Genomic DNA, 42,703 nt, shown 5'->3' with positions numbered 1-42,703 from the left:
AAAGTGCGATCCCGCCCTGGATTGGTACCGGCCCCCAGGTGCTGAAAGAGATCTCCATGGTGGGGCGCAATCTGGCGCTGGCCGCCGGCATGTGCGGCTCCGTCTCAGGCTCTGTGCCCACGTCTGTCGGCCAACCCGCCTTGAAAGTTGACAATATCCTGGTGGGAGGGAACGCCTGATGAGCACACTCGATATGAACACCCTGCTCACCCGCCTGCTGGACAAGGTCGCCGATCTGGGCGCCGAGGCAGATATCATCGCCAATCAGGAGAAAGCCTTCTCCCTCAAGGCCGACAAGGGGGAGCTTGGTGAATACAAGGTCACCAGCAGCCAGCAGCTCGGTATTCGCCTGATCAAGGAGGGCCGGGTCGGCATCGCCTACTCGGAATCCCTCGATGAGCTGGCGCTGGATGCCATGGTGCAGGATGCGCTCGATGCCAGCCGCTTCGCCAAGGTGGACGCGGATCAGCGCATCTCGGTGGCGGGCAGCCGGATCACCACCGACTGCGCCGAGATAAACCAGCCCGACACCACGGCGGTGGAGGAGAAGATAGCCCTGGCCCTGCGCCTCGAGGCAGATATGCTGGCACAACCCGATGTGACCGGTGCCCCCTACAACAGCTTCTTCGAGGGGGAAAGCCGCCTCTGGCTCGCCAACAGCCTGGGCAGCCTTTGCCAGCACAGTGAATTCAGCGTCGGCTGCTATACCTCGGCGCTGGTGGAGCGGGATGGCCGCCAGTCGATGCACTCGCAAGGGCAGTATGGCCGCCGCTTCGACGAGCTGGATAGCCAGACTCTTATCGAACAGATCTACGCCGTGGCCGATGGCCTGCTGCCCGGTGAAGCGGTGCCGAGCGGTCGCTACAGTGTTCTCTTCAGCACCAACTGCTTTGCCAGCCTGTTTGGCTGCTTCCAGGGGGCGCTGTCGGGCAAGTGGGCCCAGCAGGGGATCAACCCCTGGCGCAGCAAGGTGGGGCAAAGCGTGGCATCACGCTGGCTCACTCTGGAGAGCCGGGCCTATATGCCCGGCGGCATGAACATCAAGGCGTTCGATGGCGAGGGGGCAGCCACTTCGGATCTGCTGCTGATTGGCGAGGGGGAGCTGAAAACCCTGCTCCACAACAGCACCACCGCCCGCCACTTCGGGGTGGCGAGCAATGGCTCGGCGGCCCGCAGTGCCCGCAGCGCGCTGGATGTCACCGCCCGCCACCTGGTGTTTGGCACAGGTCCTCACAGCGAGGGCGAGGTGCAGAGCGGCGACTATCTGGAGCTGGTCAAGCTGGACGGTCTGCACTCCGGTGCCGATGCGGTGAGCGGCGACTTCTCGTTCGGCGCATCAGGGTTCCTGTGCCGGGACGGTGTACGCGTCCAGCCGGTGCGCGGCATCACGGTCGCGGGCAACTTCTACCGCCTACTCGGGGAGCTGGAAGCGGTCGGTGACACCCTGCATCACAACGATGGCAAGGGTTTCTATGCGCCGCTGATCCGCTTTGGCGGGCTGAGCATCGCAGGCAAGTGACTGTATCAAGCGGGAAAAGCACTTCCCTTCCCCATCCAGAAGCGGCGCCATCAGGCGCCGCTTTTTTACCTCTGGCGCCCCTCATCGCCCACTCCTACCCTCAAAGAGCCACCGACCGCATCGGCCGGAACATGCTGGAGAATACGAAGATGGACAACACCCTGGTCTGGGCCGATATTCCGACACGGGATCTGGATCGCGCCATGGACTTCTACTCGGCCCTGCTCGATGTGCAGGTCACCCCCATACAGGAGGAGGAAATGCGCTTTGCCATGCTGCGCTACGATGGCAGCAACGCGGCGGCCTGTCTCGGCCCCATGGACAAATACCACCAGCCCGGTGGCGCCGGTCCCCTCATCTACCTCTCCCTGGGTGACAGGTTGCAGGAGGCGGAGCAGTTGGTCCCCCGGCTCGGCGGGCGGGTGCTCGAACCCCTGCATTCCATCGGCAGCGGTCACGGCTCCCGGGTGATTATCGAGGATACCGAAGGCAACTGGCTGGCCCTCTATGCCCCGCCCGCTGCTTGAGCAACATGAGCAACATGACAAACAATAACGGCGACCCTGGGGTCGCCGTTATTGTTACCAAACACCTCGCAGAGGCGATCAGGCTTCCGGGTTGAGGCGGGTCGGCATGCCGGTACGCTGTTCCAGCACCTGCTTGACCACGTTGGAATCGCTGTCCATGTGGGCGATGAAGCGGGTGGTGGCCGGGGTCATGGGGAGCGGCACAGAGGCGGTGGAGTTGAACTCCTCCTCGGTGCGCGACAGCGGCTCGTGCACTTCCATGTAACGACCGCCATCCGGCTCGACCGTGGTCTTGACCGGCTGGTTGACGAACTGGACGCGGGTACCGACCGGCACGTTGTCGAACAGATACTTGATGTCATCGGCGCGCAGACGCACGCAACCGCTGCTCACCCGCAGACCGATGCCGAAGGTGGCGTTGGTGCCGTGGATGGCATAGAGGTTGCCGATGTAGAGGGCGTGCAGGCCCATGGGGTTGTCCGGACCGGCCGGCCAGACCGCAGGCAGGGTCTTGCCCTGGGCGGCGTAGCGGCGACGGATGTTCTCGGTCGGGGTCCAGGTCGGGTTGGCGCGCTTGCGCTCCACCTTGGTGATCCAGTTCTCCGGGGTGTTGACCCCCAGCTGGCCGATGCCGATGGGCAATACCTGTACCACGTTCTTGCCTTTCGGGTAGTAGTAGAGACGCATCTCGGCCACGTTGATGACGATCCCCTCGCGCGGCGCATTCGGCAGGATCAGTTGATGCGGAATGGTCAGCTTGCTGCCCGGCGTCGGCAGATAGGGGTCGACCCCCGGGTTCGCTTCCATGATGTTGGTCAGGCCCAGCTGGAAGTCGGCGGCGATCTGCTCCAGCGGACGGTTGTCTGCGGGTACCACGTATTCCTGGTTCTCACCGATCAGGCGACTGTTGGCGGCGGGCAGCGCGTATTCAACGGCGGCGGCCTGCTGGCTGACCAGGGTCAGAGTGCAAAAAAGGGCCGAAGCGGCAATGCGAAGGGGATTCATAAAATTCCTGTATGGTTTCCTGTACCTGTTGGCCTGAAGCCGGTTCATCCTCGGTCTGTCCCTTGTCACGAGTCACGCTCGCCCGAGGCCAATAACCGAGCGCGCATTCTTTCCTGAGCCGGACAAAATTTCAACTTGGAGATGGGGCTTTTTCAAGGAAAAGAGCCATTCTCCCCCCAACAATCGACCGTATCGGCTGCCTGCTACCCTAGCACCACCAATCTGACCACAAAATGAACATGCATCCGGTCCGCCCCCCTAGCCCCAAATTGCATGATGGCGCAGTCACGAGTACAATCTCGCACCCCTTTTATCAGGAGTATCGAGTCATCTCGTACTCTGGGTGTACCTCATCGGGTGGCCGTGCGTCGAGTACGGTCGCACCATGCCGATGACCCTATACGGCGCCATCAGGTGGCGCCGTCCTGATTTGCAATCAGACAGAAAGAGTCCAACATGTTCAGACCAGAATTGCTCTCCCCCGCCGGGACCCTCAAGAATATGCGTTACGCCTATGCCTATGGCGCCGACGCCGTCTATGCGGGCCAGCCGCGCTACAGCCTGCGGGTGCGCAACAACGAATTCGATCACGAGAATCTGCAGCTCGGCATCAACGAGGCCCATGCCCTGGGCAAGCAGTTCTATGTGGTGGCCAACATCCAGCCCCACAACTCCAAGCTCAAGACCTTCATCCGCGACATGCGCCCCGTGGTGGACATGAAGCCGGATGCGCTCATCATGTCAGACCCCGGTCTCATCATGATGATGCGCGAAGCCTTCCCAGACATGCCCATTCACCTCTCGGTGCAGGCCAACGCGGTCAACTGGGCCACGGTGAAGTTTTGGCATCAGATGGGCCTGACCCGCGCCATCCTCTCCCGCGAACTGTCGCTCGACGAGATCGAAGAGATCCGCATGCAGGTGCCCGAGATGGAGCTGGAAGTCTTCGTCCACGGCGCCCTCTGCATGGCCTACTCCGGCCGCTGCCTGCTCTCCGGTTACATCAACAAGCGTGATCCCAACCAGGGCACCTGCACCAACTCCTGCCGCTGGGAGTACAAGGTGCACGAAGGCAAGGAAGATGACGTGGGCCAGATAGTCCATCGTCAGGAACCCATCGCCGTGCGCCCGGACAACACTTTGGGCCTTGGCAAACCGAGCGATGCGCTGGTGCTGCTGGAAGAGTCCAACCGCCCCGGCGAGTACATGACCGCGTTCGAAGACGAGCACGGCACCTACATCATGAACTCCAAGGACCTGCGCGCCGTCGAGCACGTGGAGCGTCTGACCAGGATGGGCGTGCATTCGCTGAAAATTGAAGGCCGCACCAAGTCCTTCTACTACTGCGCCCGTACCGCCCAGGTCTATCGCAAGGCCATCGACGATGCGGTCGCCGGTCGTCCGTTCGATCCGACCCTGATGGGCACCCTCGAGAACCTGGCCCACCGTGGCTACACCGAGGGCTTCCTGCGCCGTCACAACCACAGCGAGTACCAGAACTACGACTACGGCTACTCGGTCTCCGACACCCAGCAGTTCGTCGGCGAGATCACCGGTCGCCAGGGCGATATGGTGGAAGTGGAAGTGAAGAACAAGTTCCTGGTGGGCAACAGCCTGGAGCTGATGACGCCGCAGGGCAACGTCAGCTTCAACCTGGAGCAGATGCAGAACCGCAAGGGCGAGCTTATCGACACCGCGCCGGGCAACGGCCACGTGGTCTATGTGCCCGTTCCCAAGGAGATCGACGTCAACTACGGCATCCTGCTGCGCAACCTGGGCGATCGTCAGGACACCCGTCAGCCCCACTCGGCGGCCTGAGATGGCGCTGCTCATCACCGACAAGTGCATCAACTGTGACATGTGCGATCCCGAGTGTCCGAACCAAGCCATCAGCCTGGGGGACAAGATCTACGAGATAGATCCGGATCGCTGCACCGAGTGCGTCGGCCACTATGAGAAGCCCACCTGCATCAGCGTCTGCCCAATCGACTGCATCATCTGGGATCCCGCTCACGTGGAGACCGAAGAGCAGTTGATGGACAAGTTTGTGCTGATGCACAGGCAATAACACCGGCATCAGCGTCTGCACCTTGTGGACTGCATCCTCCGGGATCCCGCTCACGTCGAGACCGAAGAGCAGCTGATGGGCAAGTTTGTGCTGATGCACAGGCAGTAACACCGGCATCAGCGTCTGCACCTTGTGGACTGCATCCTCCGGGATCCCGCTCACGTGGAGACCGAAGAGCAGCTAATGGACAAATTTGTGCTGATGCACAGGCAGTAGTACCAGACCTGCGGGTCATCCAGAAATAGAAAAAGCCGGGCATACCCGGCTTTTTCTATTGCGCTACAACCCACTCAGGGTTTGACCAGCTTCTGCAGCGCCTCAAGCTCGCGTTGGGCCTCCAGCAGCTCGGCCTGAGATGCCTCCAGCTTGGCCTGCTTCTTGGCAATCTTGTCCGGCTTGCCCGAGACCCGGGCGCTCTGCAGATCCGCCAGACGCTCCTCCACCTCTTGCTTCTGCTTGGCAACCTTCTCTTGCTGCTCCTTAATGAGCCCGGCATCTGTGCAATGGGTCTCGATGTTGCGCAGGGCCTGCTCCAGGCCCGCCACCTGCTGCGCGTTATCGTGCGCCCGGGCGAAGCTCAACTGCTCGGTCACTGCCTGATGCCTGGCCTTGCAGCCGACGTTTTCACTGCCATAGGCCTGTCCGGCCAACAGCAATAATCCTATTCCGGCGATCTTCCACATAACGACCTCTTTGCTCTGTCATACTGGATGGCCGCCTATGAAACCTGACTCATACCCCGAGGTCAAGGCGCAGGGAAAGGGCTACGACAGAGTTTGCACTGGGTCATGCCGCCGCCATGCAGGCGACGCTACAATGCCCCTTTCAACCCGGAGAGTCCCATGAAGCAACAGATCGTCATCATCGCCAACGGTGCCCCCTATGGCAGCGAAACCCTGTTCAATGCACTGCGCCTGGGGATATCCCTCAACGAGCAGGAAGGCATCGACCTGAAACTCTTCCTGATGTCAGACGCGGTCAGCGCCGCCCTGGCGGGCCAATCCCCCGCCGAGGGTTACAACCTGCGCCAGATGCTGGAGATCCTGCTGGCACAGGGCACCCAGATCCGGCTGTGCAAGAGCTGCACGGACGCGCGGGGCATCACGGCCCTTCCCCTCATCGAGGGCATAGAGGTAGGCACCCTGCCCCTGCTGGCCCAGTGGACACTGGCGGCCGACAAGGTGCTGACCTTCTAGGGATCAGGGCTCGGCCCGGACCAGCGCAGGGCGTGAGGTCCGGGTACTCAGGCCATAGAGCATCAGGATCGCCAGGCAGAGCAGCGCCATGCAGCCATAGAGCCAGCTGCCCCCCCAGTTGGCCAGGATCCAGCCCCCCAGCAGGGCGCCGATGGCGATCCCGAGCCCGGACATGGAGGCCGCCCCGAAGTAACTGCCCTTGAGGTGCTCCGGCGCCATCTGATCGACCAGCACATTGAGCAGCGGGAACAGGATGCACTCACCGATGCTCAGCAGGATCACCGCCACTATCCAGTGCCACCAAATGGCGGTATCCCCGAGCGCGAACTGCAGCTGGGCGCTGAGGAAGAAGGCGACCCCGAGCTGCAGTCGGCGCTTGATAGACCAGTTGGTGGTCAGGTGCAGCAGCGGGAACTGCAGGATCACTATGGTCAGCGCATTGGTGCTCACCAGCCAGCCGATGAGGCGCTCCACCTCAGGGGTCCCCGCCCGGGTCAGATACTGGATGAGCGGTGACTCGAACTGGGCATAGACCAGCATCAGCAGCATGTTGGCCATCGTCAGCAGCAGGAAGCCCCTGTCTTGCCAGAGCACCCGCAGCACGGCGCGCATGCCCGGGCCGGCGGCATGGCTTGGCTTGGCTGACAGGCGGCCAGTCGAAAACCGACGAAAAAGATGAAGCCGAGCAGCAGATAGCTGACACTGAGCAGCAGGAAGGTCTCCTGCCGTGCACTCAGGCCGTAACTGACCCCGAGCAGGGGACCTATGGCCGCCCCCAGGTTGAGCAAGAAGTAACGCAGGTGCAGTGCCAATTCGCGGGCCTTGGGCTCGGCCAGGCTGTCGGCCATCAGCGCCTTGCCAGGGGAGTCGATGAGCCCGTAGGAGAGCCCGCTGCCGATCACCCCGAGAGCCAGCCAGATCACCTGATGGGAGAGGCCGAGCAGGGCAACGCTCAGAGCGGACACCAGGCAGCCAAACAGCAGTATGTTGCGCCTCCCCCACTTGTCCGACAGCCAGCCGCCATAGAAGCTGACCAGGGTAGAGAGGGCCGCCGTGGCCCCCAGAATGAGGCCGATCAGCGTCGCCGACAGACCGTAGTCGCGGTAAAGCAGGATGGAGAGAAAGGGCCATACCATGAAAAAGGTGGTGCGCACCATGAAGGTGCCCAGGATGACGATCCAGACTAGCGGGGGAAACTGCCTGATAAGGGCCCACGACATCATACTGCTCCTTGTTGCCCGTCGCACGGGGAGCCCAATGTTGTAACAGAGGGCTCCATAAGAAACAATGTTGCCGACCCGCTGGCATAAAAAAGCCGACCCTAAGGTCGGCTTTTTCACAGTACGGCAGCCTTATTCGGCAGCCGGCTCTTCGACGGCGGCAACGGCCACGTCGGCAACCGGGGCGGCGGTTTCGGTCGGTGCATTCGCTTCCTTGATGGAGAGACGCACGCGGCCTTGACGGTCCACTTCCAGTACCTTCACCTTCACCACATCACCGATCTTCAGGAAGTCGGCCACGTTCTGCACGCGGGCATCGGTGATCTGGGAGATGTGTACCAGACCGTCTTTACCCGGCAGGATGTTGACGAAGGCGCCGAAATCGGCCAGACGCACAACCTTGCCTTCATAGATGCGGTTCACTTCGATCTCGGCGGTGATGGCCTCGATGCGACGGATGGCTTCCATGGCGGCTTCGTTGGCAACGGCGGAGATGCGGACAGTACCGTCATCATCCAACTCGATGTTGGTGCCGGTCTCTTCGGTCAGGGCACGGATCACGGAACCGCCCTTGCCGATGACATCCTTGATCTTCTCAGGATTGATCTTGATGGTGTGGATACGCGGAGCGAAATCGGAGATTTCGGCACGGGGAGCCTGGATGGCCTCGTCCATGACCTTCAGGATGTGCAGGCGAGCGCCACGAGCTTGCTTGAGGGCAATCTCCATGATCTCTTTGGTGATGCCTTCGATCTTGATGTCCATCTGCAGCGCGGTGATACCCTGGGTAGTACCGGCTACCTTGAAGTCCATGTCACCCAGGTGATCTTCGTCACCCAGGATGTCGGACAGCACGACGAAACCTTCTTCTTCCTTCACCAGACCCATGGCAATACCGGCAACGGAGGCCTTGATCGGCACACCCGCGTCCATCAGCGCCAGGGAGGAACCACAGACGGAGGCCATGGAGGAGGAACCGTTGGATTCGGTGATTTCAGACACCACGCGTACCACATACGGGAATTCGGCGGCGCTCGGCATCACGGCAGCAACGCCGCGCTTGGCCAGACGACCGTGACCGATTTCACGGCGCTTGGGGCTGCCCATCATGCCGGTTTCACCGACGCAGTACGGCGGGAAGTTGTAGTGCAGCATGAAGCGGTCGGCACGGTGGCCAGACAGCTCGTCAATGTTCTGGGCGTCACGCTCGGTACCCAGGGTCGCAACCACGATGGCCTGAGTCTCACCACGGGTGAACAGGGCGGAGCCGTGAGCACGGGGCAGGATGCCGGTGCCGACGGACAGGGCGCGGATCATCTCCGGATCGCGACCATCGATGCGCGGCTCGCCACGGACCACACGGCCACGGACGATGCGGCTTTCCAGGCTGTGGAACTCTTCGCCGATCTTCTTGGCATCTTCTTCCACGCCGGAGGCGATGACCTGCTCGACCACACGGCCCTTGATGGCACCGATGGCGGCGTAACGCACGGCCTTCTCGGTGATGCGGTAGGCTTCACCCAGCTCGGCGGTGGCCAGCTCGGCAACCTTGGTTTTCAGCGCTTCATTGACGGCAGGCGGGGTCCAGTCCCACGGCTGGGTACCCACGTCGGCGGCGAATTCGTTGATGGCGTTGATCACCACTTGCATCTGCTCGTGGCCATAGACCACGGCGCCCAGCATCACCTCTTCGGACAGGATGGCAGCTTCGGACTCCACCATCAGCACCGCGTTGGCAGTACCGGCAACCACCAGATCCAGATCGCTCTGGGGCAGTTCGGTGGTGGTCGGGTTCAGCACGTACTGACCGTTCATGTAACCCACGCGGGCAGCAGCAATCGGGCCGCCGAACGGGATGCCGGAGATGGCCAGGGCAGCAGAGGCACCGATCATGGCAACGATGTCGGGGGACACGGCCGGGTTCACGGACATGACGGTGGCAACCACCTGAACCTCATTGAGGAAGCCTTCCGGGAACAGCGGACGAATAGGACGGTCGATCAGGCGGGAGATGAGAGTCTCACCTTCGCTCGGACGGCCTTCACGACGGAAGAAACCACCCGGGATACGACCAGCAGCATAGGTACGCTCCTGGTAGTTGACGGTCAGCGGGAAGAAATCACGGCCGTGATCGGCCTCTTTCTTGCCGACGACGGTCACAAATACGCAGGTATCGTCCATGCTGACCATGACGGCCGCAGTGGCTTGACGGGCCATCACACCGGTTTCCAGGGTGACGGTGTGTTGACCGTACTGGAATGACTTTACAATAGGATTCACGTGAATTTCCTTTTTACAATTTGGCGCTTTAAATTCGCGTGCAAGTATACTTGATTCGCATCAAAAGGTAAGCGGTGGCACGCATTCTGTGAGGCAGGCAACGGTTTGCCGCGCGATAAAAATGATCCATAAAAAAGGGGAACCTCACGGTTCCCCTTTTTCGCGAAATCTGATGGTCGATTAACGACGCAGACCCAGCTTGGCGATCAGAGCAGCGTAACGCTGAACGTCTTTACGCTTCAGGTAGTCCAGCAGCTTACGACGCTGGGAAACCATGCGCAGCAGACCGCGACGACCGTGGTGATCCTTGGAGTGCTCCTTGAAGTGACCTTGCAGATGGTTGATCTGGGCAGTCAGCAGGGCAACCTGCACTTCGGGGGAACCGGTGTCGTTGGCGCAACGAGCGTTGTCAGCAACGATGGAAGCTTTGATCTCAGCATTTAGAGACATGGTATTACTCCAGTAGAGTGTTTAAAGGTTCACAGCCAATCTCTAATTCAGCCGTGAAATGAGGGCGGTATCATAATCGCAGCCGCCCCTTTTCGCAACGACAAAGAGGAACGAGCTGCACGCGCCCTGGCCGGTGAGCCAGGGCGAGACCGCCAGAGGATCACTCCTCGTCGCGATCGTCGTGATAACGCACCAGCCGCTTGGGAGCGACTCGCCCTTCGTCGTCGATCTCACCGACGCCGATGAACTCGCGCTCAGGGCCCACCGTCATGCGTACCTGACCGCTTTGCGGCGCACCCGCCACCTGCACGGCCTGGCCCTGGTTCACATAGGCGGCCACGGCCGTCAACATGTTCACCTCGGGCAGGGACGCCACTGCGGTATCCATCGGCAGCAGCAGCGGATCCAGCTGCTCCCGCGGCGGAATGCTCTCGGCCTTGGCCTGCTCGAAGATACATTCGAGCTGCTCCAGGGTCAGCATCCTGTCGTAGGGATAGCTGGCCACCTGGGTACGACGCAGCTGGGTGACGTGAGCACCACAGCCCAGCACTTCGCCGAGATCGTCCACCAGGGAGCGGATGTAGGTGCCCTTGCTGCAGTGCACTTCGAGGCGCACTTCATCACCTTCAAAGCTCAGCAGTTTGAGCTCGAATACCGTGATGGGACGGGCTTCCCGCTCGATCTCTATGCCTTCACGGGCGTACTCGTAGAGCGGGCGACCGTTGTGCTTGAGGGCGGAGTACATGGACGGCACCTGCATGATGGGGCCGCGGAACTGGTCCAGCGCCTCGATCAGGGTACCCACGGCCACGTTCACCGGACGGGTGGAGACCACCTCGCCGTCGGAGTCGCTGGTGTTGGTGCGCTCGCCCAGCTTGGCGGTCACCTCATAGCGCTTGTCCGCCTCCAGCAGATACTGGGAGAACTTGGTGGCTTCGCCCAGGCAGATCGGCAACATGCCGGTTGCCAAGGGATCCAGGGCGCCGGTGTGGCCGGCCTTGGCCGCGTTGTAGATCCGCTTGACCTTCTGCAACACATCGTTGGAGGTCAGACCGGTCGGCTTGTCCAGCAGCAGGATACCGTGTACGTCACGGCCCTTGAAACGACGTCTTCGAGACATCTCAGGCTTTATCCTCAGTTGTATCATCCGGTGCGGCTTCGTCTTCTTCACGACCAGCTTCGGTCATGCGACGCTTGTCTTCACGCACAGTGTTGGTCACCAGGTTGGAGAGGCGCATCCCCTCGACCAGGGTCTGGTCGTAGTAGAAACGCAGCTCCGGCACCACCCGCAGACGCATGGCGCTGCCGAGCAGGCTGCGAATGTAACCGGCCGCCTCGGTCAGGCCCTTGAGCCCTTCCGCGATGCGCTCGGCGTCATTCTCCAGCTGCAAGAAGGTGACGTAAATCTTGGCATAGTTGAGGTCCTTGGACACTTCCACGTCGGAGACGGTCACCATACCGATGCGCGGGTCTTTCACCTCGCGCTGCAAGATCAGCGCGATTTCACGCTGGATCTGCTGCCCGACCCGACGGGTCCGGCTAAATTCTCTGGCCATATTCTATCCTGCGATAAAAGGGGGCCGCAGCCCCCTATTTGTTCTAACGCTCGGCTTACAGAGTCCGCTGAATTTCAATGGTCTCGTAAACTTCGATCTGGTCGCCTTCACGCACGTCGTTGTAGTTCTTGACCGCGATACCACACTCGTAACCGTTGCGGACTTCGTTGACGTCATCCTTGAAGCGACGCAGGGATTCCAGCTCGCCTTCATAGATAACCACGTTGTCACGCAGAACGCGAATACGGTTGGAACGCTTGACCACACCTTCGGTGACCATACAGCCGGCAACGGCGCCGAACTTCGGTGACTTGAAGACGCTACGGACTTCAGCCAGACCGATGATCTCCTGACGATACTCAGGGGCCAGCTTGCCGCTCATGGCCTGCTTCACTTCGTCGATCAGGTCATAGATGACGGAGTAGTAACGCAGATCCAGGCTCTCGGATTCGATGACCTTGCGCGCAGAAGCGTCGGCACGGACGTTGAAGCCCACCAGGATGGCGCTGGAAGCAGCTGCCAGGGTAGCGTCGGTTTCGGTGATACCACCGACCCCGGAACCCACGATCTTGACCTTGACTTCGTCGGTAGAGAGCTGCACCAGTGCATCGCAGATAGCTTGCACGGAACCCTGTACGTCGGCCTTGATCACCACGTTCACTTCGGACACTTCGCCCTCGGTCATGTTGGCGAACATGTTTTCCAGCTTGGCCTTCTGCTGGCGAGCCAGCTTGACGTCGCGGAACTTGCCCTGACGATAGAGCGCCACTTCACGGGCTTTCTTCTCGTCACGTACAACAGTGGCTTCGTCACCGGCAGACGGCACACCGGACAGACCCAGGATTTCCACCGGCAGGGACGGGCCCGCTTCCTTGATCTCGCGACCCAGTTCGTCACGCATGGCACGAATACGACCGTATTCCAGACCACACAGTACGATGTCGCCCTGGCGCAGAGTACCTTCTTGTACCAGTACGGTGGCGACCGGACCACGGCCCTTGTCCAGGAAGGACTCGATCACGACGCCGCTGGCCATGCCATCGACGACCGCTTTCAGTTCCAGCACTTCGGACTGGATCAGGATGGCTTCCAGCAGATCGTCGATGCCTTCGCCGGATTTGGCGGAGACATGCACGAACTGGCTGTCACCACCCCAGTCTTCGGACATGACGTTGTAACGGGCCAGCTCGGTCTTGACGCGATCCGGATCCGCTTCAGGCTTGTCGATCTTGTTGACCGCAACCACGATGGGCACTTCTGCCGCCTTGGCGTGCTGGATGGCTTCGATGGTTTGCGGCATGACGCCATCATCGGCAGCGACGACCAGTACCACGATATCGGTCGACTTGGCACCACGGGCACGCATGGAGGTAAACGCGGCGTGACCCGGAGTATCCAGGAAGGTGATCATGCCACTGTCGGTTTCGACGTGGTAAGCACCGATGTGCTGGGTAATACCACCGGCTTCGCCAGCGGCAACCTTGGCCTTGCGGATGTAGTCCAGCAGCGAGGTCTTGCCGTGGTCGACGTGACCCATGATGGTCACGACAGGTGCGCGCGGCTTGGCTTCGGAGGTCTCGTCACGATCGGACAGTACCGCCTCTTCCAGTTCGTTCTCACGACGCAGCAATACCTTGTGACCCATCTCCTCGGCGACCAGCTGAGCAGTCTCCTGATCGATCACCTGGTTGATGGTAGCCATGGCGCCCATCTTCATCATCGCCTTGATGACTTCGACACCCTTGACGGCCATCTTGTTGGCCAGCTCGGCCACAGTGATGGTCTCGCCGATGACGACATCGCGGTTCACCACGGCAGCCGGCTTGTTGAAGCCGTGCTTCATGGCGTTGGGCATGGCGACCTTGCCGCGCTTGCCTTTGCGAGCACGGGGGTTGCGGGAGTCACGGTCGTCTTCGCGGCGAGTAGCCTTTTTCGGTGCCTTGACCGCTGCAGCAGCAGTGCGACGACTGGTCTCTTCCTTCCGGTCCAACTCGTCTTCTGCGGCTTGCGCATGCTTGTTGGTGGTCAGATGGTAATCACTGCTCTCTTTGGCGCGAGCAGCTTCTTCTTCAGCCCAGCGAGGGCCGTTCTGTTCCGCCATCAGACGAGCCTCTTCGGCTTTCTTGGCGGCGAGTTCTTCTGCTTTTTGCAAAGCGGTTTGTTCCTGTTGGCGCTTCAGTTCTTCTGCTTCGCGCTTGGCCATCTTTTCTGCCTCTTGCTGAGCTGTGCTAGCGGCTACTTTGGCGGGCTGTGGAGCCTGTCGAGCCTTTGATTGTGCCTCGATCCGCGCCTTTTCCTCAGCTTCACGACGAGCCTGCTCAGCCTCACGGCGAGCCTTCTCTTCAGCATCGAGACGAGCCTTGTTCTCGGCCTCGTGACGAGCTTTTTCTTCTGCTTCCAAACGCGCTTTTTCCTCGGCTTCCGCCTGACGCTGTTCATCTTCCAGCGCCGAGCGTTTTACATAGGTGCGAGTCTTGCGCACTTCAACCTGCACTTCCTTGTTCTTGCCGCCAGTACCTTGAACACTGATGGTGCTCTTGGTCTTGCGCTGCAATGTCATGCGGGCTGGTGCGGTGATCTCGTCACCTCCATGCTGTTTTTTCAAGTGAGCCAGCAGAGTCTGTTTCTCAGACTCGCTGACGAGGTCGTCGGCCTTGCTCTTGCTGATACCGGCATCGACAAACTGCTGGAGAAGACGATCAACCGGCGTGTCGATGTCAGTGGCAAGTTGTTTGACTGATACTTCTGCCATTCATTTTCCTCCGTTTGATCTTATTCAGACTGCTCTTCTCCGAACCAACAGATATTGCGAGCAGCCATAATCAGCTCACCGGCTTTCTCAGCGGTCAGCTCTTCAATGTCGGCAAGGTCGTCGATACCTTGCTCTGCCAAATCTTCCAGGGTGCCGACGCCGCGAGCGGCCAGGGCATACGCCATGTCACGGCCAAGGCCGTTGAGATTGAGCAGTTCTTCGGAAGGCTCTACGCCGTCGAAGGATTCTTCTTTGGCCAGGGCCTTGGTGGTCAGGACATCCTTGGCACGCTTGCGCAGCTCTTCCACCATGTCTTCGTCCAGACCGTCGATGGCCAGCAGCTCATTGACGGGTACGAAGGCGATCTCTTCCAGGGTGGAGAAACCTTCTTCCATCAGCAGACCGGCGAAATCGTCGTCGATGTCCAGCGCTGTGGTGAACAGAGTCAGGATGCGATCGTTCTCGGCCTGGTGCTTGGCACGCATGTCCTCGACGGTCATGACGTTCAGCTCCCAACCGGTCAGCTGGGAAGCCAGACGCACGTTCTGACCGTTGCGACCAATGGCCTGGGCCAGGTTGGCGGCTTCCACGGCGATGTCCATGGTGTGGTTGTCTTCATCAACGATGATGGAGGCCACATCGGCAGGCGCCATGGCATTGATCACGTATTGGGCCGGGTTGTCATCGTACAGCACGATGTCGGCACGCTCACCGCTCAGCTCGGCGGATACCGCCTGAACGCGAGCACCGCGCATGCCGATACAGGCACCGATCGGGTCGATACGACGATCGTTGGTCTTGACCGCAATCTTGGCGCGGGAACCCGGATCACGGGCAGCGCCCATGATTTCGATCATCTCTTCGCCGATTTCCGGCACTTCGATGCGGAACAGCTCTTTCAGGAAGTCCGGGCTGGAGCGGCTGACGAACAGCTGGGAACCACGGGCTTCCGGACGGACTGCATAGAGCAGACCACGGATGCGGTCACCGGGACGGAAGGTCTCACGGGGCAGCATGTCGTCGCGGAAGATCACGGCCTCGGCATTGCTGCCCAGATCCAGGATGACGTTGTCGCGGTTGCTCTTCTTGACCACGCCGCTGATGATGGTGCCTTCCTTGTCCTTGAACTGGTCAACGACTTGGGAACGCTCGGCCTCGCGCACTTTCTGCACGATGACCTGCTTGGCGGTCTGAGTGGTGATGCGGTCGAAGGTGACAGAGTCAATCTGGTCTTCAACATAGTCGCCGATCTGGATATCCGGCTGCTCGATCTGAGCGGCTTCGAGAGTGATTTCCCCGTACGGGTTCTCCATGGAAGCCTGATCGGCCACCACGACCCAACGGCGATAGGTGTCGTAGTCACCGGTCTTGCGATCGATCTCGACCCGAACTTCAATCTCGCCTTCGTATTTTTTCTTGGTCGCAGTCGCCAGCGCAGTCTCCAGAGCCTGGAAAATCTTCTCGCGGGGGACAGCCTTCTCGTTGGACACAGCGTCAACGACCAGCAAAATCTCTTTATTCATATCCGATAGCCTCGTTAACCAAAGTTCGGCACTATGTTCGCTTTTTGGATATTGGTGAAAGCCAACACCTCGTCCTTACCATCTACTGTCAGGGTGATCATGTCCCCCTGCACAGCTTTGATTACGCCTTTGAACTTGCGGCGGTTGTTTGTTGCCATCCGAAGCGAAACCGCCGCCTCTTGGCCAACGTATTTTTCGAACTGGGCAACCTTGAACAGCGGACGATCCAGGCCCGGGGAGGAAACCTCGAGGTAATACTCCTCGGTGATGGGATCTTCAACGTCCATGATGGCGCCAACCTGGCGGCTCACCTCGGCACAGTCTTCCACCGTCACACCTTGCTCTGAGTCGATGAAGACGCGCAAGGTCGAGTGCTTACCCGCACGGATAAACTCGACACCCCAAAGTTCAAAACCCAAGGCAACGACCGGAGCCTCGAGCAGATCGGTCAAACGTTGTTCCAACGTAGCCAAAGTCACCCTCCGAAAAACAAAAAAAGGGCATATAGCCCAGATAGAGATCGATTCAGAGTAAATCGCACATAACAAAAAGCCCCGATGTCAAATCGGGGCTTGGCGCTTTACCCTGATTGTCGCCTCGCAGCGACCGCCTTCCTGAGCGTAGGAAATGCGTGAAATTTGGTTGCGGGGGCCGGATTTGAACCGACGACCTTCGGGTTATGAGCCCGACGAGCTACCATGCTGCTCCACCCCGCGTCCGAAATCGTGCGAGATTATAGCCACTTCATTCTCATCACACAAGACTGACTGGCTATAACTTCCCGGTTACCCGGGTTCACTGCTTAATTGGTGCCGTGGGCGGGACTCGAACCCGCACACCCTAGAGCACTACCCCCTCAAGATAGCGTGTCTACCAATTCCACCACCACGGCAAAAACTCTTTACTCGGGAACGTCAGCGTCTTTCTTAACTGGCGCTTTGGTCTGCTCAACTTGCTGAGTCTGTTGCAGATTTTCCCATTCGCTACCCTGTTTTACCTTGTTGCTTGACATTGAGCCGAGCACCAGGCTGATCAAAAAGAACAGAGTGGCCAAAATTGCAGTTGTGCGGGTCAGGAAACTGCCTGAACCACCGGAGCCGAATACAGTATTCGATGCCCCTGCGCCGAAGGAGGCGCCCATATCAGCCCCTTTACCTTGCTGAATCATCACCAGACCGATCAGAGCCAGTGACACCAGCAGATAAACGACTAAAAGAATCTCGTACATTTAACTTGCACCCTTTGCCGCTTCAACAATTCCTAAAAACGCATCGCTGTCGAGGCTTGCTCCACCTATCAGTCCGCCATCAATGTCGGGCTGGGCAAACAAATCTCTCGCGTTGGTCGGCGTCACGCTCCCACCATAGATGATTCTGACTTTCTCACCTATTACCGGAGTATCCTCCGCCAAGCGACCACGTATAAAGGAATGAACCTCTTGTGCCTGCTCGGGTGTGGCGCATTTACCTGTACCTACAGCCCAAATCGGCTCGTAGGCGATGATAGCATTATCGAAAGCCATCGCGCCATTTTTCTCTATGACGATATCCAGCTCTTCGGCGATCACTTCAAAGGTTCTTCTCGCCTGCCTCGCCGCACCTGACTCCCCCAGACAAAGGATGGGAATCAAACCTGCCGCTCTGACTGCCGCAAACTTCTCTGCGACGATAAAGCTGGTCTCACCAAAGAGACGCCTGCGCTCGGAGTGACCGACCAGTACGTATCGGCACCCTGCCTCGACCAGCATCTCACACGAGACTTCACCCGTATAAGCGCCCTGTCTGTGCTGGCTCACATTCTGAGCCCCCAACCTTATCACCTTCTGCTCATCGAGCAGTCGTGCGGTAAAGTCGAGATGCACATGGGAAGGACAGAGAACAACATCTACATCATCACCAACACCCTTCAGGCATTGACTCGTAAACTGCTCTAACTGCGACCTACTACCGTGTAACTTCCAGTTGGCGGCTACAAACGGCTTGCGATGTCCCATCGGCAACTCCCTTGCGAAAGCGGGGCTGATAATATCCAGAGGATGATCAGCTGACAAGTGCTATTTTCAAATTTTCGAATCGTTTGAACAAGATACAACCAGAGCGATTAAAACATCGCCCTGGTTGCTCATTAAAACGCCGATTCGACCTGTTGGGCGATGCGTTGTGCCATGTCACGCACCTGTTGCTCATGCTCCCCTTCCACCATGACCCGGATCAAGGGCTCGGTGCCGGATTTGCGCAGCAGGACACGGCCACGGCCGCCCAGTTCCTGTTCCACCTTGGCCACTTCCTGCTGCACGGCTTCGGCCGCCAGCGGATCCTTGCCCTCGGCAAAACGCACGTTCACCAGTACCTGGGGGAACTTGCTCATGCCGGAGCGCAGCTTGGCCAGCGGCATCTCCGCAGAGCACACCGCCGTCAGCACCTGCAGGGCGGCGACTATGCCATCCCCTGTGGTGGTCTGGTCCAGGCAGATGATGTGACCGGAGTTCTCGCCACCGATGCGCCAGCCCTTCTCGTTCATCATCTCGAGCACGTAGCGGTCACCCACCTTGGCACGGGCAAATGGAATACCGAGCGTCTGCAGCGCCAGCTCCAGACCCATGTTGGCCATTAGAGTACCTACCACACCGCCCTTGAGGCGGCCGTTGCGCAGAGCATCGCGGGCGATGATGTAGAGGATCTCGTCGCCGTCGATGATGTAGCCAGTGCTGTCTACCATCACCAGGCGATCGCCGTCACCGTCGAAGGCAACACCGAGATCGGCCTTGCACTCCAGCACCTTGGCGGCCAGCGCCTCCGGTGCGGTGGAGCCCACCCCATCGTTGATGTTGAGGCCATCCGGGCTGCAACCTATGGCAATCACCTCGGCGCCCAGCTCGCGGAACACCGAGGGGGCAATGTGATAGGTGGCTCCATGGCCACAATCCACCACCATCTTCACTCCTTCCAGGCTCAGATGGGTGGGGAAGGTGCTCTTGCAGAACTCGATGTAACGGCCGGCGGCATCGTCGATGCGCTGCGCCTTGCCAAGTTCGGCGGACTCCACGCACTTGAGCTCGTTATCCAGCTCGGCCTCGATGGCCAGCTCCACTTCATCGGGCAGCTTGGTGCCATCGGCGGAGAAGAACTTGATGCCGTTGTCGTAATAAGGGTTGTGGGAGGCGCTGATGACGATGCCAGCCTCGGCACGGAAGGTGCGAGTCAGGTAGGCCACCGCCGGCGTCGGCATGGGACCCATCAGTATGGCCTTGAGGCCCGCTGCGGAGAGGCCCGCTTCCAGGGCGGATTCAAGCATATAGCCAGAGATGCGAGTATCTTTGCCGATCAGCACCTTCTTGGTGCCCTTCTTGGAGAGCACCTTGCCGGCGGCCCAACCCAGCTTCATCACGAAATCCGGGGTGATCGGAAATTCGCCAACCTTGCCGCGGACACCATCGGTGCCAAAATACTTTCTGGTCATTGTCTGTTCTCGTTTTTTTATTTGGATATGAAATCTTGTCCCGTCATTACCATCCAGCCAACGCGCAGAGCATCCATGGTGGCTCGCACGTCGTGCACCCGGATGATCCTGGCGCCATGTTGCAACCCGATCAGAGCGCAGGCCAGGCTGCCGGCCAGCCGCTCATCAACGGGGCGGCCAAGCAGATTGCCTATCATAGACTTTCGCGACATCCCCACCAAGAGCGGCAGACCGTAATCCAACAACTTCTGCTGTTCGGCCAGCAACTGATAGTTGTGTGCCACCGTCTTGCCAAAACCATAACCCGGATCCAGCAGCAGGTGCCGACGCGGGATCCCTGCATCCAGGCAAGCGACTATCCGTTCGTCGAAGAAGGCCCTCACTTCCCCCAGCAAGTCGTCGTAATGAGGTTCGGCCTGCATGGTTCTCGGCTGGCCTTGCATGTGCATCAGACACACGGGCACGTCAGCCCCTGCCGCTGCAGCCAGGGCACCGGGCTCGAGCAGGGACCGCACGTCATTGATGAGGTGAGCGCCTGCCGAGCAGCCCGCCCTCATCACGGCAGCCTTGGAGGTATCGAGGGAGATCATCACATCGAGTTCCTGCACCATCCGCTCGACCACAGGGATAACCCTGTCCAGCTCCTCCTGCTCGCTCACGTCGGGTGCGCCCGGGCGGGTCGACTCGCCACCGATGTCGATGAGGGTGGCTCCCTCCTCCACCATCTGACGAGCATGAGCCAGCGCCAGTTCAAGTGGTTTGAAGCGGCCGCCATCGGAGAAGGAGTCCGGAGTCACGTTGAGGATCCCCATGACGTGGGGACGCTCCAGGGAGAGGCTGCGCCCCTTGCTGATTAGTTGCATCTTTACATCTACCTGTTACAAGAAAATCTGGGTATCCGCATAAAGAAAAACCCCGGGCAAGCCCGGGGTTTGGATCATGAAAGCTTATTTGGCCGGGACATCGTTCGCCTTGTCGATGTCATTCAGCGGTGCACTGCTGTCATCGGACGGCGCCTTGACCTCGGGCTCGCGGCTCACACTGGCGCCACCTTGCGGGGTATCACCGTGCTCATCATGCCAGTTGCTGGGAGCACGAACCTCACGACGTGCCATCAGATCGTCGATCTGCTTAGCATCTATGGTCTCGTACTTCATCAAGGCATCCTTCATGGTGTGCAGTACATCCATGTTGTCCTGCAGGATCTGCTTGGCACGAGCATAGTTGCGATCGATGACCTGCTTGACCTCGGCATCGATGACACGCGCGGTGTCGTCGGACATGTGCTTGGCCTTGGCCATGCTGCGACCGAGGAACACTTCACCATCTTCTTCTGCATAGAGCATGGGGCCGAGGCGCTCGGACATCCCCCACTGAGTGACCATCTTGCGCGCGATGTCGGTAGCACGCTCGATGTCATTGGAGGCACCGGTCGATACCTTCTCGGTACCGTAGATCAGCTCTTCCGCCAGACGACCGCCGTACAGGCTGGAGATCATCGACTCCAGATGCTGCTTGGAGTGGCTCCAGCGATCCTGCTCCGGCAGATACATGGTCACACCCAGCGCACGACCGCGCGGGATGATGGAGACCTTGTAGACGGGATCATGATCCGGCACGACACGACCAATGATGGCGTGACCGGCTTCATGATAAGCCGTCATCTCCTTCTCGGACTCTTTCATCACCATGGAGCGGCGTTCCGCGCCCATCATGATCTTGTCCTTGGCCTTCTCGAATTCCAGCATGGAGACCACGCGGCGGCTCTCACGGGCGGAGAACAGGGCAGCCTCGTTGACCAGGTTGGCGAGATCGGCACCAGAGAAACCGGGTGTACCGCGGGCAATCAGCGCCGGATTGACGTCATCCGCCAACGGCACCTTGCGCATGTGCACCTTCAGGATCTGCTCACGGCCGCGGACATCCGGCAGACCGACCACGACCTGACGGTCGAAACGACCCGGGCGCAGCAGAGCGGGGTCCAGCACGTCTGGACGGTTGGTCGCGGCGATGACGATGACGCCTTCATTGCCTTCGAAACCATCCATCTCGACCAGCATCTGGTTCAGGGTCTGCTCACGCTCATCGTGGCCACCACCCAGACCGGCGCCACGCTGGCGACCGACCGCATCGATTTCATCGATGAAGATGATGCAGGGGGAGGATTTCTTGGCCTGCTCGAACATGTCGCGCACCCGGGAGGCGCCGACACCCACGAACATCTCGACGAAATCGGAACCGGAGATGGTGAAGAAGGGCACCTTGGCCTCACCCGCGATGGCCTTGGCCAGCAGGGTCTTACCGGTACCAGGCGGGCCTACCAGCAACACGCCGGTGGGGATCTTGCCGCCCAGTTTCTGGAACTTGGTCGGATCGCGCAGATAGTCGACCAGCTCTTTGACCTCTTCCTTTGCCTCGTCACAACCCGCCACGTCGACGAAGGTGGTCTTGATCTGATCTTCACTCATCAGGCGAGCCTTGCTCTTGCCGAACGACATGGCACCCTTGCCACCGCCGCCCTGCATCTGACGCATGAAGAAGACCCAGACACCGATCAGCAACAGCATCGGGAACCAGGAGATAAAGATTGACGTGATCAGAGACGGCTCTTCCGGCTTCTCACCCATCACCTTCACGTTATGGTTGAGCATGTCGTTAAGCAGTTGGGGATCCGGCGCAGGGATGATGGTGGTGAAACGTTCACCGGTGCGTTTGACGCCATTAATGACCTTGCCATCCATCCGCACTTCACGGATCTGCTCTTGGGTCACTTCTTTCACGAAGCTGGAATAGTCCAGCTGGCGACTGGTGGTATCGCTGGGGCTGAAGCTATTGAACACCGACATCAGCACGACGGCGATGACCAGCCACAGGATTAGGTTTTTCGCCATGTCACTCAAATCAATGACCTCGCAGACTGACAGTTAACGATGAGGGTTAGGGTACTACAGTTTAAAACCGGTAGCCACAATGTAGACTTCTCGTGAACGGGCACGGGAGGAGTCTGGTTTACGAATCTTGACGACAGAGAAAAGTCTACGAATTTCATTGAGATAGGCGTCGAAGCCCTCCCCCTGAAATACCTTGACCACGAAACTGCCATTACTGCGCAGGACCTGATTGCACATGTCCAGCGCCAGCTCGATCAGATACATGGAGCGAGCCTGATCCACCTGCTGGGTCCCGCTCATGTTAGGCGCCATGTCAGACATGACCACATCAACCTTGTCCGGGCCAACCCGGGCCAGCAAGGCGGCAAGCACAGTTTCCTCCCGAAAGTCCCCTTGCAGGAAATCGACACCGGCAATGGAATCCATCGGCAGAATATCGCAAGCAATCACCCGTCCCTTGTCGCCCACTTGATCGATAGCGAACTGGGACCAGCCACCAGGGGCGGCTCCCAGATCCACCACCGTCATGCCCGGCTTGAGCAGTTTGTCCTTGCCCTGGATCTCGTCGATCTTGAACACGGCGCGGGAACGCAGTCCCAACTTCTGGGCTTTTTTGACGTAATGATCGTCAAAATGTTCTTTTAACCAGCGGGTTGAACTGGGGGAATGTTTTTTCTGGGTCATGATTGTCGACTTTAAAAAACCACAAGGGTTATTAGTATTAAGGGCTAAGTGGGGGTAGAATACGCCCCTTTCAACCCTGACTTATGAAGAAATTGCCATGATTCTCAACAATAAACAGAAACAATACCTCAAGGGCCTCGCCCACAGCCTGAAGCCGGTCGTCCTGCTGGGACAACACGGCCTGACCGAAGGTGTGCTGGCCGAGATCGATCTGGCGCTGAACCACCACGAGCTGATCAAGGTTAAGGTGTCGTCTGAAGATCGTGAGATGAAACAGCTGGTAATGGATGCCATCGTTCGTGAAACCGGCGCCATCAAGGTACAGAGCATGGGCTATGTACTGACCATCTATCGTCAGGCCACAGAACCCAAGATCCAGTTGCCCCGCAAGTAACAGGAAAGAGCGTTCGCTCTTTCCTTCATTTCTCTTCTTCCCAAGTCGCTTGCCAAAATAGTCGTCAGGCCCTTAACCTGCGATGAATACTTGCGGACATCCACTATGGACAAGCATCAGATTCTCACCGACGAGGAGCTGGCCATGCTGCAGGACTTGGGAGACGCCGAGGACATGGCCGCCGGCCAGTTCCTGCGAGGCAACCTGAGTCTTCCCCTACAGAGCCTGTTGCAACGGGCCAGCCCCTTGACGATCGAGGCCCGCATCGCCGGCCATCAACTGCGTTTTCCGCTGCATTGTACCCTGGCGGCGGAAGGCCACACCGAACTGCGCATCGCCGCCCCTACCATCACGGAGCTGGGCTCCCCTCACCTGCGTGCCTGGCGACTCGATGAGAAGGCCGTCCTGCACACCGGCGATGCCGAGTATGAGGTGCATAGCCTCTCCCTCGGCGGTCTCATCGTGGCCGGTTTGCCACCGACCCTGGCCAAGGGCGATCGGCTGCACGGTACCCTCGGCATAGAAGGATTGCCTCCCCTGGCACTGAGCGGCACCCTGATAAGGCACGTCCACTCCCACCAGCAGCGCCACGACTGGGCCTTGAAATTCCAGCTGGACAAGGGAGACCAGGAGCAACTGCGGGATTGGCTCTTCCAGCGTCATCAGGACGCCTTCGTCCAGGCCTATCAGTGGGACTAAATGCAACAGGGGAGCCGGGCTCCCCTGTTTCTTCATCGCCCCTCATCGTCAGAGGTAGGCGACTTCCAAAATTTCGTACTCAACATCGCCAGCCGGTGTCTTGACGATGGCCACATCGTCCACTTCCTTGCCGATCAGGGCACGGGCAATGGGCGAGTTCACGGAGATCATGTTCTGCTTGATGTCCGCCTCGTCGTCGCCCACGATGCGGTACACCACTTCCTCTTCCGTTTCGCTTTTCAGCAGGGTCACGGTCGCACCGAAGATGACGCGGCCATTGTTGGCAATCTTGGTGATATCGATCACCTGAGCATTGGAGAGCTTGCTCTCAATCTCCTGAATGCGGCCTTCACAGAAACCTTGCTGCTCGCGAGCGGCATGGTATTCGGCGTTTTCTTTCAGATCACCATGTTCACGGGCATCAGCAATCGCTTCGATAATCTGGGGACGCAGCTCGCTCTTCAGATAGTCGAGCTCTTGACGCAGCTTTTCAGCGCCGCGAACAGTCATCGGAGTATGATTCATAGTCGAAACCTGGGTTGCTTTATAAAGAGAAGCTGCGGCAATCAAAGAGAGCCGCAGCTATCGGTTCGGATGAGGCATCTTAATATGAAGCCGCCACAAAATCCATGTCAGCCCCTGCGAACGGGATCGCGCTTCCTGGCGAAAGCTACTTGGGATCCGCCACCCCTATAGGGGCAGATACCGTCGGTTTGCCCTGCATGATGGCGATTTCCACCCGCCGGTTCATGCGCCGGTTCTCCGGGCTGTTGTTCGGCACCAGTGGCTGGGAATCCGCCATCCCCTGCACCACCAGACGGCTGCCGTCAAAGCCGGGCACCTTGATCATCTGGTGGGCCACCGCCACCGCACGCTGGGATGAGAGCTCCCAGTTGGACTGGAACAGCTCGTCTTCGGTGGCAACGTCATCGGTATGACCGGAGACGGTGATCTCCCCCGGCACATCCTTGAGCAAGGTCGCGACTTTACGGATCACCGGCCAGAACTGGGGCTGCAGGAAGGCGGATCCCGCCGGGAACGCCGCCTTCTCGCGGATGCGAATGATGATCTGCTGACCCAGCGCCTCTATCTCGATGGCACCGTCCTGGATCTGTGCCTGCATCTGCTCGGCCAGCGCCTTGGCCAGTTCGTTGGACTGCTCCTGCGCCTTCTGGGCCTGCTGGGCGGTGTCGCCACCGCTCTGCTGCCCCTCGGTCTTGTCATGGCCTCCCGCCTGATCCGCATCCCCGGGCTGAAAATCCAGCTCGGTCTGGGTCATATCTATGGTCTGCTGCATGATGGTGTCGATGGGCGTCGGTTCGGGCCGGCCGGGGCGAAACTCCTGGGCGATGACAGAGGTACCCTTGGGGATGTCCTTCACCTCCAGAATGTTCTGCACCCCGAACGCCTTCTCCATGGAGCCGGCGATCTGCTTGAACTTCTGCACATCCATCTCGGCGAAGGAGAGCAGCAGCACGAAGAAGCACATCAACAGGGACATGAGATCGGCGAAGGTACCCATGTAACCGGGCAGGCCGGGCGGCGGACACTTGCACTTTGCCATGGGGCCTCCTATTCGAGCCCGTTGTTGCGTTTGGACTGATTCAGGTAGTTCTGCAGCATGGCCTGGATCACGCGAGGGTTCTGGCCGTCCTGGATCCCCATGATGGCGTCGAGGATCAGAGTGCGGCTCAACTGCTCCTCGCCGCTGCGCAGCTCCAGCTTGTCGGCGATGGGGATGGCGATCATGTTGGCTTCAATCGCCCCGTACAGCGTGGTCAGCAAGGCCACCGCCATAGCCGGGCCGATGGATTTGGGGTCGCTCATGTTCGCCAGCATGGCCACCAGCCCCACTAGCGTACCTATCATCCCCATCGCGGGGCCGAGATCGCCAAGGGAGCGAAACACCTTGATGGCGATGACATGGCGCTCCGAGGTCAGTTCGATGTCTTTCTCCATCACGGCGCGCACCACATCGGCGTCATGGCCGTCCACCAGCATGTCGATGCCCTTCTTCATGAAGGGATTGGGGATCTCCGCCGCCTCAAGCGCCAGAAAGCCTCCCTTGCGGGCCGAGTCCGCCAGCTCGACCGCCTTGGCAATCAGATCGTCGAGCTTGTCGCCCTTGTACATGAACGCCTTGCCGGCCACCTTGAACGCCATCAGAAACTGGCTGAGGTTGAACTTCATCATGCAGATGAACAGAGAACCCAATATGGTGATATAGACCGAAGGCATATCCACATACATGCTCATGGGGCCACCCAGCAGCATGCCGTACACCACGACCCCGAACCCCAGCACTATGCCTATCAGACTGCCTAAATCCACATCCCTACTCCTGTCGCCGAACTTGCCATCTATTTATATTGCGTTGAATTTTCTGCTATTGCGCCCCTGGCAGCAAGCCCGGCACACCTCAATAACCCATCGGCAGTACATGGATGCCAGCGCCTTTCTATCGGCCGGGGTCAGGATAGTTTGAGGACGGCACACTTTTCTGCCTCCCCCCTGTGCCCGGTCGATGTTAAGATGAGCCGTTTTTTTCAATCCCCGAGGATGGACATGGCCAGTAAAAAAATCGACCGTCTGAGTTTTGATGCCACCCTGGAAGAGCTGGAAACCATAGTGCATCAACTGGAACAGGGGTCGCTCCCCCTCGAGGAGGCACTCAAACAATTCGAACAGGGCATCCATCTGGTGCGGGCCGGCCAGCAGAAGCTGGAGCAGGCCGAGCAGAAGATCCAGATCCTCCTGACCCAGGCCGATGGCAGCGAACAGTCGATCCCCTTTCGATCAGAGCAAGGAGAGGAGTGAGTGACCCTGGACGATTTCTCCCGCCTGCACCGGCGCCGCATCGACGACTGTCTCTCGGCACAGCTTGAGGCCCTGCCCGCCATGGCACCACGCCTGCGGGATGCAATGAAATACGGCCTGCTGCTCGGCGGCAAGCGGGTGCGCCCCTTCCTGGTCTACGCCGTTGGCGAGATGCTGGGGGTGCCAAGCGAACAGCTCGACGGCCCTGCCGCCGCGGTGGAGTGCATCCACGCCTACTCCCTGCTGCACGACGACCTGCCTGCCATGGACAACGACGATCTACGTCGCGGCCAGCCGACAGTGCACAAGGCGTTCGATGAAGGCACAGCCATCCTGGCCGGCGATGCTCTGCAGACCCTGGCATTCTCCATACTGGCGGATCATCCCCTCCCCGACGAGCTACTGGCCAACCGGGTACGGATGCTGAGTACCCTGGCCCGCGCCTCCGGCTATCTCGGCATGTGTGGCGGCCAGGCGCTGGATCTGGAGGCCGAAGGCCGCCGGATCAGCCTCGCCGAGCTGGAGCAGGTGCATCGCCACAAGACGGGAGCACTCATCGAGTGCGCCGTCACCCTGGGAGCCCTGTGCAAGGCCGACGTGGCGCCTGCCACCCTGGCCGCGCTGCGAACCTATGCCGCCGCCATCGGGCTTGCCTTCCAGGTGCAGGATGACATCCTCGACATCACGGGCGACACCGCCACCCTCGGCAAGCCGCAAGGTTCGGATCTGGTGCAGGAAAAGAGCACCTATCCGGCCCTGCTCGGTCTCGACCCTGCCCGTGAGCTGGCTCGCGAACTGCATGACAAGGCCTTAACAGCCCTGCAATCCTTGCCCTACAATACCGACATTCTGGAAGCGTTTGCCGATTACATCATCGAGCGAACCCACTAAACGCTGGATAACAGTAACAATATGAGCGTTGATATTAGCGATTTCCCCAACCTGGCCCTCGCGGATACGCCGGTCGAGTTGCGATCCCTGCCCAAAGAGCGGCTGCCCATTCTGTGCGAAGAGCTGCGCGAGTATCTGCTGCGCTCGGTGAGCCGCTCCAGCGGCCACTTCGCCTCCGGCCTCGGCACCGTCGAGCTGACGGTTGCCTTGCACTACGTCTACAACACCCCCTTCGATCGACTGGTGTGGGATGTGGGCCATCAGGCCTATCCCCACAAGATCCTGACCGGCCGGCGCGAGCGCATTCACACCATTCGCCAGAAAGATGGCCTGCACCCCTTCCCCTGGCGGGAAGAGAGCGAGTATGACGTGCTCAGCGTGGGCCACTCCAGCACCTCCATAGGTGCCGCCCTCGGCATGGCAGTCGCCGCCGAGAGCGAGGGGCTGGGCCGCAAGGTGGTGGCAGTCATCGGTGATGGCGCCATCACGGCAGGCATGGCCTTCGAGGCCCTCAACCACGCCGGCGACGTTCACAAGGACATGCTGGTGGTGCTCAATGACAACGAGATGTCCATCTCCGAGAATGTCGGGGCGCTCAACAACCACCTGGCCAGACTGATGTCCGGCAAGCTCTACACCACCATCCGCGAAGGTGGCAAGAAGGTGCTGGCGGGGCTGCCGCCGGTCAAGGAGCTGGCCAAACGGGCCGAGGAACACCTCAAGGGCATGGTGGTGCCCGGCACCCTGTTCGAGGAGTTCGGCTTCAACTACATAGGCCCCATCGACGGCCACGACATCCACGCTCTGGTCGAGACCCTGCGCAACATGCGCAACCTCAAGGGGCCGCAGCTGCTGCACGTCAAGACCAAGAAGGGCAAGGGCTACGAGCCTGCCGAGAAAGATCCCATCGGTTATCACGCCGTCCCCAAGTTCAATCCGGACGAGTGCGCCCTGCCCAAGAGCGCCGGTGGCAAACCAACCTTCTCCGCCATCTTCGGCCAGTGGCTGTGCGACATGGCGGCCAAGGATGAGCGGCTGGTCGGCATCACCCCCGCCATGCGCGAGGGCTCCGGCCTGGTCAAGTTCAGCCAGCAGTATCCGGATCGCTACTTCGACGTAGCCATCGCCGAACAGCATGCGGTCACCTTCGCCGCTGGCCTTGCCATCGCCGACAAGAAACCCGTGGTCGCCATCTATTCGAGCTTCCTGCAACGGGCCTATGACCAGCTGATCCACGATGTGGCGCTGCAGAACCTGCCGGTGCTGTTCGCCATCGACAGGGCCGGCCTGGTAGGCGCCGACGGCCCCACCCATCAGGGGGCGTTCGACATCAGCTTCCTGCGCACAGTCCCGAACATGGTGGTGATGACGCCGTCCGACGAGAACGAGTGCCGCCAGATGCTCTTCACCGGCTATCAGTGCAACCAGCCCGCTGCGGTGCGCTATCCCCGTGGCAGCGGCTGCGGCAGCGAGATCATGAGCGAGATGCAGGCACTGGAACTCGGCAAGGGCCGGATTGTTCGCCAGGGTAAAGGCACCGCCATACTGGCGTTCGGTACCCTGCTGCATCAGGCCAGGGCCGCCGCCGAGGCGCTGGACGCCACCCTGGTGGACATGCGCTTCGTCAAGCCCATGGACGAGGCACTGGTGCTTGAACTTGCCGCCTCCCACGATCAGTTTGTCACTATCGAGGACAACGCCATCATGGGCGGGGCCGGTTCTGCGGTGAACGAGCTGCTGATGCGCAGCAAGCAGTGCAAGCCAGTGCTCAATCTGGGGCTGCCGGATCGCTTCGTGGAGCAAGGCACCCAGGAGGAGATCTATGCCCAGCTGGGGCTGGATGGCGCTGGCATTCAGGCCAGCATCGAGGCCTGGCTGCAAGCCTGACGCAAGTGCTTACTGCAATCACAAGCAATAAAGAAGGGCGCCTGATGGCGCCCTTCTTGTATTTTCACTTCTGACCCGAGTCAACCCTTGTAGATCTTCGGGTTGAACACATCGCGCAGCCAGTCACCCAGCAGGTTGATGACCAGCACCAGCACCACCAGGCAGATGCCCGGGAAGGCGGTGATCCACCAGGAGCCGGAGAAGATGTAGTTGAAGCCCACACTGATGAGCGAGCCGAGCGACGGTTGATCCACCGGCATGCCCAACCCCAGGAAGGAGAGTGCTGCCTCGCTCATGATGGCGTTCGCCACCTGCACCGTGGAGATCACCAGGATGGGCGACAGGCAGTTCGGCAGTATGTGGCGGAACATGATGCGCGGGGCACGGAACCCCATCACCTGGGCCGCTTCCACGTACTCCTTCTTCTTCTCCGCCAGCACGGAGGCGCGCACCGTACGGGCATACTGGGGCCATTCGGCTATGCCGATGATCACCACCAGCATGACGATGGCGAACTCGGAATAGAGATCCGAGCCAAAGGTCGCCTGGAAGATGGCGGAGATGATGATGGCCACCATCATGGTGGAGAACGACAGCTGCACGTCGGCAAAGCGCATCAGCAGGTTGTCGATGCGACCACCGAAGTAACCGGCGATGAGGCCGATGACGATGCCGAGCACCAGCTGCAGGCCGACGGCGAACAGACCTATGGTCAGCGAGATGCGGGCGCCATAGAGGATGGTGCTCCAGATGTCCCGTCCCTGGTTGTCGGTGCCGAGCCAGAAGCGCGCCTCGCCCCCTTCCAGCCAGGAGGGAGGCAGCTCCGCATCCATCAGATCGAAGCTGGTCTGGTCATAGACGTTGTGCGGCGCCAGCCAGGGCGCCAGCAGCGCCGCCAGTACGAACACCACGAACACGGCAAAGCTGAACATGGCTACCTTGTCCCGCAGGAAGTAGTAGACGATGTCAGAGTTCTTGAATCGCGCCCAACGGCTTGGGCTTGCAGTTACAGCGTTAGTCATCTGTTACCCCTTGGCGGTCAGGTTGACGGTCGGGTTGATGAACCCGTAGAGCAGGTCGACCAGGGTATTGGTCACCACGAAGATAAGGCCCACGAAGATGACGTAAGCGGTGATCAGTGGGGTATCGACCCTGTGGATCGCCTCGAGGAACAGGAAACCCGTCCCCGGCCACTGGAACACGCTCTCGGTCAGTATGGTGTAGGCCACCATGGTGCCGATCTGCACGCCGCCGACAGTGATGACCGGCAGCATGGTGTTCTTCAGGGCGTGCTGGTAGTAGACCTTGTTGTTGTCCAGCCCCTTGGCACGGGCGAACTTCACGTACTCGGAGGAGAGCTGCTCCAGCATCTCGGAGCGTACCAGCCGGATGAACAGCGGCAGCATGATGGAGGAGAGGGACACCGCAGGCAGGATCAGGTGCTTGATGCCATCCCAGGTGAAGAAGCCCGACTCCCAGCCCAGCAGGTTGTAGGTCTCGCCACGGCCATAGGCCGGCAGCCAGCCCAGCTGGATGGAGAAGAGGTACATCAGCATGATGGCGGTCAGGAAGACCGGGATCGAGATGCCGATACTGCTCACCGCCATGATGAGCTTGGTCAGGAAACTGCGCGGTCTTATCGCCGAATAAACCCCCAGCGGAATGGAGACAACGACGATGATGAGCGCAGCGGCAAACACCAGCTCAAGGGTAGCCACCAGCTTGTCGAGGATCACCTCGAGTGCCGGTCGCTTGAAGAAATAGGAGGTGCCCAGATCCCCTTGCACCGCGTTCTGCAAGAAGCGGCTGTATTTCACCAAAAAGGGATCGTTGAGGCCCATTTTGTCGCGCAGCTCCTGGCGCACGGACTCGGAGACGGATTGTCCCACCAGCTCGCGCAGCGGATCCCCCAGGTTGTCCTGGATGGAGAAGGCGACCAGGCTGATGACGAACATCACTATCACGGCCTGATAGAACCGTTTCAGCAGGAATGTAAACATGCTTGTCCTTCTACGTGGCCTGTGTCTTGGCACAGGCTTCTGTTAATGGCGGGGCACCCATGGGCGCCCCGCCAGGTCCTTCCTTAGCACTTCACTTACTTGCTGACCACCAGGTCACCCAGGTAAGGGAAGTTCATCACGTTGACCACAGGCTTGATGTCGACGTTCTTCTTGGCACCGTAGGCCAGGTCTTCCCAGTGCAAGGGCACATAGGCAGCGTCGTCGATCAGCATGGCTTCCACCTTCTGCAGGATGGCGGCACGCTTGGCCGGATCGGTTTCGGTGTTCGCTTCCATCACCATCTTGTCAGCTTCCGCGTTGGCATAACCGCCGCAGTTGTACTGACCCATGCCGGTCTTGGCATCCTTGGTGAAGGTCAGGAACTCGAAGAAGTTCGCACTGTCTTCGGTGTCTGAGTGCCAGCCGATCAACTGCATGTCGGAGGCGCACTTGTCAAACTCGGGCCAGTACTGGGCCACCGGCATGGTCTTCAGATCCACCTTGATGTTGATTTTGGACAGCATGGCGGAGACAGCCTGGGCGATCTTGACGTCGTTGACGTAGCGGGCAGCCGGGGAGATGAAGGTCATCTTGAAGCCCTTCTCGTAACCGGCTTCCTTCATCAGCTCCTTGGCCTTGGCCAGATCATACTGGGGCTTGAGCGCCTCGTTGTAACCGGCATAGCCTTTCGGGCTCAGCTGGCCAGCGGGGGTACCGAAGCCCTTGTTGATCTTGTCGACTATGCCCACCTGGTTGATGGCGTAGTTGATCGCCTGACGCACGCGCTTGTCTTTCAGCGCCGGGTTGGTGTTCTGGTTCAGCTCGATGATGATGGCACGGGTACCGGACAGGGTGACCAGCTGGGAATCCTTGCCGTTCTTCACGCGCTCCAGATCGTTCGGGGCAACCGGGTAGATCATGTCCACGTCACCACCCAGCAGGGCGGCTACGCGGGTCGCGTCTTCCTTGATCGGCACCACGGTCAGGTTCTGGACGTTGCCCTTGGAGGCCTTGTCCCAGTAGTTGGCGTTGCGGGCATATTCCAGCTTCACGCCCTGCTCGCGGAACTTGACGCTGAACGGACCGGTACCGGAAACGTGGGTAGAGGCATAGGAGTCGCCGTTCTTGACGATGGCGGCCTTGTCCTTGCCGGCTTCATCCTTGCCGCTGTAGAACTTGGAGTCCATCGGGAAGATGTAGGTGACGGTCTGCAGCACCAGCGGGAACGGCTTGGCGGTGACGAGATCCACGGTGAAGTCATCCACCTTCTTGGCTTCGGCGATGGGGTCGAAAATAGCCTTGAAGTCCGGGGAGGCCTTCAGACGGTTGACTGTCCATACCACGTCATCGGCGGTGAAGTCGTTGCCGGAGTGGAACTTGACACCCTTGCGCAGGTGGAAGCGGACGGTCTTGTCGTCGATGCGCTCATACTTCTCGGCCAGACGCGGCTCGAATTGCAGATCCTGGGTGTAACGCATCAGGGGATCGAACACCAGGTGAGACATCTCCAGGGTCTGACCGGAGAGCTGCTCCTGCGGGTCCAGCGAGGTGGCGTCGGAGGCGACGGCAACCTTGATGTCGGCGGCAGAAACGTTGAACGCGAGACCAGCGGCGAACAGCGCCATGGCGATCTTGGATAATCCTTTCTTCATGTCTTTCTCCATGCTTTTGGCTTTTTATTGACAGACAAACCGGCGAGCCGGTGCTTTCCTAGCTTGCGATTTCCAGCCCCTCGCGGGACATTCCCTTAAATTCCGGCATGAGGGAGATCAGCTTGCGGCTGTACTCATGTCCGGCATTGGTAAACAGTTTTTCGGTCTCCGCCACCTCCACCAGGTGACCGTGCTGCATCACGCCGATGCGGTCGCACATCTGGCGGATGACCGGCAGATCGTGGCTGATGAACAGCATGGTCAGCCCAGGCTCCTGCTGCAAGTCTTTGAGCAAGTTGAGGATCTGGGCCTGCACCGAGACATCCAGCGCCGAGGTTGGCTCGTCGCAGATAAGGAAGCGCGGCCGGGTCGCCAGGGCGCGGGCAATGGAGATGCGCTGGCGCTGACCACCGGAAAACTCGTGGGGATACTTGACCCCGGCCCCGCGGCCGAGGCCGACGTGATCCAGCAGATCGCTCACTATGCCCTCAATCTGGCTCTCGCTGCTCGCCAGTTTGTGGAAGCGGATCGGCTCGGCGATGATGTCACGCACCTTCATGCGCGGGTTCATCGAGGAGTAAGGGTTCTGGAACACCATCTGCATCTGGCGGCGCAGCGGGCGGCGCTCATGCTCCCCTTTCAAGGCAGTGAGGTCGATCCCCTCGAAGAAGATCTTGCCGGTATCGGGCGGATAGAGGCCGGTGATGGCACGCGCTATGGTGGATTTGCCGGAGCCCGACTCCCCCACCAGGCCGAAGGTCTCCCCTTCGAAGATCTCGAAGCTGATGTTGTTGCAGGCGCGCACATACTGACGGCGGCTCGGGAAGATGGAATCCTTGGTGACGAACTTCAGATCCACGTTCTCCACCCGCAGCAGGGCACCTTCATAGCTGCGCTCGTCCTGACTCTGGCCGAGCCAGTGGGTCTTGAGATCGATACTGAGATCCGGCGCACCGGCATCCTCGATGTAGGAGACCAGGGGGAAGCGCACCAGCTTCACATCGGAACGGGGCACCGCCGAGATGAGGCTGCGGGTATAGGGGTGGCTGGGGCGACCCAGCACCTGTTCGGTGGTGCCGAACTCCACCAGATCCCCGCGGTACATGACCGCCACCTTGTCGGTGACGTTGGAGACCACGCCCATGTCGTGGGTCACCAGCATGCAGCCTACCTGACGCTCTTTGCAGAGGTTGCGGATGAGCTGGAGGATCTGATCCTGAATGGAGACGTCCAGCGCCGTGGTCGGCTCATCGGCGATGATGAGTTCGGGATCCCCCGACAGCGCGATGGCGATGACCACCCGCTGGCGCATGCCACCGGAGAACTGGTGCGGGTACTGCTTGATGCGCACTTCCGGCTGCGGTATCCCGACCGCCCCCATCAGCTCGAGGGCCTTGGCAAAGGCCGCCTCGCGATTGAGATCGGTATTGGCCAGTATGGTCTCCACCAACTGCTGCTCAACGGTGAACAGCGGATTGAGGGAGGTCATGGGATCCTGGAAGATGAAGCCGATACGGGAGCCACGAATGGCCCGCATCTCGTTCTGGCTCTTGCCGGAGATGAGCTCACCGTTGAGGTAGATATCGCCACGGGCGATGCGACCGGGCGGGCTCAACAGATCGATGACGGCATTGCCTATGGTGGACTTGCCGGCACCTGATTCGCCGACTACGCCGACGATCTCGCCTTTTTCCACGGAAAAAGAGAGATCCTTGACCGCGGCCAGCACCCCATAGCGGGAGGGGTACTCGATCCGCAAGTTTTTCACTTCGAGCAAGGACATGGTTACCTCTGCGGGGGACATCCGTCCCAAATAATTCGTCCGTAAATCAGCCGCAGATGCTGGTGTGCCTTGGTACTTATATTGAGAGCTTGTCTTGTGCAGTAAACGCTCAATCCATGAGGCAGCCAAACCAGCGATCCGGGCGGGTTTTTTGCATTTTTTTGGAATAACCCGCGAGTAAGTTAGTCGGTTTGCCCGCGGGTGTAAATGATCCAGTTATACAATTTCGCAATACTTTGCGCAGATAACGCACTCGTCATTGGCGCAAAATGTCGATAAATATCACATTAACAGAGATTGTGATGGCAACGCGAGAGATTAGCTTATTTAAATTTCAACAAAGATGTAACAAGCAATCGAATCCACTATTCAATGCAGACTACGCAGCTTCGAATGAGTAGTGAATATTTATGTGAAATGATTTTTTAACGGCAGCATATCTGGATGAAGGAAAACTAAGCAGAGATAAATAGGGTCAACTCAGAATGATCTGCCAGAGCCCAATGCGCCATCACCGGACAAGGCGGAGGGATTGCATACAAAAAGGCGCAGTCCCATCAAGGAACTGCGCCTGAAGCTTAATTGTATGGAAAGAGTGGGCAGACAGACGATGAAACTGCGCGGCAGCGAGGGCCAGGCCTGCCATGACGGCCGTGATCGCCGACCCGCCTTACCAGCGGGCCAGCAGCTGCATGCAGAGCAAAGCGAACAGACCGGCGATGAGGTCATCCAGCATGATGCCTAGCCCACCGTGGATACGGCGATCGAACCAGGAGATGGGCCAGGGCTTGAGCACGTCGAACAGCCGGAACAGGACGAAGCCGGCCAGTACCCACTCCCAGCCGACGGGGGCCGCTATCATGGTGACGCCGAACCCTATCACCTCGTCCCAGACGATGGCGCCGTGATCCGGCATGCCGATGGCATCGGTAGCCGCCTGACAGATGCGAATGCCCGCCACGAACCCCACCGCCAGCAGGGCGATGAACCAGGGCGTCGGCAGGCCGCTCGCCAGCAGGTAGAGCGGAATGGCCACCAGAGTCCCCATGGTGCCCGGCGCCCTGGGGGAGAGGCCGGCACCAAAACCCAGCGCCAGACAGTGGAGCGGGTTCTTCAGGCTCAGGCTTTTCAGTTCGGGGCTTATCTTGAAAAAGCTCATGCGAAGTGATCCCAGCCCTTGAGATGAAGCTCGACCGGCTGTTCACCCTGCACGTAGTCGATGCCGGGGTCGCCGGCCTGGATACGGCCGATGCGGGTGAACCTGACGCCACAGTTGGCCAGCGCCGTGTCCAGGGCACCGTGATGCTCCTGCGGCACGGTGAAGCAGAGCTCGTAGTCATCGCCGCCGGCCAGCGCCAGCTGCCAGGCATCCCGTGCGGGCACGGCGTCCTGCAACACCGGCGAGAGCGGCAGCAGGTCGAGATCGATCTGGGCCCGTACACCGGACGCCTTGAGGATATGACCGAGATCGGAAGCCAGGCCGTCAGAGAGATCCAGCGCGCTGCTCGCCAGCCCGCGCAAGGCTTGACCTGCCAGGATGCGGGGATGGGGATGATCGAGCCTGGGCAGCACGGCCGCCAGCTGGTTCTCGTTGAGGGTGCGCTTGCCCAGCAGATGGGAGAGGGCCAGGGCCGCATCCCCCAGGGTGCCGGTGACATAGATGCCGTCCCCTACCCTGGCACCGCTGCGCATCAGGGCACGACCGGTCGGCACGGAGCCCTTCACCGAGACGGTGATGGAGAGTGGCCCGCGGGTCATGTCCCCCCCCACCAGGGCCACATTGTAATATTCGGCAAGCTCGAGGAACCCTTCCGCAAAGCCCGCGACCCAGGCCTCGTTGACGGCGGGCAGGGTCAGTGCCAGGGAGACCCAGCGCGGCTCGGCCCCCATGGCGGCGAGATCGGAGAGGTTGACCGCCAGCGCCTTGTACCCCAGATCCACCGGATCCATGTCCGGGAAGAAGTGCACGCCGCTCACCAGGGTATCCGTGCTCACCGCCAGTTGGGTATCGGGGGGCAGGGTCAGCAGGGCGCAGTCATCCCCTGGTCCCATCACCACGTCCTTGCGGGCGTGGGGGACCTTGAAGTACTTCTCAATCAGCTCAAATTCACCCATACAGTAAAAAGCCAGCAATAAGCTGGCTCCTCTCTTAAATGCTTACGGACGGCGGGATCAACGCTTGGGCAGCGTCTTGATCACCTTGTCCAGTACGCCGTTGACAAACTTGTGGCTGTCATCGGCGGCGAAGGCTTTGGCCAGCTCGATCGCTTCGTTGATCACCACGCGCGGCGGCACATCATCACGACGGGTCAGCTCGTAGGTCGCCAGACGCAGGATCGCCTTGTCCACCATGTCCACTTCTTCCAGCGGACGGGAGAGGAAAGGTGAGAACACCTTGTCCAGCTCGTTGCAGTGGACCGCTACCCCGAACAGCAGATCGCGGAAATAGCTCAGGTCCACACCCTTGGTGTCCTGATCGATCTTGAACTGCTCTTCGATGTCGCCCACGTTTGCCTGGGTCATCTGCCACTGGTAGATGGCCTGGGTGGCGCAATGACGGGCCTTACGGCGCTCGGACGGTTTCAATGTACTTCTCCTCGTTACACGTCCAGCTGTTTCAGGACGTTGATCATTTCGAGCGCGCTCAGTGCAGCCTCTGCACCCTTGTTACCCGCCTTGGTACCGGCGCGCTCGATGGCTTGTTCAATGTTTTCAGTGGTCAGTACGCCGAAGGCGACGGGAATGTCATACTCCATCATCACCTGGGCCAGCCCCTTGCCGTTCTCGCTCGCCACCAGTTCGAAGTGATAGGTGCCGCCACGGATGACGGTACCGAGCGCGACGATGGCGTCGTATTGACCGCTCTTGGCCAGCTTCTTGGCTGCCAGGGGAATTTCGACGGCACCCGGCACGCGCACCAGGGTGAGATTGCTGTCCTGGACCTGGCCTTGACGCTTCAGTACGTCTACCGCACCGTTCACCAGGCTGTCATTGATGAAGCTGTTGAAACGGGCAACGACAATAGCAACACGCGCCTCGGGAGCGGCGATATTCCCTTCGATAATCTTCATTGGAAATCCTGTCTCTGTGCAATCAATAGGGGCCGGGGCCAAAAGTGCACGCATTCTAGCACAACAGAGCCGCGACAAAAAACCATGGCCGCAACGAGCGGCCATGATCGTCATTTACCCCGTCAGAGGGGCTTGTTCACCGACGAATTCCACAACCTCCGGGTCGAATCCGCTGGCAGGGCGATGGTACTTCATCAAGCAAGTACCAAGGTGCTTACTCGCCGACGTACTCCACCACTTCCAGACCGAAACCGCCGAGGGCGTGGTATTTTTTCGGCGAGCTCAGCAGTCTCATCTTGCCGACGCCGAGCGCCTTGAGGATCTGGGAGCCCACGCCGACCCGGCGCGAGGTGCCGTGCCACTTGGCCCCTTCCGGTTGCAGCCCCTTGTCGGCGGCCTCGAACCCCTTGACCCGGGCCAGAAGCTCCTCGCCATGGGCTTCTGCCCCCAGGATCACCAGCACACCGCCCTCTTCGGCGATGCGGGCCATGGATTTGGGTAAGGGCCAACTGCGGGCGGCGTGACGGTCGGTCAGCAGCAGATCGCTCAGCACGTCGTGCAGATGGACCCGCACCAGGGTCGGTTGGTCGGCCTTCACTTCCCCCTTCTTCAGGGCGAAGTGCACCTGATTGTCGATGGTGTCGCGGAAGGTGACGAGGTCGAACTCGCCAAACTCGGTGGGCAGCTTGCACTCGGCCACCTTCTCTACCGTGGTCTCGTGCTGGTTGCGGTACTCGATAAGATCCGCAATGGTGCCCAGCTTGATGCCGTGCTGCTCCGCGAAGACTTCCAGATCCGGACGGCGCGCCATGGTGCCGTCTTCGTTGAGGATCTCGACGATGACGGACGCCGCCTCGTAACCCGCCAGACGGGCCAGATCGCAACCCGCCTCGGTGTGACCGGCACGGGTCAGCACGCCACCATCCTGCGCCATCAGCGGGAAAATGTGGCCGGGCTGCACCAGATCGGCAGCCTTGGCGTTCGGCGCAACAGCAGCCTGCACGGTGACGGCGCGGTCGGCGGCGGAGATGCCGGTTGTCACTCCCTCGGCCGCTTCTATGGTCACGGTGAAGGCGGTGGAGAACTGGGCGTTGTTGCGGTCAACCATCAGCGGCAGCGCCAGCTGCTTGCAGCGATCCCGGGTCAGGGTCAGGCAGATGAGGCCACGACCGTAGCGCGCCATGAAGTTGATATCATCCGGACGGACACAGGAGGCGGCCATGATGAGGTCCCCTTCGTTCTCCCTGTCTTCGTCATCCATCAGGATCACCATCTTGCCTGCCTTGATATCGGCAATGATTTCCTGGGTTGTGCTCAGCGCCATGGGCTACTCCATCAACATGCTTGGGGGGTTGAGCCTGCCGGCTCGGCTTGATACTGCCTATTTTGCTCTAGATGGGGGCGCTGGGCCCCATTTCAATCGGAGCGGGATCACAGAAAAGCGTTTTTCCCGCACCGTGCCGCGTCACAGGAAACCGGACTGGGCCAGCTTATCCAGGGTCAGGCTGGATGCATTCTGCTCCTTTTCCTGTCCCCTCCCCTGCATCAGCCGCTCCAGATAGCGGGCGATTTGATCCACCTCGAGGTTCACGCGATGACCCGGTTTCCACCGGGCTATGGTGGTCTCCTGGGCGGTGTGGGGCACTATGGTCAGGCGAAAGAGATCCCCCTGCACGGCGTTGACCGTCAGGCTGATGCCATCCACCGCAATGGAGCCCTTTTCGGCGATATAGCGGGAGAGCGCTGCCGGTGCCTTGATCCAGTACTCGATGGCGCGGCCGCTGCTGGACTTGCTCTTCACCTCGCCGATGCCATCGACGTGGCCCGAGACCAGGTGGCCACCGAGGCGGGAGCTCGGCATCAGCGCTTTCTCGAGGTTCACCGGATCCCCCACCCTGGCCTCGGCAAAACCGGTGCGAGAGAGCGTCTCAAGGGAGACGTCGGCGGTGTAACTCTTGTCCCCCAGGGCCACCACGGTGAGGCAGACGCCGTTGGTGGCGATGGAGTCGCCCAGCTTGACATCGCCAAAGTCCAGGGTCGGGGCATGGACGGTGAGGGCCATGTCATCCCCCTGACGGTGCAGGGCGGCCAGGGTGCCCATGGCTTCGATAATTCCGGTAAACATGCAGATCACCTTGCTGATGACGGGGGCAGGTACTGCCCCCTTGAACATTGATAAATCAGGCTATTTTGGCGGTAATGCGAATATCCTGGCCGACCATGCGCACATCCTTGAGAGTGAGCTTGGGGGCCTGGAACAGACGCATCAGCCCTGGCAGGTGGAACAGGCCGCGCCCCTCATCCCCCATCAGTTTGGGCGCCTGATAGAGCACCAGCTCGTCCACCAACCCCTTCTCCAGCAGGGCGCCGCACAGCCGCGGCCCCGCCTCCACCAGCACAGAGTTGATGTTCTGCTTGGCCAGCAGCATGAAGAGGCTGACCAGATCCAGCTTGCCATCCAGCAGCGGCAGGGTCAGTTGCTGCACCCAGGCAGGCCAGTCCCCGTCGACCCTGTGGCGGGCCAGTAGCACAGGGCCCTCACTCTGAAACAGAGGCAGGTCCGGGGTCAGCCGGTTTTGCGAGTCGACGATGACCCGCAGCGGCTGGCGCAACGTCTCTTTGGGGTAGCTTGCCTTGACCGAGGCCGGCAGCTCGTCCCAGCGCACAGTCAGGGAGGCGCCGTCGGCCAGCACCGTCTCGGCGCTGGAGAGCACCGCATCGTGGCGGGCACGCAGCCGCTGCACGTCGCGGCGCGCCTCCGGAGAGGTGATCCATTGGCTCTCGCCGCTCGCCATGGCGGTGCGACCGTCCAAGCTGGCCCCCAGCTTGACCGTTACCTGCGGGAAGGCGGTGCGCATCCGCTTGAAAAAGCCCGGGTTGAGGGCCTCGGCCTCGGCGCTCAGCAGGCCGAAGTCGGTCTTGATGCCGGCCTCAGACAACATGCGCAACCCGCGTCCTCCCACCTGGGGATTGGGATCCACCATGGCCGCCACCACCCGGGTCACGCCGGCCTTGATCAGCGCCTCGGCGCAGGGGGGCGTGCGACCGTGATGGGAGCAGGGCTCCAGGGTCACATAGGCGGTGGCGCCGCGAGCCTCTTCACCGGCGGCATGCAGGGCATAGACTTCGGCATGGGGCTCACCAGCCCGCTTGTGCCAGCCCTCCCCCACCACCACGCCGGCCTTCACCAGCACGGCACCGACACAGGGGTTCGGGGCCGTGGTGTAACGACCTCGGCGGGCCAGTTCGAGGGCCCGGCTCATCCATTGGTAATCGTCTTGACTAAACATCTGGGCTCCTCTGACAAAACATCCTGCCCTGGGGGAAGGAAACGTTACTTCTCCAGCTTGGCGATCTCTTCGCCGAATTCGCGAATGTCTTCGAAGCTGCGGTAGACGGAGGCGAAGCGGATGTAGGCCACCTTGTCCAGACTCTTGAGTTCATCCATCACCAGGTTGCCCACCAGCTCGGACGCGACTTCGCGCTCGCCGGTGGCGCGCAGGCGGGACTTGATGTGATTGACCGCCTTCTCGATGGCCTCCATGCTCACCGGCCGCTTCTCCAGCGCCCGCAGTATGCCGGCCCGCAGCTTGTCTTCGTTGAACGGCTCGCGAGAACCGTTGGACTTGATGACGCGGGGCATCACCAGCTCGGCCATCTCGAAAGTGGTGAAGCGCTCGTGGCAGAGCAGGCATTCACGACGGCGGCGCACCTGGTGGCCTTCTGCCACCAGACGGGAATCGATCACCTTGGTATCTACCGCACTACAGAAAGGGCAATGCATCGGACCTCCGGCGTTGACGGAAAAGGGCGCCTGCCCCGGGGGCCGGCTCTAGGTCGGCCAGTGTAGCACGGCCATCCAGAACCGGTAAAAGCCCGTGAAAACAAGGGATGCTACAGATGTCATCAGCAGCCACGGAGTGCATCAATGGCTACATCAGGCAACCAGAGCACAGTATTTGCGTCGCTCTCGATCAACTCGACAATGGCTTCTCTCGGACCTCTCCGCCATGCTTCAGTGGCATAGAATGCCGCCTGTGAACGGTTCAACTCCTCAAGATCATCGTAAGCCCGCATCAAGAAATAAACGTCCGGATCATGCAGGGAGGGCCCGTGATTCACCACATCCATTCCCCACTCACGATGTAAAGGCAAACTCTGCTCTGCCACCAACGCATGAAAAATCGCTCGACTCCCGGCTTTGAGCCGATAGTTTCGAATCTCTAGCACTCTCTTCACTGAGCTATCTCCAGCAATCCATCTCTTGAAAAAATAGTGTTTCCGATGTTCGCCCTAATCATCCAATCAACCTGGCTCAGTCGTCATAAGGCAGGGCATCGGGGTCGCAACCCTGATAGTCGGGCGCCGGATCAACGACA

The 42,703-nt window shown here is 60.0% G+C and carries 42 protein-coding genes, 2 tRNA genes and 1 pseudogene (1 of these 45 running past the window's edge); 10 read left to right on the top strand and 35 right to left on the bottom strand.

The features are described 5' to 3' along the window. Positions 1–178 precede the first annotated feature (178 nt). Together BN1127_RS05630 and BN1127_RS05625 are read left to right on the top strand one after the other, a co-directional pair. Entirely contained in the window at positions 179–1,519 is a 1,341-nt protein-coding gene (locus tag BN1127_RS05630; RefSeq protein WP_042648801.1) for a TldD/PmbA family protein, read from the top strand. A gap of 131 nt (positions 1,520–1,650) precedes the next feature. Further along, positions 1,651–2,046 carry a VOC family protein gene (locus tag BN1127_RS05625; RefSeq protein WP_005326664.1) on the top strand — a complete coding sequence of 132 codons (396 nt, stop codon included), beginning with the start codon at positions 1,651–1,653 and terminating at the stop codon, positions 2,044–2,046. A 78-nt stretch (positions 2,047–2,124) separates the two neighbouring features. Here the strand turns inward: BN1127_RS05625 and BN1127_RS05620 are convergent, their stop codons facing one another. Then, on the bottom strand, positions 2,125–3,051 hold the full coding sequence (locus tag BN1127_RS05620; protein WP_005326662.1) for a L,D-transpeptidase family protein: 927 nt from the start codon (positions 3,049–3,051) through the stop codon (positions 2,125–2,127). Positions 3,052–3,507: 456 nt separating this feature from the next. Between BN1127_RS05620 and trhP the strand changes: the two genes are divergently transcribed. Continuing rightward, complete coding sequence (gene trhP / locus BN1127_RS05615) at positions 3,508–4,869, top strand: prephenate-dependent tRNA uridine(34) hydroxylase TrhP (RefSeq protein ID WP_042648800.1); 1,362 nt, start codon at positions 3,508–3,510, stop codon at positions 4,867–4,869. 1 nt (position 4,870) lies between these two features. Next, a complete protein-coding gene (locus BN1127_RS05610) occupies positions 4,871–5,119 on the top strand; it encodes a YfhL family 4Fe-4S dicluster ferredoxin (RefSeq protein ID WP_025326072.1) in 249 nt (82 codons plus the stop codon). A 290-nt stretch (positions 5,120–5,409) separates the two neighbouring features. Here BN1127_RS05610 and BN1127_RS05605 read toward each other — a convergent pair whose 3' ends face one another. Next, positions 5,410–5,802, bottom strand: coding sequence for a DUF1090 domain-containing protein (locus BN1127_RS05605; RefSeq protein ID WP_042648799.1), 393 nt, complete (start codon positions 5,800–5,802; stop codon positions 5,410–5,412). 159 nt (positions 5,803–5,961) lie between these two features. Here BN1127_RS05605 and BN1127_RS05600 point away from each other — a divergent pair, with 159 nt between their 5' ends. Then, positions 5,962–6,315, top strand: a complete 354-nt coding sequence (locus tag BN1127_RS05600; protein WP_042648798.1) for a DsrE/DsrF/TusD sulfur relay family protein — start codon at positions 5,962–5,964, stop codon at positions 6,313–6,315. 3 nt (positions 6,316–6,318) lie between these two features. Here the strand turns inward: BN1127_RS05600 and BN1127_RS05595 are convergent. The 16 genes and pseudogenes from BN1127_RS05595 to rlmE form a co-directional block, all read right to left on the bottom strand. Beyond that, a pseudogene (locus BN1127_RS05595) lies at positions 6,319–7,535 on the bottom strand (MDR family MFS transporter). A 132-nt stretch (positions 7,536–7,667) separates the two neighbouring features. Then, the gene (pnp, locus tag BN1127_RS05590; protein ID WP_042648797.1) at positions 7,668–9,815 is read right to left on the bottom strand and encodes a polyribonucleotide nucleotidyltransferase; all 2,148 of its coding nucleotides are present in this window, start codon (positions 9,813–9,815) and stop codon (positions 7,668–7,670) included. A gap of 180 nt (positions 9,816–9,995) precedes the next feature. Beyond that, complete coding sequence (gene rpsO / locus BN1127_RS05585) at positions 9,996–10,265, bottom strand: 30S ribosomal protein S15 (protein WP_005326646.1); 270 nt, start codon at positions 10,263–10,265, stop codon at positions 9,996–9,998. A gap of 160 nt (positions 10,266–10,425) precedes the next feature. Then, the gene (truB, locus tag BN1127_RS05580; protein WP_042648796.1) at positions 10,426–11,385 is read right to left on the bottom strand and encodes a tRNA pseudouridine(55) synthase TruB; all 960 of its coding nucleotides are present in this window, start codon (positions 11,383–11,385) and stop codon (positions 10,426–10,428) included. A gap of 1 nt (position 11,386) precedes the next feature. Beyond that, positions 11,387–11,821, bottom strand: a complete 435-nt coding sequence (rbfA, locus tag BN1127_RS05575) for a 30S ribosome-binding factor RbfA (protein WP_005326642.1) — start codon at positions 11,819–11,821, stop codon at positions 11,387–11,389. Between the two features lie 55 nt (positions 11,822–11,876). Continuing rightward, a complete protein-coding gene (infB, locus tag BN1127_RS05570) occupies positions 11,877–14,573 on the bottom strand; it encodes a translation initiation factor IF-2 (RefSeq protein WP_005326640.1) in 2,697 nt (898 codons plus the stop codon). Positions 14,574–14,593: 20 nt separating this feature from the next. Next, positions 14,594–16,096 (bottom strand): transcription termination factor NusA, encoded by a 1,503-nt coding sequence (gene nusA / locus BN1127_RS05565; RefSeq protein ID WP_042648795.1) that lies wholly within the window; start codon positions 16,094–16,096, stop codon positions 14,594–14,596. 14 nt (positions 16,097–16,110) lie between these two features. Next, complete coding sequence (gene rimP, locus BN1127_RS05560) at positions 16,111–16,569, bottom strand: ribosome maturation factor RimP (RefSeq protein ID WP_025326064.1); 459 nt, start codon at positions 16,567–16,569, stop codon at positions 16,111–16,113. 166 nt (positions 16,570–16,735) lie between these two features. After that, positions 16,736–16,812 (bottom strand) — tRNA-Met (locus BN1127_RS05555). A 91-nt stretch (positions 16,813–16,903) separates the two neighbouring features. Continuing rightward, positions 16,904–16,988: transfer RNA gene (locus BN1127_RS05550), tRNA-Leu, on the bottom strand. Between the two features lie 9 nt (positions 16,989–16,997). Then, positions 16,998–17,324: a preprotein translocase subunit SecG gene (gene secG, locus BN1127_RS05545; RefSeq protein WP_042648794.1), complete on the bottom strand. Its 327-nt coding sequence runs from the start codon at positions 17,322–17,324 to the stop codon at positions 16,998–17,000. Further along, on the bottom strand, positions 17,325–18,089 hold the full coding sequence (tpiA, locus tag BN1127_RS05540) for a triose-phosphate isomerase (protein ID WP_042648793.1): 765 nt from the start codon (positions 18,087–18,089) through the stop codon (positions 17,325–17,327). A gap of 131 nt (positions 18,090–18,220) precedes the next feature. After that, the gene (gene glmM, locus BN1127_RS05535; RefSeq protein ID WP_042648792.1) at positions 18,221–19,555 is read right to left on the bottom strand and encodes a phosphoglucosamine mutase; all 1,335 of its coding nucleotides are present in this window, start codon (positions 19,553–19,555) and stop codon (positions 18,221–18,223) included. 17 nt (positions 19,556–19,572) lie between these two features. Next, positions 19,573–20,418 (bottom strand): dihydropteroate synthase, encoded by an 846-nt coding sequence (folP, locus tag BN1127_RS05530; RefSeq protein ID WP_042648791.1) that lies wholly within the window; start codon positions 20,416–20,418, stop codon positions 19,573–19,575. A gap of 84 nt (positions 20,419–20,502) precedes the next feature. Continuing rightward, on the bottom strand, positions 20,503–22,455 hold the full coding sequence (gene ftsH / locus BN1127_RS05525; protein WP_041205193.1) for an ATP-dependent zinc metalloprotease FtsH: 1,953 nt from the start codon (positions 22,453–22,455) through the stop codon (positions 20,503–20,505). A 45-nt stretch (positions 22,456–22,500) separates the two neighbouring features. Then, positions 22,501–23,130: a 23S rRNA (uridine(2552)-2'-O)-methyltransferase RlmE gene (gene rlmE / locus BN1127_RS05520; RefSeq protein ID WP_005326622.1), complete on the bottom strand. Its 630-nt coding sequence runs from the start codon at positions 23,128–23,130 to the stop codon at positions 22,501–22,503. Positions 23,131–23,227: 97 nt separating this feature from the next. Here rlmE and yhbY point away from each other — a divergent pair, with 97 nt between their 5' ends. Next, positions 23,228–23,524: a ribosome assembly RNA-binding protein YhbY gene (yhbY, locus tag BN1127_RS05515; RefSeq protein ID WP_042648790.1), complete on the top strand. Its 297-nt coding sequence runs from the start codon at positions 23,228–23,230 to the stop codon at positions 23,522–23,524. A gap of 105 nt (positions 23,525–23,629) precedes the next feature. Further along, entirely contained in the window at positions 23,630–24,223 is a 594-nt protein-coding gene (locus tag BN1127_RS05510; protein WP_042648789.1) for a PilZ domain-containing protein, read from the top strand. 48 nt (positions 24,224–24,271) lie between these two features. On the opposite strand, the gene greA is transcribed toward BN1127_RS05510, so the two are convergent. From greA to pomA, 3 genes are all read right to left on the bottom strand, one after another. After that, on the bottom strand, positions 24,272–24,748 hold the full coding sequence (gene greA, locus BN1127_RS05505; protein WP_041205192.1) for a transcription elongation factor GreA: 477 nt from the start codon (positions 24,746–24,748) through the stop codon (positions 24,272–24,274). Positions 24,749–24,893: 145 nt separating this feature from the next. Further along, the gene (locus BN1127_RS05500) at positions 24,894–25,787 is read right to left on the bottom strand and encodes a flagellar motor protein MotB (RefSeq protein WP_042648788.1); all 894 of its coding nucleotides are present in this window, start codon (positions 25,785–25,787) and stop codon (positions 24,894–24,896) included. 8 nt (positions 25,788–25,795) lie between these two features. Then, positions 25,796–26,554: a flagellar motor protein PomA gene (pomA, locus tag BN1127_RS05495; RefSeq protein WP_005326615.1), complete on the bottom strand. Its 759-nt coding sequence runs from the start codon at positions 26,552–26,554 to the stop codon at positions 25,796–25,798. A 234-nt stretch (positions 26,555–26,788) separates the two neighbouring features. Here pomA and xseB point away from each other — a divergent pair, with 234 nt between their 5' ends. The 3 genes from xseB to dxs are packed head-to-tail and all read left to right on the top strand — an operon-like array spanning position 26,789 to position 29,818. Then, positions 26,789–27,040 carry an exodeoxyribonuclease VII small subunit gene (gene xseB, locus BN1127_RS05490; protein ID WP_042648787.1) on the top strand — a complete coding sequence of 84 codons (252 nt, stop codon included), beginning with the start codon at positions 26,789–26,791 and terminating at the stop codon, positions 27,038–27,040. Next, a complete protein-coding gene (gene ispA, locus BN1127_RS05485; RefSeq protein WP_042648786.1) occupies positions 27,041–27,931 on the top strand; it encodes a (2E,6E)-farnesyl diphosphate synthase in 891 nt (296 codons plus the stop codon). It abuts the gene before it with no gap. Positions 27,932–27,952: 21 nt separating this feature from the next. Next, positions 27,953–29,818 carry a 1-deoxy-D-xylulose-5-phosphate synthase gene (gene dxs / locus BN1127_RS05480; protein ID WP_042648785.1) on the top strand — a complete coding sequence of 622 codons (1,866 nt, stop codon included), beginning with the start codon at positions 27,953–27,955 and terminating at the stop codon, positions 29,816–29,818. Between the two features lie 80 nt (positions 29,819–29,898). On the opposite strand, the gene BN1127_RS05475 is transcribed toward dxs, so the two are convergent. The 14 genes from BN1127_RS05475 to BN1127_RS05410 all read right to left on the bottom strand — a co-directional run. After that, complete coding sequence (locus BN1127_RS05475) at positions 29,899–30,840, bottom strand: ABC transporter permease (RefSeq protein WP_041205190.1); 942 nt, start codon at positions 30,838–30,840, stop codon at positions 29,899–29,901. Positions 30,841–30,843: 3 nt separating this feature from the next. Continuing rightward, positions 30,844–31,818, bottom strand: coding sequence for an ABC transporter permease (locus BN1127_RS05470; RefSeq protein ID WP_005326609.1), 975 nt, complete (start codon positions 31,816–31,818; stop codon positions 30,844–30,846). A gap of 95 nt (positions 31,819–31,913) precedes the next feature. Beyond that, positions 31,914–33,470, bottom strand: coding sequence for an ABC transporter substrate-binding protein (locus BN1127_RS05465; RefSeq protein WP_041205189.1), 1,557 nt, complete (start codon positions 33,468–33,470; stop codon positions 31,914–31,916). Positions 33,471–33,528: 58 nt separating this feature from the next. After that, entirely contained in the window at positions 33,529–35,253 is a 1,725-nt protein-coding gene (locus BN1127_RS05460) for a dipeptide ABC transporter ATP-binding protein (RefSeq protein ID WP_042648784.1), read from the bottom strand. Between the two features lie 670 nt (positions 35,254–35,923). After that, on the bottom strand, positions 35,924–36,412 hold the full coding sequence (locus BN1127_RS05455) for a phosphatidylglycerophosphatase A family protein (RefSeq protein WP_042648783.1): 489 nt from the start codon (positions 36,410–36,412) through the stop codon (positions 35,924–35,926). Continuing rightward, the gene (gene thiL / locus BN1127_RS05450; RefSeq protein WP_005326601.1) at positions 36,409–37,368 is read right to left on the bottom strand and encodes a thiamine-phosphate kinase; all 960 of its coding nucleotides are present in this window, start codon (positions 37,366–37,368) and stop codon (positions 36,409–36,411) included. The genes BN1127_RS05455 and thiL overlap by 4 nt, the downstream gene beginning before the upstream one ends. A 57-nt stretch (positions 37,369–37,425) precedes the next feature. Further along, entirely contained in the window at positions 37,426–37,839 is a 414-nt protein-coding gene (nusB, locus tag BN1127_RS05445; protein WP_025326032.1) for a transcription antitermination factor NusB, read from the bottom strand. 14 nt (positions 37,840–37,853) lie between these two features. Further along, positions 37,854–38,324: a 6,7-dimethyl-8-ribityllumazine synthase gene (ribH, locus tag BN1127_RS05440; protein WP_005326596.1), complete on the bottom strand. Its 471-nt coding sequence runs from the start codon at positions 38,322–38,324 to the stop codon at positions 37,854–37,856. Between the two features lie 214 nt (positions 38,325–38,538). Next, positions 38,539–39,648, bottom strand: coding sequence for a bifunctional 3,4-dihydroxy-2-butanone-4-phosphate synthase/GTP cyclohydrolase II (ribBA, locus tag BN1127_RS05435; RefSeq protein ID WP_042648782.1), 1,110 nt, complete (start codon positions 39,646–39,648; stop codon positions 38,539–38,541). A 141-nt stretch (positions 39,649–39,789) separates the two neighbouring features. Then, on the bottom strand, positions 39,790–40,449 hold the full coding sequence (locus BN1127_RS05430) for a riboflavin synthase (protein WP_042648805.1): 660 nt from the start codon (positions 40,447–40,449) through the stop codon (positions 39,790–39,792). A gap of 55 nt (positions 40,450–40,504) precedes the next feature. After that, complete coding sequence (gene ribD, locus BN1127_RS05425) at positions 40,505–41,614, bottom strand: bifunctional diaminohydroxyphosphoribosylaminopyrimidine deaminase/5-amino-6-(5-phosphoribosylamino)uracil reductase RibD (RefSeq protein ID WP_042648781.1); 1,110 nt, start codon at positions 41,612–41,614, stop codon at positions 40,505–40,507. Between the two features lie 44 nt (positions 41,615–41,658). Further along, the gene (gene nrdR / locus BN1127_RS05420; RefSeq protein WP_005338880.1) at positions 41,659–42,108 is read right to left on the bottom strand and encodes a transcriptional regulator NrdR; all 450 of its coding nucleotides are present in this window, start codon (positions 42,106–42,108) and stop codon (positions 41,659–41,661) included. A gap of 122 nt (positions 42,109–42,230) precedes the next feature. Beyond that, on the bottom strand, positions 42,231–42,563 hold the full coding sequence (locus BN1127_RS05415; protein ID WP_041205183.1) for an NIPSNAP family protein: 333 nt from the start codon (positions 42,561–42,563) through the stop codon (positions 42,231–42,233). 76 nt (positions 42,564–42,639) lie between these two features. Then, a protein-coding gene (locus tag BN1127_RS05410) for a hypothetical protein (protein WP_161507820.1) crosses the window boundary here: on the bottom strand, positions 42,640–42,703 show its 3' end. 371 nt of this gene lie beyond the right edge of the window; 64 of the gene's 435 nt are visible here — the last part of the coding sequence; its start codon lies beyond the right edge, outside the window; it ends in the stop codon at positions 42,640–42,642.

The sequence above is a fragment of the Aeromonas media genome, from assembly GCF_000819985.1.
Taxonomy (GTDB): Bacteria; Pseudomonadota; Gammaproteobacteria; order Enterobacterales; family Aeromonadaceae; genus Aeromonas; species Aeromonas media.
Note: the sequence above shows the minus strand (reverse complement) of the source record. Positions and strands in the feature narration are given on the sequence as shown.

Excerpts from the sequence above, each read along its gene's own strand:
- BN1127_RS05630 (WP_042648801.1), top strand. The coding sequence starts at position 179 with ATGAGCACACTCGATATGAACACCCTGCTCACCCGCCTGCTGGACAAG.
- BN1127_RS05625 (WP_005326664.1), top strand. The coding sequence starts at position 1,651 with ATGCTGGAGAATACGAAGATGGACAACACCCTGGTCTGGGCCGATATT.
- BN1127_RS05620 (WP_005326662.1), bottom strand. The coding sequence starts at position 3,051 with ATGAATCCCCTTCGCATTGCCGCTTCGGCCCTTTTTTGCACTCTGACC.
- trhP (WP_042648800.1), top strand. The coding sequence starts at position 3,508 with ATGTTCAGACCAGAATTGCTCTCCCCCGCCGGGACCCTCAAGAATATG.
- BN1127_RS05610 (WP_025326072.1), top strand. The coding sequence starts at position 4,871 with ATGGCGCTGCTCATCACCGACAAGTGCATCAACTGTGACATGTGCGAT.
- BN1127_RS05605 (WP_042648799.1), bottom strand. The coding sequence starts at position 5,802 with ATGTGGAAGATCGCCGGAATAGGATTATTGCTGTTGGCCGGACAGGCC.
- BN1127_RS05600 (WP_042648798.1), top strand. The coding sequence starts at position 5,962 with ATGAAGCAACAGATCGTCATCATCGCCAACGGTGCCCCCTATGGCAGC.
- rpsO (WP_005326646.1), bottom strand. The coding sequence starts at position 10,265 with ATGTCTCTAAATGCTGAGATCAAAGCTTCCATCGTTGCTGACAACGCT.
- truB (WP_042648796.1), bottom strand. The coding sequence starts at position 11,385 with ATGTCTCGAAGACGTCGTTTCAAGGGCCGTGACGTACACGGTATCCTG.
- rbfA (WP_005326642.1), bottom strand. The coding sequence starts at position 11,821 with ATGGCCAGAGAATTTAGCCGGACCCGTCGGGTCGGGCAGCAGATCCAG.
- infB (WP_005326640.1), bottom strand. The coding sequence starts at position 14,573 with ATGGCAGAAGTATCAGTCAAACAACTTGCCACTGACATCGACACGCCG.
- nusA (WP_042648795.1), bottom strand. The coding sequence starts at position 16,096 with ATGAATAAAGAGATTTTGCTGGTCGTTGACGCTGTGTCCAACGAGAAG.
- secG (WP_042648794.1), bottom strand. The coding sequence starts at position 17,324 with ATGTACGAGATTCTTTTAGTCGTTTATCTGCTGGTGTCACTGGCTCTG.
- tpiA (WP_042648793.1), bottom strand. The coding sequence starts at position 18,089 with ATGGGACATCGCAAGCCGTTTGTAGCCGCCAACTGGAAGTTACACGGT.
- glmM (WP_042648792.1), bottom strand. The coding sequence starts at position 19,555 with ATGACCAGAAAGTATTTTGGCACCGATGGTGTCCGCGGCAAGGTTGGC.
- folP (WP_042648791.1), bottom strand. The coding sequence starts at position 20,418 with ATGCAACTAATCAGCAAGGGGCGCAGCCTCTCCCTGGAGCGTCCCCAC.
- rlmE (WP_005326622.1), bottom strand. The coding sequence starts at position 23,130 with ATGACCCAGAAAAAACATTCCCCCAGTTCAACCCGCTGGTTAAAAGAA.
- yhbY (WP_042648790.1), top strand. The coding sequence starts at position 23,228 with ATGATTCTCAACAATAAACAGAAACAATACCTCAAGGGCCTCGCCCAC.
- BN1127_RS05510 (WP_042648789.1), top strand. The coding sequence starts at position 23,630 with ATGGACAAGCATCAGATTCTCACCGACGAGGAGCTGGCCATGCTGCAG.
- greA (WP_041205192.1), bottom strand. The coding sequence starts at position 24,748 with ATGAATCATACTCCGATGACTGTTCGCGGCGCTGAAAAGCTGCGTCAA.
- BN1127_RS05500 (WP_042648788.1), bottom strand. The coding sequence starts at position 25,787 with ATGGCAAAGTGCAAGTGTCCGCCGCCCGGCCTGCCCGGTTACATGGGT.
- xseB (WP_042648787.1), top strand. The coding sequence starts at position 26,789 with ATGGCCAGTAAAAAAATCGACCGTCTGAGTTTTGATGCCACCCTGGAA.
- dxs (WP_042648785.1), top strand. The coding sequence starts at position 27,953 with ATGAGCGTTGATATTAGCGATTTCCCCAACCTGGCCCTCGCGGATACG.
- BN1127_RS05475 (WP_041205190.1), bottom strand. The coding sequence starts at position 30,840 with ATGACTAACGCTGTAACTGCAAGCCCAAGCCGTTGGGCGCGATTCAAG.
- BN1127_RS05470 (WP_005326609.1), bottom strand. The coding sequence starts at position 31,818 with ATGTTTACATTCCTGCTGAAACGGTTCTATCAGGCCGTGATAGTGATG.
- BN1127_RS05465 (WP_041205189.1), bottom strand. The coding sequence starts at position 33,470 with ATGAAGAAAGGATTATCCAAGATCGCCATGGCGCTGTTCGCCGCTGGT.
- BN1127_RS05460 (WP_042648784.1), bottom strand. The coding sequence starts at position 35,253 with ATGTCCTTGCTCGAAGTGAAAAACTTGCGGATCGAGTACCCCTCCCGC.
- BN1127_RS05455 (WP_042648783.1), bottom strand. The coding sequence starts at position 36,412 with ATGAGCTTTTTCAAGATAAGCCCCGAACTGAAAAGCCTGAGCCTGAAG.
- thiL (WP_005326601.1), bottom strand. The coding sequence starts at position 37,368 with ATGGGTGAATTTGAGCTGATTGAGAAGTACTTCAAGGTCCCCCACGCC.
- ribH (WP_005326596.1), bottom strand. The coding sequence starts at position 38,324 with ATGAAGATTATCGAAGGGAATATCGCCGCTCCCGAGGCGCGTGTTGCT.
- ribBA (WP_042648782.1), bottom strand. The coding sequence starts at position 39,648 with ATGGCGCTGAGCACAACCCAGGAAATCATTGCCGATATCAAGGCAGGC.
- BN1127_RS05430 (WP_042648805.1), bottom strand. The coding sequence starts at position 40,449 with ATGTTTACCGGAATTATCGAAGCCATGGGCACCCTGGCCGCCCTGCAC.
- ribD (WP_042648781.1), bottom strand. The coding sequence starts at position 41,614 with ATGTTTAGTCAAGACGATTACCAATGGATGAGCCGGGCCCTCGAACTG.
- nrdR (WP_005338880.1), bottom strand. The coding sequence starts at position 42,108 with ATGCATTGCCCTTTCTGTAGTGCGGTAGATACCAAGGTGATCGATTCC.